General features: G+C 27.0%; 43 protein-coding genes and 1 pseudogene. 14 read left to right on the top strand and 30 right to left on the bottom strand.

Annotated features, from left to right (window positions below):
* Positions 1 to 209: 209 nt before the first annotated feature.
* The 8 genes from QZ146_RS04905 to QZ146_RS04940 all read right to left on the bottom strand — a co-directional run bounded on the left by QZ146_RS04905 (position 210) and on the right by QZ146_RS04940 (position 7,438).
* Positions 210 to 551, bottom strand: coding sequence for a NifB/NifX family molybdenum-iron cluster-binding protein (locus QZ146_RS04905; RefSeq protein ID WP_295722540.1), 342 nt, complete (start codon positions 549 to 551; stop codon positions 210 to 212).
* 104 nt (positions 552 to 655) lie between these two features.
* Complete coding sequence (locus tag QZ146_RS04910) at positions 656 to 1,222, bottom strand: flavodoxin family protein (protein ID WP_295722581.1); 567 nt, start codon at positions 1,220 to 1,222, stop codon at positions 656 to 658.
* Positions 1,223 to 1,232: 10 nt separating this feature from the next.
* Entirely contained in the window at positions 1,233 to 1,427 is a 195-nt protein-coding gene (locus QZ146_RS04915) for a ferredoxin (protein WP_295722541.1), read from the bottom strand.
* A gap of 156 nt (positions 1,428 to 1,583) precedes the next feature.
* Entirely contained in the window at positions 1,584 to 2,342 is a 759-nt protein-coding gene (gene mtnP, locus QZ146_RS04920; RefSeq protein ID WP_295722542.1) for an S-methyl-5'-thioadenosine phosphorylase, read from the bottom strand.
* A 100-nt stretch (positions 2,343 to 2,442) separates the two neighbouring features.
* Entirely contained in the window at positions 2,443 to 3,891 is a 1,449-nt protein-coding gene (locus tag QZ146_RS04925; protein WP_295722543.1) for an RtcB family protein, read from the bottom strand.
* 163 nt (positions 3,892 to 4,054) lie between these two features.
* A complete protein-coding gene (locus QZ146_RS04930) occupies positions 4,055 to 4,525 on the bottom strand; it encodes an archease (protein WP_295722544.1) in 471 nt (156 codons plus the stop codon).
* An 835-nt stretch (positions 4,526 to 5,360) separates the two neighbouring features.
* Complete coding sequence (locus tag QZ146_RS04935; RefSeq protein WP_295722545.1) at positions 5,361 to 6,479, bottom strand: ORC1-type DNA replication protein; 1,119 nt, start codon at positions 6,477 to 6,479, stop codon at positions 5,361 to 5,363.
* A gap of 230 nt (positions 6,480 to 6,709) precedes the next feature.
* Positions 6,710 to 7,438: a 6-hydroxymethylpterin diphosphokinase MptE-like protein gene (locus QZ146_RS04940; RefSeq protein WP_295722546.1), complete on the bottom strand. Its 729-nt coding sequence runs from the start codon at positions 7,436 to 7,438 to the stop codon at positions 6,710 to 6,712.
* Positions 7,439 to 7,788: 350 nt separating this feature from the next.
* Here QZ146_RS04940 and QZ146_RS04945 point away from each other — a divergent pair, with 350 nt between their 5' ends.
* The 4 genes from QZ146_RS04945 (at position 7,789) to QZ146_RS04960 (ending at position 10,745) form a co-directional block, all read left to right on the top strand.
* Entirely contained in the window at positions 7,789 to 8,937 is a 1,149-nt protein-coding gene (locus tag QZ146_RS04945; RefSeq protein ID WP_295722547.1) for an alanine--glyoxylate aminotransferase family protein, read from the top strand.
* Between the two features lie 425 nt (positions 8,938 to 9,362).
* The gene (locus tag QZ146_RS04950) at positions 9,363 to 9,794 is read left to right on the top strand and encodes a GerW family sporulation protein (protein ID WP_295722548.1); all 432 of its coding nucleotides are present in this window, start codon (positions 9,363 to 9,365) and stop codon (positions 9,792 to 9,794) included.
* Positions 9,795 to 10,015: 221 nt separating this feature from the next.
* Entirely contained in the window at positions 10,016 to 10,468 is a 453-nt protein-coding gene (locus QZ146_RS04955; RefSeq protein ID WP_295722549.1) for a DUF2953 domain-containing protein, read from the top strand.
* Complete coding sequence (locus QZ146_RS04960; protein ID WP_295722550.1) at positions 10,446 to 10,745, top strand: hypothetical protein; 300 nt, start codon at positions 10,446 to 10,448, stop codon at positions 10,743 to 10,745. The genes QZ146_RS04955 and QZ146_RS04960 overlap by 23 nt, the downstream gene beginning before the upstream one ends.
* 311 nt (positions 10,746 to 11,056) lie before the next feature.
* Here the strand turns inward: QZ146_RS04960 and QZ146_RS04965 are convergent, their stop codons facing one another.
* From QZ146_RS04965 to QZ146_RS04975, 3 genes are all read right to left on the bottom strand, one after another.
* A complete protein-coding gene (locus QZ146_RS04965) occupies positions 11,057 to 12,805 on the bottom strand; it encodes an Ig-like domain-containing protein (RefSeq protein WP_295722551.1) in 1,749 nt (582 codons plus the stop codon).
* Positions 12,806 to 13,183: 378 nt separating this feature from the next.
* Entirely contained in the window at positions 13,184 to 14,800 is a 1,617-nt protein-coding gene (locus tag QZ146_RS04970; protein ID WP_295722552.1) for a thiamine pyrophosphate-binding protein, read from the bottom strand.
* 137 nt (positions 14,801 to 14,937) lie between these two features.
* The gene (locus tag QZ146_RS04975) at positions 14,938 to 15,393 is read right to left on the bottom strand and encodes a deoxyuridine 5'-triphosphate nucleotidohydrolase (RefSeq protein ID WP_295722553.1); all 456 of its coding nucleotides are present in this window, start codon (positions 15,391 to 15,393) and stop codon (positions 14,938 to 14,940) included.
* Positions 15,394 to 15,558: 165 nt separating this feature from the next.
* Here QZ146_RS04975 and QZ146_RS04980 point away from each other — a divergent pair, with 165 nt between their 5' ends.
* Positions 15,559 to 15,759: a tautomerase family protein gene (locus QZ146_RS04980; protein ID WP_295722554.1), complete on the top strand. Its 201-nt coding sequence runs from the start codon at positions 15,559 to 15,561 to the stop codon at positions 15,757 to 15,759.
* 80 nt (positions 15,760 to 15,839) lie between these two features.
* Here the strand turns inward: QZ146_RS04980 and ftsY are convergent, their stop codons facing one another.
* A complete protein-coding gene (gene ftsY, locus QZ146_RS04985; protein WP_295722555.1) occupies positions 15,840 to 17,327 on the bottom strand; it encodes a signal recognition particle-docking protein FtsY in 1,488 nt (495 codons plus the stop codon).
* A gap of 824 nt (positions 17,328 to 18,151) precedes the next feature.
* Here ftsY and QZ146_RS04990 point away from each other — a divergent pair.
* Complete coding sequence (locus QZ146_RS04990; protein WP_295722556.1) at positions 18,152 to 18,286, top strand: hypothetical protein; 135 nt, start codon at positions 18,152 to 18,154, stop codon at positions 18,284 to 18,286.
* Positions 18,287 to 18,504: 218 nt separating this feature from the next.
* Positions 18,505 to 18,717, top strand: a complete 213-nt coding sequence (locus QZ146_RS04995) for a hypothetical protein (RefSeq protein WP_295722557.1) — start codon at positions 18,505 to 18,507, stop codon at positions 18,715 to 18,717.
* Between the two features lie 255 nt (positions 18,718 to 18,972).
* On the opposite strand, the gene pfdA is transcribed toward QZ146_RS04995, so the two are convergent.
* From pfdA to QZ146_RS05075, 16 genes and pseudogenes are all read right to left on the bottom strand, one after another.
* The gene (pfdA, locus tag QZ146_RS05000) at positions 18,973 to 19,410 is read right to left on the bottom strand and encodes a prefoldin subunit alpha (protein WP_295722558.1); all 438 of its coding nucleotides are present in this window, start codon (positions 19,408 to 19,410) and stop codon (positions 18,973 to 18,975) included.
* A 12-nt stretch (positions 19,411 to 19,422) separates the two neighbouring features.
* Complete coding sequence (gene rpl18a, locus QZ146_RS05005; protein ID WP_295722559.1) at positions 19,423 to 19,647, bottom strand: 50S ribosomal protein L18Ae; 225 nt, start codon at positions 19,645 to 19,647, stop codon at positions 19,423 to 19,425.
* A 28-nt stretch (positions 19,648 to 19,675) separates the two neighbouring features.
* The gene (locus QZ146_RS05010; RefSeq protein ID WP_295722560.1) at positions 19,676 to 20,350 is read right to left on the bottom strand and encodes a translation initiation factor IF-6; all 675 of its coding nucleotides are present in this window, start codon (positions 20,348 to 20,350) and stop codon (positions 19,676 to 19,678) included.
* A gap of 56 nt (positions 20,351 to 20,406) precedes the next feature.
* A complete protein-coding gene (locus QZ146_RS05015; RefSeq protein WP_295722561.1) occupies positions 20,407 to 20,673 on the bottom strand; it encodes a 50S ribosomal protein L31e in 267 nt (88 codons plus the stop codon).
* 11 nt (positions 20,674 to 20,684) lie between these two features.
* A complete protein-coding gene (locus QZ146_RS05020) occupies positions 20,685 to 20,840 on the bottom strand; it encodes a 50S ribosomal protein L39e (RefSeq protein ID WP_295722562.1) in 156 nt (51 codons plus the stop codon).
* A 56-nt stretch (positions 20,841 to 20,896) separates the two neighbouring features.
* Positions 20,897 to 21,481, bottom strand: coding sequence for a hypothetical protein (locus QZ146_RS05025; protein ID WP_295722563.1), 585 nt, complete (start codon positions 21,479 to 21,481; stop codon positions 20,897 to 20,899).
* Positions 21,482 to 21,486: 5 nt separating this feature from the next.
* Positions 21,487 to 21,831, bottom strand: coding sequence for a DNA-binding protein (locus QZ146_RS05030; RefSeq protein ID WP_295722564.1), 345 nt, complete (start codon positions 21,829 to 21,831; stop codon positions 21,487 to 21,489).
* Between the two features lie 35 nt (positions 21,832 to 21,866).
* On the bottom strand, positions 21,867 to 22,307 hold the full coding sequence (locus QZ146_RS05035; protein WP_295722565.1) for a 30S ribosomal protein S19e: 441 nt from the start codon (positions 22,305 to 22,307) through the stop codon (positions 21,867 to 21,869).
* A 161-nt stretch (positions 22,308 to 22,468) separates the two neighbouring features.
* Positions 22,469 to 22,702, bottom strand: a complete 234-nt coding sequence (locus tag QZ146_RS05040) for a YhbY family RNA-binding protein (protein WP_295722582.1) — start codon at positions 22,700 to 22,702, stop codon at positions 22,469 to 22,471.
* Complete coding sequence (locus QZ146_RS05045) at positions 22,695 to 23,066, bottom strand: ribonuclease P protein component 4 (protein WP_295722566.1); 372 nt, start codon at positions 23,064 to 23,066, stop codon at positions 22,695 to 22,697. Before QZ146_RS05045 ends, QZ146_RS05040 begins: the two co-directional genes overlap by 8 nt.
* A gap of 446 nt (positions 23,067 to 23,512) precedes the next feature.
* Positions 23,513 to 24,097 carry an adenylate kinase family protein gene (locus QZ146_RS05050; protein ID WP_295722567.1) on the bottom strand — a complete coding sequence of 195 codons (585 nt, stop codon included), beginning with the start codon at positions 24,095 to 24,097 and terminating at the stop codon, positions 23,513 to 23,515.
* A gap of 22 nt (positions 24,098 to 24,119) precedes the next feature.
* Positions 24,120 to 25,217 carry a GTP-binding protein gene (locus QZ146_RS05055; RefSeq protein WP_295722568.1) on the bottom strand — a complete coding sequence of 366 codons (1,098 nt, stop codon included), beginning with the start codon at positions 25,215 to 25,217 and terminating at the stop codon, positions 24,120 to 24,122.
* A gap of 257 nt (positions 25,218 to 25,474) precedes the next feature.
* Complete coding sequence (locus tag QZ146_RS05060; RefSeq protein ID WP_295722569.1) at positions 25,475 to 28,210, bottom strand: STT3 domain-containing protein; 2,736 nt, start codon at positions 28,208 to 28,210, stop codon at positions 25,475 to 25,477.
* Between the two features lie 384 nt (positions 28,211 to 28,594).
* Entirely contained in the window at positions 28,595 to 30,760 is a 2,166-nt protein-coding gene (gene topA / locus QZ146_RS05065) for a DNA topoisomerase I (protein ID WP_295722570.1), read from the bottom strand.
* A 747-nt stretch (positions 30,761 to 31,507) separates the two neighbouring features.
* Positions 31,508 to 33,183, bottom strand: a pseudogene (gene serB, locus QZ146_RS05070) (phosphoserine phosphatase SerB).
* A gap of 12 nt (positions 33,184 to 33,195) precedes the next feature.
* A complete protein-coding gene (locus QZ146_RS05075) occupies positions 33,196 to 33,741 on the bottom strand; it encodes a TATA-box-binding protein (RefSeq protein WP_295722571.1) in 546 nt (181 codons plus the stop codon).
* Positions 33,742 to 33,972: 231 nt separating this feature from the next.
* Between QZ146_RS05075 and cyaB the strand changes: the two genes are divergently transcribed.
* From cyaB to fen, 5 genes are all read left to right on the top strand, one after another.
* On the top strand, positions 33,973 to 34,527 hold the full coding sequence (gene cyaB, locus QZ146_RS05080) for a class IV adenylate cyclase (RefSeq protein ID WP_295722572.1): 555 nt from the start codon (positions 33,973 to 33,975) through the stop codon (positions 34,525 to 34,527).
* 380 nt (positions 34,528 to 34,907) lie between these two features.
* Positions 34,908 to 36,080 (top strand): homocitrate synthase family protein, encoded by a 1,173-nt coding sequence (locus QZ146_RS05085; protein WP_295722573.1) that lies wholly within the window; start codon positions 34,908 to 34,910, stop codon positions 36,078 to 36,080.
* Between the two features lie 466 nt (positions 36,081 to 36,546).
* Complete coding sequence (gene hacA, locus QZ146_RS05090; RefSeq protein WP_295722574.1) at positions 36,547 to 37,797, top strand: homoaconitase large subunit; 1,251 nt, start codon at positions 36,547 to 36,549, stop codon at positions 37,795 to 37,797.
* 129 nt (positions 37,798 to 37,926) lie between these two features.
* Complete coding sequence (locus tag QZ146_RS05095) at positions 37,927 to 38,496, top strand: chorismate pyruvate-lyase family protein (protein WP_295722575.1); 570 nt, start codon at positions 37,927 to 37,929, stop codon at positions 38,494 to 38,496.
* A 101-nt stretch (positions 38,497 to 38,597) separates the two neighbouring features.
* On the top strand, positions 38,598 to 39,581 hold the full coding sequence (gene fen, locus QZ146_RS05100; protein ID WP_295722576.1) for a flap endonuclease-1: 984 nt from the start codon (positions 38,598 to 38,600) through the stop codon (positions 39,579 to 39,581).
* Between the two features lie 6 nt (positions 39,582 to 39,587).
* On the opposite strand, the gene QZ146_RS05105 is transcribed toward fen, so the two are convergent.
* A complete protein-coding gene (locus QZ146_RS05105; protein ID WP_295722577.1) occupies positions 39,588 to 40,241 on the bottom strand; it encodes a DUF2119 domain-containing protein in 654 nt (217 codons plus the stop codon).
* Positions 40,242 to 40,345: 104 nt separating this feature from the next.
* Complete coding sequence (locus QZ146_RS05110; RefSeq protein ID WP_295722578.1) at positions 40,346 to 41,602, bottom strand: adenosylhomocysteinase; 1,257 nt, start codon at positions 41,600 to 41,602, stop codon at positions 40,346 to 40,348.
* Positions 41,603 to 42,007: 405 nt separating this feature from the next.
* Between QZ146_RS05110 and QZ146_RS05115 the strand changes: the two genes are divergently transcribed.
* A complete protein-coding gene (locus QZ146_RS05115) occupies positions 42,008 to 42,379 on the top strand; it encodes a hypothetical protein (protein WP_295722579.1) in 372 nt (123 codons plus the stop codon).
* 254 nt (positions 42,380 to 42,633) lie between these two features.
* Complete coding sequence (locus QZ146_RS05120; protein ID WP_295722580.1) at positions 42,634 to 42,969, top strand: hypothetical protein; 336 nt, start codon at positions 42,634 to 42,636, stop codon at positions 42,967 to 42,969.
* Positions 42,970 to 43,164 lie beyond the last annotated feature (195 nt).

Genomic DNA, 43,164 nt, shown 5'->3' on the forward strand with positions numbered 1-43,164 from the left:
AGATTTAGAACAAAACAAGGTATATTTAACCAAATATTCAACAGAAAAAATGGATGGATGAAAAAAATAAAATCCCAACTAACAAAATGACAAAGCCTGAAAAATTTTAATAAAAATTTTTAAAAATAAGTAAGATTAAAAATAGAAATTTTTCTATAATTATAGTTTAAGGTATAAAAATTAAAATAATGATTATTGAAATGGAAAAATCAAAATTCTATAGGTTTTTCCATAAATTTAAGATGATTTACATATTTTGAAACTGCTTCTTTAATAGATCCTTCATCTACAACAACTTTAATACCAGCATCATCTACCTTAATTTTTGATTTGAATCCTATTTGAAGAACAAATATTGTTTTTATATTATGATTGTTTAAAAAATCAACAATAATTGAACCTTGATGATGTTTATCCTCATCAATATCAAGTTCATATTTATCTAAAAGTTCCATATCTCCATTATCATAATCAAATATGCAAATAGAACTGGCTTTACCAAAATGTAAATCTATATTTTCTCCATCACTTGATGCAACAGCAAATTTCATAAAAACACACAAATAAATATAATAATAAATAAGAAATAATAAAAAAACTTGATTAAAATGAAAATAAGAAAATAAATTTAAAAAAATAAAATAAAATAAAATTATCATTTAATTTTATTTATTAATTTTGCAACATTAGCAGAAAAACGTTTAACAGTTTGTATTCCTTCTTCATCATCAACAAAACTACCTTCTTCACCTGCAAAAACCATATTCCAATATGTACTTCCAGGAATAATCATTTCGTTAATTATAAAAAACATTGACATTTCTTGTAAGGTTAATGTTTGACCACCGCGTCTTGCAACAGCAATTGGTCCCCCAACCATCCAAGAAAGGAATTGATCTCCACTTCTAGATATTTTACCAATTCTTTGAAGTGCAGCCATAATATCTCCACGAGCTGTTCCAAAGTATACTGGAACTGCAGGAATAAAACCATCTGCCTCTTTAAGTTTTTCAACTATTTCATTTACCTCATCATTGAAAACACATTTTCCAGAAGCACCACATTTATTACATGCAATACATGAGCGAATATCCTGACCCACTAATGTTAAAATTTCTGCTTCCACTCCTTGTTTTTCAATTTCTTCTGCACATAATTTTAATATGCCCATAGTGTTTCCTTTCTTACGAGGACTACCACATAAAAGTATAACTTTTGAGATTGTATCACCCTTAATCATCGATTAATTTAATACATTCATTAGGACATAAATCCACACAAGTTTCACATAAACTGCATTCATCAATGTCTACAGGTTCAACTTTACCATCTACCCAAGAGAGAACTTCCATAGTACATAAATCTACACAGTCTCCACACTCATCTTCTCCATCACATTTAGCATGATCTATTATTATTTGTACCATAATTACACCTCTAAAAAAATGCCTATTAAATTTATTTTAAATTAAATAACGATATTAATTAATAATAAATATTAAGTTCTTAGTTAATAAAAATATCCAAAATTATAAAATTATAAAATTATAAAAAATTTTTTAATTGAGAATTAAAAAATTTTATTATTCTAATGCATTTAAACAGAAACAATCAAAATCATCATCTAAATTTAAAATAATTGAATGAAGTAAATTTAATAATGCTTTATTTTTCTTACTCGTAATCTCTTTAACTTCTTCAAATGTTAAAAGATCTTCAGATATGGAAGTTGCAAAATTAGTAACAATACATATTGCCTGGTAACACATTTCCTTTTCTCTTGCAAGTACTACTTCAGGAAGACCTGTCATACCTACCACATCACATTCCAAAAGTTTAAACATTTTTATCTCAGAGGCGGTTTCAAATCTAGGCCCATCTGTGCATACATAAGTACCATGATCAATAATACTTTCATTATCATCTGCACATGATAAAATAACATTCCTTAAACGAGAACAATAGGGTTGTGACAGATCCATATGATGTACTTCATCATCAAAGAAAGTTTTCTCTCTTAAAACTGTAAAGTCCAAAAAGTCATCTACAAGAACAAAAGTACCCGGAGGCATGTCTAAATTCATAGAACCTACTGCATTTGTAGCTATAATCTGATTAACTCCACAATTTTTTAAAGCCTGTATATTAGCTTTATAATTTATCATATGTGGAGGAGTTTTATGTCCTTTTTGATGACGAGGAATAAAAGCAACTTTTTTTGAGTTAATATCTAGTATACTAACTTCAACAGAACCATATTCCGTATCAACAGTTTTCTCTTCAATAGAATCTGCAATATTGCTTATTTCATAAACTCCACTTCCACCAATAATACCTATCAAAATATCACCTATAAAAAAAATTTTATTTAAAAATTAAACTATTAAAATTATATTATTAAAAATCAATAAATAAAAAAATTAAAAGAAATAAGAATAAAAATTATCCTTTTGTAACTGCAATAGGACTAACTTTAGCTACTAATTTTGCTATTCCTACTTTATCTGAAGTTTTAACAACGGAATCTACATTTTTATATGCTCCCGGTGCTTCTTCTGCAATAACCGGTTTAGTATTAGCTTTAAGTTCTATGCCTTTACTTGCCATTTCTTTTTGAATGGATTCTGGAGTGAATTGTTTTTTAGCCTTAGCTCTAGATAAAACTCTTCCAGCACCATGTGCAGTAGAACCAAATGTTTCTTCCATAGCTAAATCAGTCCCATGAAGAATATAAGAAGAAGTACCCATTGTTCCAGGAATTAATACAGGCTGACCAATACTTCGATAATCTTTAGGTACTTCTATTCTACCTGGACCAAATGCTCGGGTTGCACCTTTTCTGTGAACAATAACTTCCTGAGTAGATTTTCTAACCTTATGAGTTTCAACTTTAGCAATATTATGTGCCACATCATAAATAGTTGTCATACCCATTTCATCTGCAGATTTTTTAAATATAGTTTCAAAGGACTCTCTTACCCAATGAGTCATCATTTGTCTATTAGCCCATGCATAATTAGCTGCAGCATACATTGCTTTGAGGTAATTTTGAGCTTCTTTAGAGTCAACTGGCGCACATGCAAGTTGTCTATCCGGAATATTAACTTCATATTTTTTATATGCTTTATCCATTAATCTTAAATAATCAGAACATACCTGATGTCCACATCCACGTGAACCACTATGAATCATAACAGTAATGTTTCCATCATTAAGTCCAAATACTTTTGCAGCTTCATCATTATAAATTTCATCTATTTTTTGAACTTCTAAAAAGTGATTTCCAGAACCAAGAGAACCTAATTGTGGAATTCCTCGTCTTTTAGCCTTATCAGAAACTAAACTTGGATCTGCATCCAATATTCTACCATTTTCCTCTAAAAATTTTAAATCATCATCCCATCCAAATTCATGATCAACAGCCCATTCAGCACCATATTTTAATACATCATCAACCTGGTTTTCTTTAAGATGAAATTTACCTTTACTTCCAACTCCAGATGGAATATTCTTAAATAAAGTTTCTGTTAATTGTTTGATTTTAGGTTTAATTTCTTCTTCTGTAAGATTAGTTCTAATCATTTTTACTCCACAGTTAATGTCAAAACCTACACCTCCAGGGCTGATTACACCATTTCTAGTACTTGTAGCACCAACCCCTCCAATACTAAACCCATAACCAAAATGAATATCTGGAAGTCCTATAGAATACTTTTGAAGGCCTGGAAGACATGCAACATTTGCAACCTGTTCAATTGCACCTTCCTCAAGATTTTCAAATCCATCATCATCTAAATATAAACGTCCAGGAACCCTCATTTCTCTTTTATAACTACTTGGAATTTCCCAAACATTATCACGAACTTTTACAATTTCATCTTTTACACTCATATAACCACTTAATATTTTTTTTATAAGATTAATGAAATAAATTTGATTTAAAACTAAATTATTAAAGGAATATAATTTAATATAAAAATTTAAAAATTAATTAATTAATTTATTATTTTATTTTACAATACTTAATATTTATTATACTATAAAATTTCTAATTTTATAAATCTAAAATAGCACGGACCTTACAAAACTTATCACATTTAACTTCCATCATGTGAAATGTTATGGCTTTAACTTCTGAGCCTCTCATATGTTTTTTATCCCAATTTATTTCTTCACCCCTAACAGTCCCAGTTAATTTGTATTGGTTTTGTGATGTTGTTTGGATTTTTTCAATATTAATATTAAAATCAGAAAATAAAAGTAATTCAACATTATGTAAAAACAATAATTCTTCCAAATAATCATAAAGTAGTGAAACTAAATCCTCAGATAAAACCTCTATATTTTCTTCTCTTATAGCCTCCACATTATCTGTATTAGATATAATGTTAAACATTGCAAGACCTGCATTTTCAAAAGCCTCATTTAAACCATTACCATATGCTAAAAATCCAATATCTGCTGTGACATCAAAAAATTTATATGGTTTTCTAAAATCCGTTGTTTTTTTATTAATTCTATTCATAATAACACTGTATTTAAGTTAATACATAATTTAATTAAATTATTTTTTAGAAATTTTTAAAAAAATATTAGTTTTCATAAGCTCTCTCAGATTTTCTTTAAATATGCTCCTTAACACACTAAAAGTAGTGAGTGATTAATATGTTCAAATATAATGATACAAAATTAAATGCAGATTTAAGGAAAAAAACATCCTTATATGACATAATAGTCGATAATAATATAAATATTCAATCTTGCATGGTAATACTAATGGCTTTTTTAGTATTGCTTTTTACAGTACTATCTATTGTTAGAGTATAATCCTACATATTATTGTTTTACATTTTCTTTGTAATACCAAACCCAATACTCTAAGCATTACTAATTAAACTATTAGTTCCATGCAATTTATAATTTATATTTGGTTAATTTAATTTAAATAATTAGTTAATTGTTAAATTCTAAGAAATTATTGAAATACTTTAATAATTAAATTAGAAATTAATAGAACAAGTTATATGTCACTAATTCATTTTAAAAATTTATTAATCAATGTTTAAAATTTAAAAATTCTAAAGCTTAACTTAAAATGTATTGCCACCTTAATGAATATATAACTAACTGATTATAGATTAAAAAACTAATAAATTATTAAAAAAATAAGTAAATAGTAAATTAAGTAATTATTAAATGAGTATTATGTAGATTATACATAGATAGTTTTTAATTCTAGAATATTAGTTTTATACTAATATTTCTAATTTTTTTTATGATAATTTATTTAATGAAAATAAGTTATAGAATAAGATTGATAGACGCAAATCAATATAAACATTTCCCAACAAAAATGTTAATTAAATATCCAAGGATTTAATATCCTCCGGATTAAATCTAATTAAAACTTGTCTTGAATTTCCCCGGACACCCTTACCCGTAAGTTTTGTGTCTATTAATCTTAAAAATTCTAGTTTATCCAGGGTTCTGTTAAATGTGGCATAACTTAAACCAGTACTATTTTTAAATTTTTCAGATAATTCTCCTGCAGTTAAGACTTTATTATTTTCTGCAATTATTTTTAATAATTGTCTTTCAACATCACTTAATGATTTATAAGTTTCTACAAGATTAACTGAAACTTGTTGATTTTTTGCCTGTTTGAGATAGTCTAATGTAATTTTAGGTGATGCATTTGACTCTGCAATATTACCACATACCTTTAATAAATCTATACCTACTCTTAAATCTCCACTATCTAATGCATAGTCAGTTATCTCTTCAAGAATTTCATCTGATATTACACCTTCAAAGAAACCAGCTTTTGCTCTTTTAGTTAAAATTTCTAAAAGTTCTAATCTAGAATATGGTTGGAAAACAATATCCTGAGGTATAAAAACAGTGTTAACATTTTTATCCAATGCATATTTAAATTCTAAATCTGATAATATAACAAATAAACCTGTCCTAACACCAGGAAATTCCTCGTAAGCTCTAAGTATATCATAAAATAATTTATTAGCATTATTACCTTGGAAAAGATAGTTAACATCGTCAAATGCTACGATTAATGATTTATCTTCTTTTACTAAATGATCCATGACTTGCTGATAAATTTTAGAATAAGGAACCCCAGTTTCTGGAGGATTATGTTTAAAAATCTTATTAAATATTTGGGACATAATACTAAATGGAGTTGTGTGAAGCTGACAATTAATAAAACAACAAACAATCTTATTTGAAGTTTGCTCAACTAGTTCAAATACTTTTTTAACTGCTGTAGTTTTACCAGTTGCACATGGCCCCATGATTATAGAATTTACAGGCCTTCCTTCATGTAATGCAGGTCTAATAGACATAGCCATTGCTTCCATTTGACTGTCCCTAAATTCAAAATCTTGAGGAGTATAATCTGGATTAAAAACCATACTATTTCTGAAAATTGTTTCATCATGCATTAAAATATCTTCAATTCCCATAACAATCCCCCACTTTTAATATTATAAACCATATATTTAAAATACTTAAATTAAAATTATCTAAATAAATAAAATTAAAAAATAAAATTAATTTAATAATTAAAATTAATTTAATAACTAATAATATGATAAATAATTTAAGTTTTTATTATTACATTTAAAAATTATAATTAATTAAGCTTAAATAATTTTTTAAAATTTAAATAAATTGAAAAAATAATTAATTTAATTTAATCACATAAATTAATTAATTCTACACTAACATTATCTTTTATCCAATTAACTAATTCTTCAGCATATTTTAATTTTTTCTTTTTAATCTCATCAGCATCCATTAAATCTAATTTATTATTAGGTCTTGAATATTTAGTTACAATATCTCCAAAATCCATTCCAGCAAGAATAATAGATTTGGCACCTAATTCTAATGCTAAAAATATTGCACGATCACCATCAGTAAATCCTCCAAAATTATAAAGACATCCCTCAGGTTTTGATTGGGTAGTTCCCATTACATTATCTAAAAATGAGGTGTATTTTCTAATTAAATCTTTATTATTACCATGACCATGAACAACCAAATATGCATTTCTAAAATTAGCAGCTAAAATATCATCCATATTTCCATCTAAATCAGTAGCAATTATATCTGGAACAATATGCAATTCTAAAAGTGCAGTAGTAGCACCATCAGCAGATATTAAAACATAATCCTCCAAGTTATAATTTTCCCTAATATATTTAATATGTTGTTTAATTGAAGGTCCTGCCCCAAATACAATAAATTTATCTGTATTTTTAAAATCTACAATATCCTTCTTTAAATCATCAATAGTAATATATCCTTCTTCCATAAGGATTTGATTTAAAAGTTTTGCAGAATCCTCATCATCAACTTTAGAAAAATTAAAATCATCTAAAATTCTTTCATACCATTTTTCCCATTCATCATAATTCATAATATTATTTTTCTAATTTTATATAAATAAAATTTATTAAATTAATTGAAAAATATTGGCAAAATTATAGTTATTTAGTTTAATTTTAAGATTATGTATAAATTTAATTTGGATTTATTTTAAAAAATAATCGTAAAAGTTGGAAATATTATTAAAATGAAAATTTTAATTAATAAATATTAAACAATATTCTAAAAATACTGAAAAATTAGAAAGAAAATTGAATAAAAAATAAACAAAAAACTTTAATATTATATAAATAAAAAATTTAATTAGGTTGAAATTTAAAAAAAATTCTAAAATTAAAACCTATTAATCAAGCTTTTTGAATCTAATGGAGGAAATTTTATATGGATAATACATTATTAATGCTCCCAGGACCTGTAAATGTAGCTCCAAATGTGCTTGCTGCAATGTCTAAAGATATTGTAAATCACAGAGGAGATGAGTTCGGAGTAATATATAATGAAACTTGTGAAAGAATGTCTAAAGTGTTTAAAACCAATAATCAATCTTACATTCTTACATCATCTGGAACTGGTGCAATGGAAGCAGCTATATCAAACATAGCTGGTCCTGGAGAAAAAATTTTAAGTGTTGTTGGTGGAAAATTTGGAGAAAGATTTGCAGATATTGCAAAAATCCATGGAATTGACGTTGAAGAATTAGCTGTTGAATGGGGAACAGCTGTAACTCCTAAAGCAATTGAAACAGCACTTGAAGCTGATGAAAATATTAAAGTTGTTAGTGTAGTGCACAACGAAACATCTACAGGTGTAGCTGCACCTATTGAAGAAATTGGTAAAGTTATGAAAAATTATGATACATTATATGTTGTAGATACTGTATCCTCCCTTGGTGGAGATTATGTAGATGTTGATAAATTTGGAATCGATGTTTGTGTAACTGGCTCTCAAAAATGTTTAGCAGCACCACCAGGGCTTGCAGCAATTACATTAAGTGATGATGCATGGAAAGCAGTTGATGAAACTGATGCTAAAACATATTATTTCAACATGAAGAAATACAGAGATAATGGAAATAAAGATCCTGCACAAACTCCATATACTCCATCAGTATCATTAATTTATGGATTAAAAGAAGCTCTTAATGATATTGAAAAAGAAGGATTAGATAATAGGGTGGCACGCCACCATTTAAATGCTAAAGCATCCAGAAGTGCTGTAAAAGCATTAGGTCTTGAATTATTTGCTGAAGAATCATGTGCTTCCAGTACTGTTACCGCAGTAAAAATGCCTGAAGGATTAAGCGATAGTGATGTTAGAGGCACTATGTTAAACAAATACAAAATCCAATTAGCAGGCGGTCAAGATCATCTAAAAGGTAATATTTTCAGAATAGGTCATATGGGAGTAGTTAATTATAAAGAATTAGCTATGACTTTTACAGCATTAGGTATGACCTTAAAAGAATGCGGTAAAGATATTGAACCTGGTGCAGGTGTAACTGCATTAGCTGATGTATTTTTAGAAGGATAATTATATCCTTCACTTCTATTTTTTTAAATAAATTTTTTAATATGCTTAAACTCCTGTAGGATAACTAATTTTTATCTAAGTATATAAATAATAAAATAAACTAAAACAGAAAATTACACAATAATATTAAAGACTAACAAATAAATAAACAAAAGTTGAGTAATACTAACATAAGACTAAAAATCCAAATCAGAGTTACAATGGAAAATAAATAAAAAAAAGTTAATATTCACTGTATTGTTGTAGAGTTACCTATTTTAAAACAAATAATTTTATCTTTAAAATAAAAATTTTTTATATATGATTAATAAGATTTTATATACAATTAATTAGATATTTTTTTATAATAAATAATTTTTATATATAATTAAACAATAAGTATTTTAATGAGAAAATTTTCTAAAATAATAATTTGGGGAAATAAAATGTCAAATGAAGAAACAATAAAAACTACCTTAAATGAATTAAATAAACTAATTAGCAGTAATAGTATTATTGGTGATCCTATAGAAACTGAAGATAAAATATTAATCCCTGTTGTGAAAATGGGCTTCGGATTTGGTACTGGAGGAGCAAAAGATCTAGAAGCAACCGGAGCTGGAGGAGGAGTTGAACCTATAAGTATGGTTGTTGTCTCCAAAGGCCTGGAAGGTACTGAGGGCATAAGAGTACTTGATATTAAAAAAGAAGATAGTTTAAACAAATCATTAAGTAATTTAAGTTTAATTATAACTGATTTAATTTCTAATTTTATAGGACCTAATGGAGAATATACTGAAGGCGAATGGCAATACAGTCAAAGTGAAGAAAACAACTCTGAAGATGAATCAACATCAAATATATATGATGCTGAATAAGAAGAGTATTTAAAATTAAAAGTAGGGATTAAATGAGTATTTTAACAATATTATTATATATAATTTGTATAATACTCATATTAATTCTAATATTCCTAATTATTGGACTAAAAATTCGTATTTTTCTAAATTTTCATGAAAAATTTTATGGGAAATTTGAGATATATATTTTTAAAAAAATAAAAATCATTAAAAAAGAAATTTCCGCTAAAGAAGATTTGATGGGCAAAGAAAAAGATGAAAGTGATGAAAAGAACGAAAAAACACTTAAGGAAAAATATGAAGATAATAAAGATTTAATAAATGATATAATTGCAAATAAAGAACCATTTATAGAAATTGTTAAAATTATTAAAAATTCCATAAAACATTCAAAAACAGAAGGGACAATTATTTATGGATTAGAAAGCCCTGTAGATACTGCTGAGATTGGTGGATTTTTATGGACAATAACAGGAATACTTAATTCAGGTAAAAATACAAAAATTACAGTAGATCCTGTGTGGAATAAGTTTTATCTGGAATTTACAATTGATACTAATTTTAAACTAAGTTTACTGATTCCTATAATAAAAATTTTAAAAATAATTATGAAAAATCCTACAAGAGATATTGTAATAAAACTCATAAAAATGAATCCGAGGAAAAAAGATGGACATAAAAGAGAAAATTAAAGAAAATGATGATTTTTCATTTTATGATGAAATTATCCTTGGTGATGAGATAATTATAGAAAACAAAATAATTCATCCTGTTTATATTGCAAGCATAATATTTTATAATGAATATGTTCCAAGTGCAACAATCGATCCATTAGCATTTTTATTTAAAGAAAAACTTAAAAAAAAGAATGACACCGAATATGAATATTATCTAATATTTTTTGATGATGACTATGAAAAATACACCAAAGAAATCATAAAAAAGTATAATGAGAAATTAGAATATTGATTTTAATTGTAATAGTAAAAGATTAATCCATAATATAAATATAATGAAAAATTAGAAAATCTATCTACTATCCTTAGGATATTTAAAAAACTAGAAAAGATACTGAAATTATACAATATTAAGTGAATATAATAAAGATTAATATATAATTTCTATAAAAAAGGTAAAAATTAAAATATATGTATCCACTCAAAAAATAAATCATATAAACTAAGACACTAAAATTAAGAAAATACTCTAATAAAATAGAAGTTAATATTAAATAATAAAAACTCCATTTTATTAAAGACTAAAATTAAAAATTTTATTGATTATGCTCTTTTTTTAACAACTATCTTAGCGTTTTTAGATAATTTTACTCCAGCTATGTTTACAGAAACTTTAGCTTTATAAACGCCAGGATAATAATGAATTCCTAAACTTGCAATACCTTTACTATTAGTTTTAATCTTATAAGTATATTTAGAAACTTTAACAGTAATAAATTGGCCTGCAATCGGAGCACGTTTATATTTTAAAGAAACATAAAACCTTTTAGATGATTTATAAACTTTAACTAAATTTTTAACTGTTAATTTAGTTAAAGATTTTTTCCATTTTTTAACAGTTACAGTAGACTGTTTTTTAACACTAGTCTTAGGAATAGTAGTTACAACTTTATAGGTATTAGGTTTTAAATTAATTGCTAAATATGCTAAACCTTTTTTATTAGTAATAAGCTTATGAGTTTTACCATTAATTTTAACATTAACAGTCACACTAGCTTGAGGTACATCAGCAGAATTCACTACTTTAACTACAAGTTTTGTACCATCAGCATAATACATATTAACATTTTTAACTATTAATTCTAAATCCGTACCCTTTTTAACTTCAAAATTCTGACTTGCAGAAGAAGCATTATATTCACTATTACCTAAATAATTAGCAGTAATCAAATAAAGACCTGCAACAGAAGGATTCCAATTATAACTAAATAAACCTTTATTTAAAGTTAAATTAGTATTAACAACAACAGCTCCAGAAGCTAAGTTTTTAATTAATAACTGAACACTACCATCAACATCAGCAAAATTAACATTAGTTATAGGTACAGGCCCAGAAGGAGAAACACCACCATTAATATTGATAGCTTTACCAACACTAGTACTATTACCACTCTTAATAGTAGTATCAGTAGGAAGTGGCTCCCCACCAGTAACTTCAAAATACTGACTTGCAGAAGAAGGTTCATATTCACTAGTACCTAAATAATTAGCAGTAATCAAATAAAGACCAGCAACAGAAGGATCCCAAGAATAACTAAATGAACCATCTTCGTCTAAAGTTAAATTAGTATTAACAACAACATTACCAGAAGCTAAGTTTTTAATTAACAACAAAAGATTACCATCAACATAATCAGGTGAAGTAACACGACCATCAATATGTATAGGTGTACCAACACTAGTAGTATTACCACTATTAATAGTAGTATCAGTAGGAAGTGGCTCCCCACCAGTAACTTCAAAATCCTGAATTGCAATAGAAGATCCATATTCACTAGTACCTCGATACTCAGCAGTAATCACATAACTACCAGCAACAGAAGGATCCCAAGAATAACTAAATGAACCCTCTTCGTCTAAAGTTAATTCAGTCCTAACAACAACCTCTCCATCCTTTCGAACTTCTAATCCAAGATCACCTTGACAAACAGGCATTAAATCGCTACCTATAACAACACCCTTAATATCGATAGGTTTACCAACATAAGTACTACTTTCACTTGTAATTTTAGTCGTAGTCCTCTCATTATTAGCATCAGTATCCAGACTTGCAGATGAAGAATCATCATCAGAATCAGTCACATCAACACCATCATCAGTATCTTCTCCAACTACCTCAGAATCTGGCATATTATTTCCATCCTCAGTATCCTCATCAACTACCTCAGAATCTGGCATATTATTTCCATCATCAATATCCCCATCATCTATTGTAGCATCTGGTAAATCAGATTTAGCAATATCCATATCACTATCAACAGCTGATATTGAAGATATTGAAACAAATATCATTAACACTAAAAATATAAAAAACATTTTTTTTATAAAATTTCATTACTAAATTATCCTCCAAAAAAAAATTTTTAAACATAATATTTTAAGAAAAAATACATTGTATAAAAATTTCTTAAAATATTATACAATAAATAATTAAATAATATTAACATTTTATGTCCATATAAAAAAAGAAATAAAAAATTAATATTATTACTATACTAACATATTTTGAACCAATTATATATATTTACCTATTTTTAGAGTTATTATTCAAAAATTTACATATACAAAATAAAATTATATAATTTTAAAGGGGAAAATACAGCAATCATTCACATTCTAAAAAATAGTAGAGTGCCTAATTTATGCTTTGTATTTCAAGAGGCTGAAAACTTAAAAATCAGGTATGAATAAATTAGGAAGTGGAATATTTTCTTCCCTGCTATTTATTTCAATGAAGTAAGGTCCATTCATACCCATAGCTTTTTTAATAGCTGTTTCTATTTCTTCATTAGTATTTACTCTTTCACCCTCAATTCCATATCCTTTTACAATTGTCAAAAAGTCAGGATTTTTTAAATCAACCTCATATCTGAAATTTTCATCAATATTCTCTTCCCATTGGCGAATAATGCCTAATTGATTATTGTTAATTAAAGTTATAATTATTGGAAGATTATATTCTCTGATTGTTGCAAGTTCTTCAATACACATTTGAAAACCACCATCCCCATTAATTACAACAACCTTCTCCCCCGGATGAGCTAAAGATATTCCTATTGCTCCTGGAAGACCCATACCCATAGGACATAATGCTCCAGAATATGAAAATTTACCATATTTATCAGGATGAGCCAGTAACATTGCCCATGTAGCATGAGAACCTGCATCACCCATTACATAACTATCACCAATATTATCATATATTGTTTGAATAGCAGATTGTGGCCTTAGTGGCAGAGATTTATCATAAACTCCATCAACAATCAAAGGCGTATCATTAGATTTAATCTCACCTAACCATTTTTTATTATTTAAATTAAAGTCAATAGAATTTAATTCTTTTAAAACATAAGATACATCACCATTAATTTTAACTTTACCTTTAAGTACAGATTTATCAATATTAACATGAACAACTTTTTGTTCAAAGTTATTTAATTTAGAAGACAATATTGTAGTGCGTTCTGATAGTCTTGATCCTAAAACAATTATTAAATCAGAATGTAAGTATGCAAAATTACTCATTGAACTTCCCCTTATACCAACTAAACCTAAATTAATTGGATTATTCTCATCAATTATACCTCTTGCTGGATAAGTAGTTGAAATAGGAATATTATTTTTCTCTGCAAATTCTTTTAACTCATGGCATGCATTAGCCCATATAACTCCAGAACCTCCAATAATTAATGGTTTTTTAGATGAGTTAATCATATTAATTAAAAGATTCATTTGATTATAGTTATAATCTGTTTTATAATTAATTGGAGAATCAATAAATCTTTCAACATCATCTTCCATTAAAACATCTTTTGGAAGATTAATATGAATAGGGCCACGAGGCTCTTTTTTAAATATTTCAATAGCTTCTTTTAAAGCTAAAATAGCTTCTCTCCCATTTGATGGAGCATAATTTTTAAAAGTAATATTTTCAAAAACCTCTGGTAAATCAAAGGATTGAAAATTATCTTCTAACCTTTCCTTATATGGATTATCTCCGGTTAAAACTAAAACAGAGTTATTATCCTTATAGGCAGTTGCAACAGCCATAACAAAATTTAATGCACCTGGTGATGCAGTAGACATACATACAGAAAAATTACCCGTAGAGTGAGCATACATATCTGCAGCATGTGCTGCTGCTTGTTCATGTCTTGTAAGTATATGCTTTATAGATGATTTTTCAAGCGCCTTATACATTGGAAGTATTTGCTCACCGGGATGACCAAATATATGAGCTACATTTGTATCTTCTAAAATTTTAACTAAAACTTCAGCAGTATTCATAATATCCCACTATAACATTAAGTCATTGAATTAAATTAAATTAAATTAAAATTAAAATTAAAATTAATTAAATTAAATAAGTTAAATTAATAATAAATTAATTATATTAAATTTAAAAGTGAATGTTAAATAATAAATTATTCTTCTTCTTGATAAGAACCATTATATTCTCCAGAACCTACAACATCAAATACAACAGCCTGTGCTATTCTATCTCCTTTTTTAATTTTAAATGGAAAACTTCCATGATTAATTAATAAAAATTTTAAAGATCCATAAAAACCAGGATCTCCTACTGCTGTTTGAACAGAAACAAAAGATCTTAAAAGAGTAGACCTTGGATAATACAACATTGTATATCCTTTAGGAATTTTAATTTTCCTATCAATTTTTCCAATATATGCACAGTTAGGTTCAAGAGTATAAATAGGACCTTCTAATTTTTCCACTTCAGGTAAATTTTTATCATTATCTATTAATGAACCTGACCCTTTTTGTATATACATCTCATCTAAAGCCAAATCAATACCTGAAGGCTGTATTAATTCAGCAAAATCTGGAAATAATTTTTTAAGTTCACTTTCTCCCAACATTAAATCACCATAATTTTAAAACATAAACTAAAAATGAATTTTACAATAAGTAAATTTTTAATATTAATAAATTAGAATTAATATTAAATACATTATATATTATATTTTATAGAAAATAATTTATAATAGTATAGTTTTTTAAAATTAAATAAAAAAGGTGATTAAATGCCAGTAATAACAATTGCAGGAAATCCAGGAATTAGTAAAGAAAAAAAAGAAAAAATGATTAAAGAAGTTAGTCAAATTGTAGCAGATGCATATGATTTGCCAATAAGCACTACAACTGTTTTAATCCAAGCATACCCTCGATACCCTCGTGATGACATTGGTGTTGGAGGAGAAATCTTAAGTAATATTGATGAGTAAGTTTAATAGCTTACTCTATTTTTTATTTAAAAAATTAAATAATATTAAAATGATTAATTACAATTTAAAAACTAAAGAATTTAGGAGAATAATTGGTCTAACATCCATTCTGCACTATATTCTTTAATATCATCATAACCTTGACCTACACCCAAAAAAAGTATAGGTTTTTGAATTACATAACCAATTGATAGGGAAGCTCCACCTTTAGCATCAGCATCAGCTTTAGTTAAAATTACACCATCAATATCAATAGCTTCATTGAATTTTCTAGCCTGCTCTGTAGCATCATTACCAGTTAATGCATCACCTACAAAAATAACAAGATCTGGTTTTGCAATTCTTTTAATTTTTTTCATCTCATCCATAAGATTAGTATTAGTTTGCATTCTTCCTGCAGTATCAATTAATACTAACTCTTTATTTTGAGCTGTGGCATGTTCTACAGCATCATATGCAACAGCAGCAGGATCTGATCCTTTTTGGTGTTTAATAATTTTTACACCAACATTATCTGCATGATGAGTTACTTGTTCAATAGCTCCTGCTCTAAAAGTGTCTGAAGCAGCGATAACTGGATTATAACCTTTTTTAAGGTAATAATTAGCCAATTTACCAATAGTAGTAGTTTTACCCGTACCATTAATACCTACTAACATTACAACTAAAGGTTTACCTTCCTTAACTTTATCTTCAAGCATTTCAGTCATTGATTTACCTTCAACATTAATAATTTTAGCAATAGCTTTTTGAAGAGCTTTATAAGTATATTCTTCAACATCACTACTTCTTTTAATTTTTTGACCAACTAAGTCTTCTTTTACAGATTCAACTACTTCATTTGCAACATCTATTGCAACATCCCCTTCAAGTAAACCAATTTCAAGTTCAAATAAAATATCTTCAACATCATCTTCAGAGATTGTTTTTTCTTTTAAAAATGAAAAAACACCCCTTCCTTTATCTTTATCATCACTATTTTCCTCTTCGACAATCTCATCAAAGATATCCTTTGCAGAAATTTCATCCTTAAATTTATCACTGATAGGATCATCTTTCTCTTTTTTCCTACTATACCAGTGTTTTTTAGAATCCTCTTCATCTACATAATCAGATTTATAGTAATTTTCATCAAAGTCATCATCTTCCACTTTATCATCTGAAGATTTACTTCTACTATACCAATGTTTTTTCTTAGGAGCTTCGATACCTAATTCTTCAGCTTCTTTTTTAGCTTCTTGTTCAGCTAAAGCTTCAGCAAATCTATCTTTTTTAACTTCCCCTTTTGAAGAATTTTTATCTTTTTTATTTTTATTAGGTGAAAATCTTGAAAAAAATCCTGATTTTTCTTCTAAAACCTCTTCCTCTTTCTCATCATCTTCATCTTCATCATCGAAAATAGCTTCCCATTCAGCATCTTCATCATCAATGTCTTTTTTTGAAATATCCTCTTCGATTTCTTCTGTTTCTATAAGTTCTATGTTATTTTCTTCTTTAGCTTCTTCAGTAACCTTATCAGTTAATTTATCACTAGTTCTAGAAAATCTCTTTTTTAATGATTCAAACAAGTTATTACCTTCCTTAAAAAAATATTTATCCAATGAATAATCTATAAGAATTATAAATGAAATTTAAATAATAAATTTAATATAAAAATTTGAAATTAAGAATTTAATTAAGTTAAATTTAAATTTAATAATAATTTTAATTATGTTTAATTTTAATTTTAATAATATTATAATTTTATGATTTTAAAATTTAAACTGAAAAAAATAAAAAAACTAATAAAATTCTAAAAATATTAATTTAGGATGATATATATGTGCATCTCAATATATTAACAATAATGAGTATACATAAAATTTCATTAAATTGAAATTGTATTAAATAAAAATATGCAATTACATGATAAATATAAAAATAAACTATTGGTAAATTCAAATAATGATAAGAAAAAATTTTGAAAAAAAATTAGTTTAAAATTATTTAAAAATATGTGTTTTATAATTTTTCCGTGCTTATTAAGATAAGACTTTGAAAAATCATAAGATAAGTGAATATATTTAAAAAATTATTAAAAATATTATGAAATTGTATGAAGGTTAATAAATTGTTTATTTAAGCGAATATATAATATAAATTAAATTAAACCATAAAATATTGTAAATAACTATTTATATTAATAAGAGGGTTGTTAATATTAAGTTAAAACTATTTTTAGCAGGAACTTTAATTTTAATTATGATTATATCTTTAGGTTGAGTTTCTGCAAATGATGTTGAAAACTATGAAAGCATTAGTTTAACATAACATGGAGAAAATATTCAAACAACATCAAACAATAATGATATTAATGTTAAGAGTGAAGAAAATGAAATTCTAAACAAATGATATGGATATTCCTAAGGGCAGGTATTCAGCGACTGTTAATACCAATCTTTCAAATGTTAATGTTACATTTACAGTAGATGATTTAATAATTGGAACTGCTCTAAGTGACCCATTAGGACTTGCAAAATTACAATAAGCAGTTCACAATTAAAAAAAAATTGGTTTAGGTACACACAGTATTTTAGTAATCTTTAATGGAGATGAAAATCATAGAGGTCCAATCAAACAGCGAAAATAAAGATAAACAAAGAAGCAAGTAAATTAGTAAATGTTAAAACCTCACAAAAATCCTATAAAAGTACTGCTAAAAAAATGCAATTAACTGCTACATAAAAAGATAGTAAAAATAAAGTAATGAAAAATCAAGTAATCTACTTTAAAATAAAAAATAAAACATTTAAAGTAAAAACCAACTCAAAAAGAATAGCTACACTAACACTTAATGCAGCAAAAATTAAATCACTAAAACTAAACAAAAAAGGTAACTATAAATTCACTGTAACTTATAATACCCCAGCAACATATAATCAATCTACTGGAAAAGGTACATTGAAAGTTGTAAAATAAATTGGAATATTTAAAAATTTTTCCATTTTTTTTTCCATTTTTTTATTTAATCTTATTTTAATAAATTTTTTTAATATAAATAGATTTAAATATTTTCTATTTTAAAAATATGGATTATATTTTAAAATATTAGTTTAAAAAGTAATAGTTTCTAAAAAAAATAATTGATAAATAGATTAATTATAAAAAAAGTTTGTTTAAAGATTTAAAAAAAATTAAAAAAGAAAATTAAAAAATAAAAGAAAAGGTGTAGGATTATTGTCCAGATAACTGAGCATCAAGTTGTAAATTCTTTGACAACTTTTCAGCAGCGGGTTGAAGTTGAGCAATAACATCAGTAACTTGTTGTAAAGATTTTAAAGTATTGTCCAAGTTTTCTTTTAATTCCTCAGATTGGGAATCAATTGTAACTTTAGCTTCATCAACAGTCTGTTTTACAGCAATACCAGCACCAATACTCATTACAACATAATCAGTGTTTGTAATTTCACCTTCCATAAAAGCTCCACCACCAATAGGAACTAAAGATTCGGCAGAACCTTTACCTGCCATATCATCAATAGTAGTTTTTAAAACTTCAAGCTCAGCAAGTGATGCTTGAATAGCTTCTACTTGTTGTTGTAATAATTCTGCTTGATTACGATAAGCAGAAAGTTCACTTACCATTTGTTGTAACTTTTGCTGATCATCCATAAAAAACACCTTTTATAAGATACCTTTAAGAACAAGATCTTCAACTTCATCAGGAGTGATTTCTTTTATTTCTTGAATATCTATTTGATTCCTATTTATTCCATGTTGACTACCGAATAAAGAGTAAATTTTTTCATAGATGTCTTTTTCATTAAATGATTTAAGTTCTTTAGTAAATTTTTGAGTCTGTGAGCCCATAACAAATTTACCTTTTACTCTATAAATTTTAGTTTGCATATAAATCCCTCATTTTGATAAAATATATTTAAAATGAATCTAAAAATCCTAAAGATTCTTCAACCCTAGCCATTTCAGGGCCAGTAGTGTCTTCACCCACTATTACTCCTTTAGAATTAGATATAGAACAAGCACCAACTAGAGGAAGACCTCTATTAACAGTACCAATATTACCTTCTACACCAAATACCTTCTCAACAAAAGTAATTTCATCAGGCTTAGAATCTTTGTGAATAAGAAATCCTTTATTAGTAACAGCCATTAAAGAACCAATTATATCATAACCTGCAATGGTAGATTTTTCAACATCAACATTTAATGTTTCTTCAATAACATTTATAGCATTATCTGAAACTTTAGGACTAACTATTGCCCCATTATCATTAGCTGCAAGAATATTACCAACTGCAGTGTATTTATCTGGTAATAATGCAATATTTTCAATACCTGCTTCTTTTAAAGCATTTAATTCCTTTTCAAATATTTGGGGAGAAACTATAAAACCATTTGAATTTCCCACCATTAATGCACCAGCTAAGTTAGATCCAGCAATTGAACTTATAACAATATTTACATCTAAAGCTTGTTTTAAATCTTCTAATCTAGAATCTAAAATATTGTGAGGAACAATAGCTACATCATCATTAACAGCTATATATACACCAAGATTTGGATTTCCTGTAAGATTAATTCTTTTCAACATTATTATTTACCTTATTAAATTAAATAATGAACATACTTAAAAAACAAGTTGAAAGTCTAATCAGCAAGAACTGCTTTAACATATTTTTCATCATCTTCTTCAATAACAGTAGCTTTTACTTTGATTTTAGATGGAATTTTTTGTATTCCTCTTTCCCAAATTTTTTCGTTAATTGAAGCATCAATGACAATATCTTCAACTTTCATATGTTTCATTAAAAAGTTTCTAACTTCTCTAATAGCCCTAGGAGCTCTTATAGTCCTTTTAACGTTTTTAACGTTACGAAGAGGTATTGTGTAAACTCTTTCTAAATTTTCTGCCATATTAAACACCCCTATAATTTAAGATTATTTCTTCTCCAATTTCTAGGCTTAGGTCTGTATCTTAATTTACGATTAGTTTTAGCGTAAGCCCAAATAGGAATTCTTCTATTTTGTTTTGTTGCTTTAGCCATTCTTAATTTTCTAGCTAATGGTTTATTTCTACTCATATTCTCACCATAATATATAATCATTATTTTTATTTTGATACGGAACAATCTATAATTCAATCTTTTAATCCGACAACATTAGTCTGATAATGTTCTGGGAAAATTTCACTAGAATTTCCTCCCACCTCATCAATTAATATTCTAATTTCAACCTCATAATCAGAACTATTGTCTTTATTGCTCTTTTCTTTTTTTACCTTGAATAATGATGAAACCAAGGTATTAATAGTTTTAAAACCAAAACTATCTAAATTTATGTATTGAATATTTTTCCTTGCCTCTAAACTTTGAATTTGATCTTTATTAAGTTTAGGAGTTTTATCATCCCTACGAGTCCCATCAGCAACAACAGGATACTCTAATGCTGCAGCCTCAATTACTTCTTTGTGAATATATTTAATTCCCTCATTTGGAAATCCATCATTCATAATCATATTAACAGCATCTTGTAAAATCTTTTTATCTAAGCTTAAAACACGATGAGGCATATCTAATGATTTTGCAGATAATTTTGCAGGAATATAGGAATCATATACATTGAAATTTGCAGTAACAAGCTCTACTTCAAAGCCTAACCTTTTAAGAATTAGTCCCATAAGAGAACTGTCTTTACCGCCACTATACAATACACAAGCTTTCATAAAAATTATTTCCTAGTAATACGCATTTCCCTTTTTTGACCAGCTAATTGTGATAATAAAACTTTTAGTTGATCATCAGTTACTTTTCCTTTTAAACTACCAGCTTGAGCAGATTGAATTAATTGAATTTCAATTTGTTGGACTAATTCAGGTCTAGTCAACTTAAGATTGGCTAATCTGCTTCGAGCTTCAGGAGTCATGATTTGTTTAACAGCTTGATTAAGCTGAGCTTCTAATTGTTCTTGCTGAGCTTGCTGTTCAACTTGCTGTTGCATTTGTTCATTTGCAAGAGCTTGTTGTTTTTGTAATTCCTCCATTTTCTTACGACGAATATCTTCAAGTTCACTCATATACAAATCTCCATATCTTTTCAATCAAAATAAATTTAATATTTTTCAAGTCCTGGAATATCTTTTATTAATTCAGCAGAAGTTTTGTCTAAGAAAGATTGTCCTTGTGGAGTTACAACTCTTCCACCTTCAACTTTTTCAACATACCCTGCATCTTCTAATTGATGTAAAGCTACTCTAACTATAGAACCGCTACTTAATCTGAATTTTTCAGGGCGGACACCACGGTCTTTTTTACCACCGAAAGACCTTCTTAAACTTCTAACACCTACAGGACCAGCTATATATACTTTTCTTAAGATAGCTGCACATCTTACATACCACCAATCGACATTAACTGGTTTTCTTTCTTTATGAACACCAGTTTTAACGAGACGAGACCATTCAGGTGATTGAATTTTATCATTATTGTTTTTAAATTCATCTGCGAGGTGATTGATTAATACCTCTGCAGGTACATCATATACAGTACTCATATTAATTCTCCATATATTTATTTATAGAAAATAACTAAGTTAAATTCTAATATATTTAAAAAGATTTGTTAAATAGATAGAAATTCTTAATATGATCCTCAAATTAAACTTAAATTTAGTCTTATGCTAAAGAAAAATAAGTTTGTAACTCAAAATGAGTATTAAGATTTTTTCTTATAAATAATAGCAACATGTCCTCTAACATCAACTAATTCTGAATTAGTTGCACTTACAATGTCGCTTATAAAATCATCTTTATTTTTTGCTATAGATCTAGCAAATTTTAATTTAACAACTTCATTGGATTTTAATTGACGTTTAACCTCATCAATTACATTTTCATTTACACCAGATTTTCCAATGTTAATTGTTATAGCGGAAAGAGCTTCATTCATAATTTCTTTTTTTGTTAATGTATGAGTCAATTTTAGCTCTCCTCTTTGATTTTATTTCCTTAATATAAGGAATTTTCATGATATGGCCGCATTCTGAACATTTAATGTTAACAGTACTGTCAACTAGCCGGATTGAACAGTTTTGGCCCGGAAAAAGGAACTTGTGACAATTTTTACAGTATCGCTTGTTCCATTGAGCAGGAATTTTAATATTATATTTAGTGGATATTTTAAGTGCAAGTTCAGCATATCTGTGAGATCTTTCAGGATGAGTGAAAAACTCATTTTCTGCCATATCAAAAAGAATATTAATCCTTTCATTTGCAATCTTTAAAATCCATTTTGGTCTTTTTCCTCTACTCAAACATACCCCTCTTATAAATGGAATATAAACTTCTATAAATAGAATTGTAAATCTTTTAATAGTTTTAAAAGGTTTTAAAGAAATAAAAACTAATTCTAAACGATATTATAAAACCATAATATACAAGAAGAATATTAAGAATGAATATGTTTTTTCTATATAAAAAGCTTTACTATAAAAAGCATATTACAATAAAAAGTTCCATTATTTTATATATTTTTGCTTATTAAAAAGCTTTTGTAAATAGACAAATACTTATAATAAATTCATAAAAAAAGCAAAAAATAAATTTAATAATTAAATAAGCTTTAATTATTCAAATAATGTATAAAAAGTTAAATTCAATATAAAAATAATAAAATAAAAATATATTGACCATATTAAAAGCTAATTTTAAATAAAAATTAAAGAAAATTAAATATAATTCTTGCTAAAAATTAACAGTATCATTTTTTTAATACCCATTCAATAAAATCTACTTCGCCAACAGGATAGGATAAATCATGACAGATAATTTTACATATTATATCTAAAACGTCTTCAGGACTTTTATCTGTAACATCGATCTCACAGGTATTATCCCCATATTTTTCATATGCTTCAACAGAACATACTGCTAAAGCCTCAGATAAAAGATTTTCATTAATTTTAGAGGAGGTGTAGTTTCTATCACTAAGTCGGATTTTTAATTTATCTGGGTGGGCTCTTAAAATAATTACTTTATCTGCACCACTGCAAAAATGACTTAAGTGACCTTCAAAAATCAATAATTTATTTTTATTTTTGTTTTGTTTAAAGAATTCATTTTTTTGATTATTAAATGCTTTATCTAAGTTTTCAATATCTACAATCTTATAATCTTTTTCAGGGTCTCTACCTAATATTAAATCATTCCCAAATGCAAGTTCATTTGTTTTGATTAACTTAACATACCAGTTTTCTTTTAGATTTAATTTATCAAATAAAATTTGTGAAATAGTAGTTTTTCCAGTACATGGAGTACCACTAATAAATATTGTTTTGTTAATCATATAATCACAAGAGTTGAAAAAATTATTTTTTAAGAATAACTCTTAAAACATCTTCATCCTCAAGAACATGATCTGGACCTACTTTTTGACCTGGAAATTTTACAGATGTTCCCCAAATCTTAGCATGTCTAAAGTTTTTAACAAATTCCCTATGTAATTTACCACATGCTTCAATAACAGTAGTGCCTCTTTTAATAATAAGAGGATCTTCCATATCTGCTTGTTTTCCCTGAGGTTTGAGATAAACTCTAATAAGACCTAAATTATTAAAAATAGTTTCTCTAAGATAATCCATATTATGTTTTTTATCAGCAGAAATAGGGATAAAATCAGGAATAGTTTCTCTAATATGATTCAGGTAAGTCTCATCAACTAAATCTGTTTTGTTCATAAGAATAATCATTGGAACATAAGATTTATTTCCATCTAAAACATCAATGAATTGATCTATACTAATATCTTCCCTAAATAATACACTAGCATTGTGTATACCATATTCATTTAATACAGACCTAATTGTAACCTCATCAAGTTTTGATAATGGAATAGTTGAAGATACTTTTACTCCACCCCTACCAGTTTTTTTAACCCTTACATCAGGCTTGGTTTGGTTAGGTCTAACACCAATATCATGAATTTCCTTTAAAATAACATTAATATGCTGAGGATTTAAAACATCAAGAACTATGATAATTAAATCAGCATCCCTTGCAACTGCTAAAATCTCTTTGCCTCTACCCTTACCACCAGATGCACCAGTAATAATACCTGGAACATCAAATATTTGAATTTGGGCATTGTTATACTCCATAATACCTGGAATGATATCTAATGTTGTAAATTGATAAGCGCCAACTTTACTTTCTGCATTTGTTAATTCATTAAGTAATGTTGATTTTCCAACAGATGGAAAACCTACAAGTACTGCAGTTGCATCTCCAGATTTCTTAACATAAAAACCCTGACCTTTAGTACCAGAACTGTTTCTTTTAATCTGTTCTTCTTTAAGTCTTGCAATCTTAGCTTTAAGTTTACCTATATGGTGAGAAGTAGCTTTGTTATACTGAGTTTTTTGAATCTCATCCTCAATATCTTTTATCTTCTGATCTATATCACTCATAACTACACCAAATAAATAATAATTAAAAAATGAATAGGTTTTTAAAAACCATATAAAAATAATATATTAATATAATTTCTTCTTTTAAAATATATAAAACTTAAGATTAGAATAAAAATTTTAAAAATAATCTATTGAATTTAAAATAATCTAATAATCAATTGAAAAAAAGGTCAAATTATATAAATATTAGTATAATTTAGATTTAAAAAAAATAAAAAAAGAAAAGTTAAGATAAAAATCTTAACTATTAATAGCTAGGACGTAGTCCCATTTGTAGAATTCGAAACATCAACAGTTGAAGAGGAGCTTCTTCCTCCTGCAGCCGTATTTTCAAAATTAACTTGCCACAATGAAACACCATTTGCCATATGTACCTGAGTAAATATGTCTTGACCATAACCACCTAAAAGATACAATCGAGTAAACATCGAATCAACAAGTTCATTACTCATTAATACAGCATTGTATGTACCATTATATCCAAATACGTATAAGGTGTAATTACCATCACTAGCACCTTTAATACTTTCATTTTTAACAAGATAACCATCTTCAATAACAAGTAGATTACTTGCTTTTAATGGATTATAGGTAGAACCATTTAGTTTAACTTCACTACCATTATTAGCAAATTTAGATACTATTTGAGCGCTAGTATTATTAGAGCTACCTCTTGTAATTTTAGCAGTGAAATTAATACCAAACTCTTCATGCATTGGTATTTCACCTGTTTGGCCCGAAGCATTAAGAACTGTTTGGTTTTTACCAGTGTAGTATTGGTAGGCTTCTGTTTCATCACCATCAAATTTCCAATTACCAAAGTAAGTCCACCAACCTGCTTTTGCAAGCATATCTGAACTTGCAACAAATATAACTGGTTTTGGATTATCAGGGTGCGTAAGCTTTATAATAGCCGCAGAATCCCCACTTGAAACATGGTATTTACTTTGTAAAGTACTTTGAGCTTCAGATTTAGACTGAGGTAAAATTTCATTTAGTATTTTTACAGTAGTACCATTACTTCCATTAGTATAAGGAATCAATTGATTATATATTGGATCATAACCGCTAGTACCAAGCATTCTGAAAATACCTGCAGATAATTCTAAATTATCCGTTGTCATTGCATGACCTAGCCAATAGGCCCTACCTTCTGAACCTTGCATACCTCCATCAAATATGGTTTGTCTATCTGCTGCAATCTCAAATAAATAACCGAAATCCCACCATGAGCTTATTACTGTATCATTAGCTTGATTTTGTTTGATCCATTCCATAGAATTCCACATATCATCATTAGTACCTGGAACAATATTTTGGCTAGTTAAGTGAGCAAAACATACTGTTGGAGAAACAATAGCTAAGAATATACAGAATATTGCTAGATATTTTGTATATGGTATATCATTATAAACCAAGGGTTTTTTAAGTTGATATAAAATTGCAGCAATAATAATAAGTGCTACCATTAAAACAATACCGAAAATATGATTTACTTGGACAATAATAGGATAAGATCCGATAATTGCAGCTATAATAATCGTAGCTATAATTTTTTTATCATCTATTCTTCTAGCCTTAATATAATCTGCAGCATAACCTACAAAAATACCTGTAAGTATCCCAAATGGTAAGATTAATAATGTAATAAACCTTGCACCTTGAGTTACTGCAACTGCAGCTGAAAATGTCCATACAATAAATAATGTTAAGTACAATATCGTTTCTTTTCTTGATTTAACAACCTCATCTTGAGAGGCGAATTCAACAATATCACTAAGAGAGAAAGAAAACCTTTTATCAGCTTTTTTAGAAGTTGATTCTCTTAGATTTTTAGGTAATTTACCTGTAGAAGTTTTATTTGTAGAGGTTTTACTTAATTTAAATAATCTGCTCACATATATGTAAAGAACTATTAAAGCAGCGAATAAACAAGTTATACCTCCAATACCGTTTATAGCAGCACCAGTATTAGCTAAGAAAGATCCTGATAATCCACCAGATATTAATGCTGGAACTTGAAGCTCTGCAACAGATACTCCTACATTAGGAAAACCAGTAAGAGTGGTTGTAGCTTGTAATGAGAAACCTCCTAAAACATTATTGACAATACCAAATACTCCAGAACTATCAACAATAGTCAGTGCAATTACAAGTAAAACAACAAGACCGATTATTGATAATACTTCACGTTGTAAAAGATATTCCTTAATCTTGCTTGAAAGAGAAACATTCTCATGAGAATGCTTAATATTCATATAAAAATTAAGTATTAAGTACACTACAATAAATAAAGCTAACATAGCTATGTAAAATACATAACCATCCCAAGACTCTGCAAATCCCATAATAGATAAAACTGAAAGTATTACAAATAATATTTTATATATCTTCCTATCCGACCGAATACTTTCAATGAAAAATAGAATCGTGAACAGTGGGAATATAAAAATAAACATATCTGTATCAAAGAAACCCGGGAATGTGTGTGCAAAGTAGTTAGGAGACAATGCAATAAGTAAAGATGCGGCTATTGCACCATAATCATTAGTAACTCTCCTTACAATAGCATAGGCAGGAATAACTGCTAAACAAGATATAATAGCTCCCGTCCAAAAAGCTACGGTTTTAACATCAAAATCACCGAATAACTGAGCTAAATTATACATCCATGACGTAGTCACACCAATACCCATTTTATATGTAGTATTCATACCATAAGGAGAAAATCTGTGATTATCCACCTGAGTGTTATTAACCAAAGTATCTCCATAGTAACCATGATCAATATAATTCTGAGTCATCCTTAAGTTATAATATGAATCCATCTCTGAAAAGTAAGGAAGACCAGATGAATCAACATATTCTGCTTTCATATCAGAAGGGAGTCCATTTAATTCTATTGCTGGAGCCCTTAATGCAAATACAAAAGCTAAAAGTATGAGGACGATTACTACAGATTTAATTATATTCTTTGTATTAGTATTCATAAAATCCTCTGTTACATTTCTAATTAAAAAATTTTTTAAAAAGTTTTAAATTAAGTATACCTAATTTAAAAAAATTAATGATATTAAATTTAAATTAAATAAAATATTTATTTATTATATTAAAATTAATAAAAAATTATTGAATTTAAAATTAATTCAAGATTTAAAATTAATTATTCAAATAATATTTAAATATTATTCATTAATAATATTCTTTTTTAATGTTTTTAAATATATGTATTTATTTTTAAATAAATATTATAAAACTAAAAAAATTAAAAAAAATAAAAATAAATTTTAATCATTAATTGTTATTTATAAAAAAATTAATGTTCTAATTAGTTTAATAAAAAATAAGAAAAATAAAAAGATTATTATAAAAAGCTACTCCTGTTTAGATTCTTCAAGTGCTTTATCCAACTCATCAACATTACATGTGAATCTACAACTAGGAAAACCTCTACAACCTATAAATTCACCATAACGCCCATGCCTTTTAATTAATTCTTTACCACACTTAGGGCAAGTTCCCACTACTTCAAGAACTTTATTCGTTTTTACATTTTCCTTACCACAATTAGGATCAAGACAAGCATGTTGACGTGGTTTACCATAGGAAATAATAGGAAGGCCACAAGTAGGACATTTCTTTTTAAGGAAGTTAGCGCCTTTTGGAAGATTATAAATTACTCTACAATCAGGATAATTAGAACAACCTACAAAACTATTTTTAGTTTTTGGAGAGTATCTTTTAATTAAATCTCCGCCACATGCACATTTACCAACAATCTGGCTTTTCATATATGCATCATAAAGTTTTGGGCCAATATCCTCCTCATTTTTTTGAATATCAGAAAGGATGCTACGAACCTCATAATATGCATCATCTACAAGTTTTCCCCTTGTAAGTTTGCTGTCTCTAATTTTATCTAAATCCTTTTCAAAATTACGAGTTAACTCTTCTGAGGTAATATCCTTACAATATTCTTCTAAAGTATCAATAATATTTTCACCTAACTGATTAACCTCAATTTTTTTACCAGATATATATTTTCTATCATAAAGTTTATCAATAATATCTGCACGTGTAGCTTTAGTTCCCAATTCTCTTTTTTCAAGTTCTTTAATAAGAGAGGCTTCATTATACCTTGCAGGAGGTTTAGTTTCCTTCTCTTCAGATACTATATCTTTTACTTTAACCTTATCTCCTTTTTTAAGATCTGGAAAACTATCATTTTCTACCTTTTTAAATGGATAATGAGCTAACCATCCCATTTTAGAGACTCTTTTACGTTTAAATTCAAAACCTTCCTCTGCAACATTAAGATTAACTTTCATAGTTTCAAGTTCAGATTCAGTTGAAAAAACACTTATAAATCTATAAACTATTAAATCATAAATCTTTTGCTCATCCTTATCTAATTTTTCAGGAAGTACTCCTGTAGGGTGAATTGCAGGGTGAGCAGCATCAGTTTTTTTACCTTCATTTGGTTTTAATTTTTTAGGTAAATCTGTAATGTGTTTTTTATACTCCTCATTTTGAGAAAGATTAATTAAAATATTTTTATAATTTAAAGATTCTGGTAATTTTTGAGAAGAAGTACGAGGGTATGAAGTGTATCCTCCAGTATATAAATTCTGAGCAATAAGCTGAGTTTTTTTAGGAGAAAATCCAAAAACAGAATGGGATTCAGATTGAAGGCCTCCTAAATCAAAAGGTATTGGAGGTTTTCTAATAGTTCTTGAGATTTTAACACTACTTACATCAGCATTTGAACCTTTACAATTTTTATAAATATTTTCTGCACGCTGTTTATCAAAGATTTTACCATCTACATGATCTGCTATAATTTCATTTTCAAGTAATGCTTTAATTAACCAGTAAGGTTCTGGAACAAACTTTTTGATTTCTTTTTCTCTTTTTGTAAGTATGGAAAGAGTAGGAGTTTGAACACGACCTGCTGATAATTTTAAGTATTTTGATTTTGATTTTCTAACAGATAACATTAAAGCTTTTGAAATATTAACACCAAAATAATAATCCAATATATGTCTTGCAATACCACTTTCAACCTGTGGCATATCTAAATCTATTTTATTGTCGTATGCTTCAAGTAAATCTTTTTTTGTTAAAGTGGAAAATTTCATTCTAGAAACTTGAGAGAAATCTTTAATACCGCATGCATATTTTAATGCATTAAAACCAATTAAGGTTCCTTCAACATCATAATCACAAGCATGAGTAAAAGAATCTGCATCCTTTGCAAATTTCTTTATTGCATTTAAATAATCTTTAGTAAATCTACTGGATTTATTTATTTCAAATGCAGGTACCCATTCCAAATCAAAATAATATGTGTCTCTGGAATTTTTAGGACTTAATGAATATAAATGACCAACTGCAGAAACAATTACAATATTGTTACCATCCTTTTCCAATTCCCAATAATTAACTTTTTTATTATATCTACCTTTTTTAGGATGGCTTGATAAAGCTTGAGCAATTTTCTCAGCTGCTTTTGGTTTCTCACAAATAATTAATTCATTCATTTTTTATCACATTAAAATTTGATTTTAAAAAAATCATAATATTAAAATTTGAAAAATTTAATTAAATTTTCAAAAAATATAAATAAATTTATTTGACTTTAAACTTAGATTATTATTGAGATTTCATATTAATTTATTAAAATATGTAGTAAAATCCCGACAATTATAAATTTAAGTAAATTTATTAAAATTTTTAAAGAAATAATAAGTTAAGTTTATTAAAAATTTTAGAATAAAAGACTTTAAATCTTCTTACTTTTATCTAATATACAATTAATATATATAAAATTTTTCATTAAAATTAAATTGCACTAATACTAAGATGTTATATTTTCTAAAAGAGTGAAAAGAAAAAATGCCCTATTTATAAATATATATTATAATGAGTGAAAAGAAGATTCCTTATATTATATATTATATTATTATAGACGAAAAGAAAATACCTTATTTTATTATGTATATTATAAAATATGATTAAAAAGAATAATTCTTTATATTATTATTAATGATTGAATATTAATTTAAAAAATAAATTATGTTTTAATTCGTATAATGTTAATTTTTAAAGAAAATTAATGATAAAATAAGTTTAGATATTTAAAAATCATTAATAATAGTCATTATTATTTGATAATAAATAAAAATCATGACTTTTTTAAGAACATGGCTTAAAATAAGAAAAATAGTGGCTTTAATTAAAAAACAATCCTAAAAATAAAATAAAATAAAAGAAAAAAGATATAAACATTAGTTTATATCATACTTTTGTAAAAGTAAAAGCTCTTCTGTAGATAATTTTTTACCGTGTTTAAATTTATCAAAGATATTTTTTCAGCTTTCTCTTTTTCTTCAGTGTTTTTCTTTGGAGCAGATTGTTTTGAATTTGATTTACGTTTTCTTGGTCTAGAAGTACCAAGTTTTTTATTAATTACATGAATTTCACTTAAAACTAATTTAAATTCTTCATGTTTACTAGATGCAGCTTTTCTAGCTTCAACAAAAGATTTATGAGCTTCATCTGCAGCAGCCCTAATTTCATCAGTTTTTCTGAAATAGTGTAACATTTGTTCATGAGCTTCTTGAGCTTGTTCTGAAAGTTCAACAACTCTAGCATGATGATCTTCAGATTCTTTTCTAAATTCTTGAGCTTGTTCTTTATTTTTATCATCTTCATGAACATCCATTAATTGTTTACGAAGGTCATTTGCATTTTTAACAAGCTGATTTTCTTTTTTAATATCTAAAACTCTAGTTTCAATGATCTTATCAATCTTTTTGATTTCATTTTCGAGTTTGACTTTATCTTTTTTACCTGAGGACCATTCTAAGTTTTTAAGGTCTTTATTCGCTTTATTACGCAACTTTTTTTCTGCTTCAACTTCCTTGTTAATTGTATTACGTTGGTCTCTAAACTCAATAGCTTTGTTTAAATTTTCTTTTAAGGAATCATTCAATTCATCACGGATTTTACGTTGTTCTTTAGCAACCCTGTTGTAATGTTCCCTTTCTTCTACAATTTTAGCGATTTGTTCTTCTTTTTCAACTTTTTGTTGTTTTACACCTTCAATAGTGTCTGCAAGAACAAAATCATCGTTAAATTCTATAATTTCCTCATCAGCTTCTTCAGATTCAGCTTCAACATCAGCTGCTTCTTCATCTTCAGAAACTTCTTCATCTACTACATCTTCAGCTTCAGCTCTAACAGATTCATCTTCAACATCATCTGCAGTTTCATCGTTTGCTTCAACAGTTTCATCTTCAACAACTTCTTCTTCAGCTTCAGCATCTTCAGTAGCTTTTGCTTCAATAACAGGTAAAATTGTAGTTAAATCTTCTTCATCAACAATGATATCAGCAATTTCTTTAACTGCTGGTTTTGCATTAAATGCAATACCTAATCCTGCAGCTTCAATAATGGAAATATCATTAGCTCCATCACCAATAGCCACACATTCTTCTAAAGAAATATCTTTATTTGCAATATAATTATTTAAAACATCAAGTTTAGAACCGGAAACTAAATCCCCATTTACTTCACCAGTTAATACACCATCTTCTTCTACTAATGAATTTACAAAAATACCATCAACTCCTAATTTTTCTTTTAATGGGTCAGCAATAATATCAAAACTACCACTAATAATAATTACCTCATAATCATTATCTTTTAAGGATTTGACAGTCTCTTCAGCACCATTTGTGAGAGGGATTTTTTCTCTTAATTCAACAATATCTTCAACAGAAACACCTTCAAGAAGTTTTACTCTTTCTTGAATTGAAGTTTCAAAGTCGAGTTCACCATGCATTGCCTTATCAGTAATTTCAGCAATTTGATCTTCTACATTTGCAATTTTCCCTATTTCATCTATTGCTTCTCCATTCATTATAACATTATCTAAGTCAAATACTATAAGTTTAATCAAAACGATCACCAATTATATTAAATCCAACTCTTTAAGCCTGTCGTAAGCTCTTTCTACTCCAAGCTTAGCATCGCTACGAGTTTTTGCACCGGTACAGACAACTTTTCCTGAACCGAATAATAATAAAACTACTTTAGGATCAGTTAGACGATATACTAAACCAGGGAACTGTTCTGGTTCATATTCGGTGTTTTCTAATTCTAAAGCAACAGCTTCTAAATTTAATGCAGATTCCAAATCTGCTGAAGCTACAATATTTTGAATTTTAATTTCAAACTCATGAGGAATTTCTTTATCAATGACCCTCATAAGATCAACAGTTTTTTTAATAGCTAACTTTGAGTCATCTATAGATTTAGCACCAGTACATACTAATTTACCTGAACTAAAAATCAAAGCAGCAGTTTTTGGATCTTTAAGTTTGAAAACTAAACCAGGGAATTGCTCGCGGTTAAAATCTACATCAGGTAAATTCTTAGCAACTTCAGTAAGTACTATATCTTTACCAATACTAGCAGAAGACACAATGTTTTCTATTTTGATATCAACATCGGTCATTATAAACCTCCAAATTATATTTTTAAAAAAAAGTAAGTAAATATTTTATATATAATTTGAAAAATAAGTAAATCAAATATTAAATTAAAATTTTTACTATACATAACTTTGTATTTAAATAGTATATAAACTTAATTAAAAATAAATTTTTTTATCATTAAATATACAATATAAAAAATAATATAAGTTTATTAAAAAATCTTTAGAAAAATTGAAAGGAAAGTTATTAGAATGATTGAAGTTGAAGCCAAAGCAAAAATTGATAATTTTGAGAATATGCGTAATAGGATATTTAAATTAAATGCTTTAAAAATTAAAGAAGAACATCAAAAAGATATATATTTTAATAGTCCTATAAAAGACTTTGCAAAAACTGATGAAGCTTTAAGGATTAGAAAAACCTCATCTGAAAAAGGAAACCATATATTCATTACTTATAAAGGACCTAAAATTGATGAAAAAAGCAAAACTCGTAAAGAAGTTGAAATGGAAATAGAAAGTGAAATGAAAGCAGAAAAAATCTTTGAATCATTAGGTTTTAAAGCTGTTCGAAAAGTTATAAAAGATAGAGAATATTTCCAATATGAAAATTACGAAATAAGTCTTGATAATGTTTATGGTTTAAGTCCCTATATGGAAATAGAAACAGTAGTTGAGGAAGGTGCCGATTACACCAAAGCCCAAGAAGAAATTTTTAAATTATTTGAAAAATTAGGTATAACAGATGGTTTTGAGAGAACTTCATATTTAGAACTACTTGAAAACCTTGATAATAAGAAAAATTAACTAAATTAGATTTATCGATTATTCTTTTTTTATTCCATCTAAATTAAAGATTCGATAATAAACTTAATAAATATAAATATCTATTTCATTAAAAAATGAAACATTAGGCCTTAACTAAGCTTATTGTCTAATCCTTTAAATACTCAAAGAACAAATATGATAAATATTTAAATATTTTTATAAATTTAAAAATTTTTTATAATCTTAAATTAGTTATCCATAAGAATTACATAATCTGAATAAACAAAATTAGTTTAAAACTTTTATCCATAAGAATTAAATAAATTAAATAAATTAAATAAATAGATTTATTGAATATATTTCGAGTATATGGTTTTAAAAGATAATATTAAAATTGAAAAAGCAATGGAGTGAGAGATTTGCAATACTTTGTAAGTCCTTATAATAAAGAAGTTAAATACAAATTTAAAAAAGACATAACCGTTTATGATACAACACTTCGTGATGGAGAACAAACCCCCGGTGTTGCATTTAGTAGCGATGAAAAAGTGTCTATTGCAAGAAAATTAGATGAACTTAAAGTTCCCCAAATTGAAGCAGGTTTTCCAATAGTATCTAATGCTGAAAGAAACATTGTTAAAAAAATTGCAAACGAAGGTTTAGATGCACAAATTATCTGTCTTGCAAGAACAAAAATAGATGATATTGATGCTGCATTAGATTCTGATGTTGATGGAATAATTACATTTATGGGTGCATCCGATTTACATCTTGAGCATAAATTACATTTTACAAGAGAACAAGCTTTAAACTTATGTATGCGTTCTGTTGAATATGCAAAAGACCATGGACTGTTTGTAGCATTTTCAGCAGAGGATGCAACAAGATCAGACTTAGATTTCTTAAAAAGAATGTATAAAAAAGCTGAAAGTTATAATGTAAATAGAATTCATATTGCAGATACTGTTGGAGCAGCAACTCCACAAGGAATTGATTATTTAGTTAAAGAGCTTAAAAAAGATATAAAAACTGATATTGCAATGCATTGTCATAATGATTTTGGACTTGCTGTAAGTAATTCAATTGCAGGTCTTTTAGCAGGTGCAAGTGCTGTTTCAGTTACTGTAAATGGTATTGGTGAGCGTGCAGGTAACGCTTCACTTGAAGAATTAGTAATGACACTTAAAATTTTATATGGAAAAGATTTAGGTTTTAAAACAAAACATATAAAAGAGGTTTCATCTCTTGTTTCTCAAGCAACGGGACTTGATATACCATATAATAAACCAGTTGTTGGTAAAAATATATTTAGACATGAATCAGGTATTCATGTAGATGCAGTTATTGAAGAACCATTAACCTATGAACCATATATTCCAGAGCTTGTAGGTCAACAAAGACAGTTAGTTTTAGGTAAACATTCTGGTTGTAGAGCAGTAAAAGCAAAGCTTGATGCATGTGGTTATAAAGTTAGTGATGATCAGTTATGCGAAATTGTAAGAGAAGTTAAGAAAACAAGAGAAAAAGGAACTTATATTAACGATGATGTTTTTAAAGAAATTGTTAGAAATATTAACCTTGCAGACCCATAAAACTTCTTCTTTTATTTTTTTAAATCATTTTTTTAAAATATTTCTTAAAATCAACAACTTATTTTAATTTATTTATTTATTTAATCTAAATAATCTAAGTTTATAATTAATTTTAATTAATTAATCAGAATTATTTTAATTAATAAATTGATTAATATTAGTTAAAAATGATAACTTAGTTAAAATTTGAGTTAATTATAATATTGTTAACATTTTATATTAGTTAAAGCTAATTAATTTTAATATATAATCTAAAATTATAATTTAAGCTTATTTATTAATCATAAAATTATTGGTAAAAAATTCTAAAAATAATATAATAATTATGTTTAATGGAAATTATTATTTAATAAAATATTAAACATCAAAATATTTATAAAAATATTAACTAAAAATATGTATAATAAAAGTTAATTATAATTTTAAAATTTACAAAATAATTATAATAGAAAATTAAAGTGTAAAAATGAATATTACAGAAAAAATTTTATCTGAGAAAGTGGGTCATCAAGTTAGTCCTGGAGAAATTATAGAAGCTGATGTGGATTTAGCTATGAGTCATGATGGTACTTCTCCTCCTGCTATTAAAACATTTGAAAAAGTAGCAGATAAAGTATGGGACAGTGAAAAAATAGCTATAATATTTGACCATAATGTACCTGCAAATACTATTGGTTCTGCTGAGTTTCAAAGGGTTACAAGGGACTTTATTAAAAAACATGGAATTACCCACCATTACATTAATGGAGAAGGTATCTGCCACCAGGTACTTCCAGAAAAAGGTCTTGTAGAACCTGGAAAATTAATAGTAGGTGCAGATTCACATACATGTACTTATGGAGCATTTGGAGCATTCTCAACTGGAATGGGTGCAACAGATATTGCAATGGTTTATGCTACTGGTAAAACTTGGTTTATGGTTCCTGAATCTATAAAAATTAATGTGGAAGGTAAATTGAATAATCTTACTTCAAAAGACATAGTCTTAAATATTATTGGCGAAATTGGTATTGCAGGAGCTACCTATAAAGCTGCTGAGTTTTTTGGAGAGACTATTGATAAGTTAGATGTTGCAAGTAGAATGACTATTACCAATATGGCTATAGAAATGGGTGCTAAAAACGGAATAATGGAACCTAATAAAGAAACATTAAAATATGTTGCAAAAAGAACTGGTAAAAAAGAAAATGAACTTAATATAAAACGTTCAGATAAAGATGCAGAATATTATAAAGAGTATTATTTTAATATTGATGATATTGAAGAACAGATAGCATGTCCTCATGATGTAGACAATGTAAAAAATATTAGTGCAGTTGAAGGAACCTCTATTGACCAAGGCGTTATTGGTTCATGTACAAATGGTAGATTAATAGATTTAAAACAAGCTGCAGATATACTTAAAGGAGAGAAAGTCCATGAAGATGTTCGTTTAATAATCCTTCCTGCATCACGTGAAATATACCTTCAGGCAATAGAGAAAGGTTATATTGAAACCTTTGTTGAATCTGGTGCAATAGTATGTAATCCTGGATGTGGACCATGTCTTGGTGCACATATGGGTGTTTTAAGCGAAGGTGAAACTTCAATATCAACAACAAATAGGAATTTTAAAGGGAGAATGGGAGATTCTAACTCTTCAGTGTATCTTGCAAACTCTAAAGTAGTTGCAGCTTCAGCAATTAAAGGATATATTGAAAAACCAGAAAATATTTAATTTTTATATTAAATTAATTAGAACCTGAAAAAATTATTAAATTAATGGAACTTTAAAAAACAATTAAAAAAAAATGATAAATGTAAAAAGAAGTATTTAAGTTTAGGTCTATTGATAGAATGTGAAAATATGGATGATAATAATATAAATATTAGATTAATTGAAAAAGTAGAAAAACTTGAAAGTAGTTATGGGCGAAAATTTTCAAATACGCAAAAAATCCTACTTTCAACTGATGGGTCCATTACTGCAATATTAGATGTTTTATATGGTAAAATTGATTTTACAACCATTGAACAACATATTGAAAAAGCATCCAAAGAAGTTGCAGAACATTTAAACATTGAAGAAGGAAATGAAGTTGCAAGTAGAATAATTTTAATGCATAAAGAGGATAAACCTTTAATTCATGCATTAAGTTATATTCCTCTTGAAAGATTAAGCGAGGGGATGGAATTAGATTTAAGATCTGGTAAAATTCCAATCGGCAGAATATTAAAAAAATACCGCGTCGAATCTAGAAGAGAAATCAAAAATATACATATTGAAAAACCTAATAAATATATTAAGGAAATCTTTAATACTGATGAAGATGTATTAACCAGAGATTATGATATTATTAAAGATGGTGAAATATTTATGTGGATTGAAGAAATTTTCCCTGTAAGTTATTTTAATGAAAATATTAGTGAATATTAAGTTTAATTAAATTTGTAAAATAAGTTAAATTTAAATTCAATGCTTAAGATTAAAATAAAATCCACGACTTAAATTTAAAATAAATTGACTATGGTGATTAAATGGGAGTGAAATTTAAAGATATTGCAAGTCCTGAAAAAATTAGTTTAAAAGATTTGGAAGGTAGAACAATAGCTATAGATGCATATAACACTATTTATCAATTTTTATCAGGTATTCGACAAAGAGATGGTACTCCTCTTAAAGATGCAAATGGAAATATTACTTCCCATTTAAGTGGTATATTATATAGAACTTCATCTATTGTTGAAAAAGGCATAAAACCTATCTATGTATTTGATGGTAAACCATCAGAGCATAAAGCAAGTACCATAAACAAACGTCAAGAAATTAAAGAAAAATCAGAAGAACAATGGAGAAAAGCAGTAGAAGCAGGCGATGAAGAACTTGCACGTAAATATGCAATACGTACCTCTAGAATGACCCCATATATTATAGAAAGTTCAAAAGAATTACTTGATTATATGGGAATACCTTATGTTCAAGCATCAGGAGAAGGTGAAGCACAAGCATCCTATATGGTTTTAAATAATGATGCGTGGGCAGTTGCATCACAGGATTATGATTGTTTGTTATTTGGTTCTCCAAGAAGTATTAGAAACCTTACCTTAAGTGGTGGATTATCTAATCTCGAGTATATGGAGCTTGAAAAAGTACTAAACCATGTTAATCTTACAAGAGAAGAATTAATTGACTTGGCACTTCTTGTAGGTACTGATTTCAATGATGGAGTACATGGCATTGGTGTTAGAAAAGGCTTGAAATTATTAAAAGATAAAAGTTTGGAAGAAGTTTTAAATGATTTGGATGTAGAACCTAAAACTAATCTATTTACTTTAAGAGAAATTTTCATGAATCCCGATGTTAATACAAAATATAAAATTAAATTTAAAAGTGTAGATAACGATAAAATTACCGAGTTCTTATGTGAAAATCATGGATTTTCAAAAGAACGTGTGTTAAATACTACAGATAAAATGAAAAAATTAAATACTACTCAAAGGAGTTTAGAAGACTGGTTTTAATATAAATTAAAATGGAGGAAATGATTCTCCAAAAACATATTTAACATATTCTCGTGCAAGGTCTACTTGATGAGGATAAGATTTTGAAATTTTTTTAGTAAAATCCAAACGACTAGTAGATTTTGTAATTAATTTTAAAATGTCCATATAACGGTTGATTGATGCTTCTTTAGAAAATTGGAAATTATCCTCTGCAAATTTAACTTTATTATCATCTAAACAAGGAATTTCCAAAGTTTGACATATTGTCTCTGGAGTAAAACATTTTCTACGTATTAATGGTGAAACTGAACTTACTAATACATAATCTCCACAGTCAATTAAAGGTGGAACACCTTGAGTTTTTAAACGGGACATATCTGTTAGTCTGTGAAAATTATTAATATTATAACAATGGAGTTCTGTGTAGAAGTCAGGTTTATATAAATTAATTAAATCGATTATTTTTAAACCTTGTTTTGATGTGTAAAACTCTTTATCAACAGTTGAAATATATGGAGATTTATCAAAGTTATAAATATAAATCTGACCCTTTGAAAAATCCGGTTTTTTTAAAAGTTTAATTAATTTAATAGAGGTTTTGCCTTCATTAGCATGAACTCCCCCAATAAATAATTTAACAGGACCCTTACCATTATCAATGTGTTGAAAATATACCATATTATCAAAAGTTATAAAAATAAAATCTAAAAATTAAAATAACTAGGGCAAGTAAAATATGTAAAATAAATAAAAAAGAAAAAAATTAAGGAAAATAATTAAAATTATGTTCCTTCCTGCCAATTTGCCATATATTCTTTTTGACGATCTGAAATTGAATCAATTTCAATATTCATAGATTTTAATTTTAAACTAGAAACCTCATAATCAATTTCATCAGGAGCTTTCATAACTCCAACATCCATTTTTCCATTATTATTAAGAATATATTTAGCAGATAAAGCCTGTACAGCAAAACTCATATCCATAATCTCAGCAGGATGTCCTTGACCACTTGCTGCTGCAAGATTTACAAGACGACCATCAGCTAAAAGATATAATTTTCTGCCATCTTTCATAGTAAATTCTTCTATACTTTCACGAACAGTTTTAACACTAGTAGATTGAGCTTCCAAATCTTGTCTGTTAATTTCTACATTAAAGTGTCCAGAATTACAAAGCATACAACCATCTTTCATGTATTTGAAATCATCCCCAGAAATAATATTAATATTACCAGTAACTGTAATTATAATGTCTGAAATTTTAACTGCTTCTCTAATTGGCATTACTCTAAAACCATCCATTCTAGCTTCAAGTGCTCTTATAGGATCAACTTCAGTTACAATTACATTTGCACCTAAACCTTGAGCACGAGTTGCAACTCCACGGCCACACCATCCGTAACCACAAACAGTGAAATTTTTACCTGCAATTAACATATTAGTTGTACCCATTATTGCATCAAGAGATGATTGACCAGTACCATATCTGTTATCAAATAAATATTTAGTGTAAGCATCATTTACTGCAATAACCGGGAATTTTAATGCTTTATCATCAGCCATTGCTTTTAATCTGTGAACACCAGTAGTAGTTTCTTCACATGCTCCCATTATATTACTTAATAAATCAGTTCTTTTACTGTGTAAATACATAATCATATCTGCACCGTCATCAATAATGATATCCGGTTTATGACTTAATACATCATCAATAGCTTCATAATATTCTTCTTCTGTTTGTTCTCTCCAACCATAAATGTTTAAGCCTAAAGCAGCTGCACCTGCTGCTGCATCATCATGAGTAGATAAAGGATTACAACCAGTCATAGCTACTTCCGCACCACCTGCTTGTAATGTTAAACCAAGATTGATGGTTTTAGGTTCTAAATGCAAACAAGAACCAATAGTGATTCCTTCAAATGGTTTTTCTTCTTTAAATACTTCTTTAATATGTTCTAAAACAGGCATATGCTTTTGTACCCATTCGATTTTCATTATTCCATCATCTGCAAGAGACATATCTTTTACATTACTCATAAACATCACAATATTATTTTTATTTAGAATCAAAATTAATAAATAGTTTAAAGTTATATTAATTTAAAAAAAAATTAATTTATAAAAAAACATAATTATTATATGTATGGTCTAGTATTTAAACTTACTAAACTAAAATAAGTTTTCACAATATAAATAAAAATTAAATAAAAATTAAAACAATTAATATATATTTTTTGTTTATTTTTAATATAAATATAATGTGATTAGATAGGTTTAAAGTTAATAACTTTAAAAAAATTAAAAAGCTATAATGAATTCATAGATGAAAAAAAGAAATTAAAATAGTAAATTAATTGAATATTGGTCAAATATAAAAGATTATTTATTATGATTTATAAACAATTAATTAGGTGATAAAAATTAAGATAATGAAAATTATGATTGTTATTACTACTTCTTATATCCATAGGTACGGTTTCTACAATAGAATTTAAAAATGACCAAGTAAGTGATAGTATAGAATTAAATCAAAATGATGAAAACATTAATATAAAAATCAATAGTGATTTTTCAAAAACACCACAAAATAACAATATTGAAAATGAAGAAAAATCATTCACTGATTTAAGTAATGAAATAAAATCTGCAGAAGATTCACTGAATTTAACTGAAAACTACAAATTCAATAATAATACAGATAAAGATACAGGTATTGTTATAAGTAAAAATAATTTGTCCTTGACGGTAAAGGATTTACAATTGATGGAAATAATAAATCAAGAATATTTAAAATTACAGGAGATAATATTGTAATAAAGAATCTTATTATAAAAGGAGGATATTGTGAAACTGCTGCAGGAATATACTGTTGAGGGAATCTAACATTAAATAATATTAGTTTTATCAATAATTACGCAAATACAAGAGCTGGAGCTATATGTCTTATCAATAATAACACCCTTAACTGTAATAATTGCCAATTTATTGATAATTATGCAAAAACAGCATCATCAATATATGTAAGAGATAGCTATCTCAATATCATCCATTCCAATATAAGCTCTAAAATGTTTAACAAATGGTCACAAATCTATTGTGAAGATAATTCAACTATTTATGCAGATTATATTATTTTTACAAATTGTTCCTCTGCTTATGCCCCTGCATTCTATTTTAAAACATCTAACTCTAAAATAATTAATTCTAGATTTATTAATTTAAAAGGAAATATTACCTGCGGTGCAATAGGAAACATTGGAGCAGGTAGTTTATACATTAAAAATTGTGAATTTATAAACACAAGGTCCTCTAAAAATGGAGGTGCAATATATGTAGATAGTAGTAATGTAATAATACTTGATAGTATATTTAACAATGCTACATCTAGAATTAGGGGACATTAGTTCAATTAACTGGTATTTAAAACTGTGATAAATAAAAGAAGAAAAAATACAATATAATTAAAAGGTGAATTATTTTGAGTGGTTAATTTTAAAAGGGTATTTGTCAATTTGTTAGTTGGTAATTTTGTTTTTGTGATTTTTTAGGTTAAAATTTTTGATTTTTTGTTTTTTGCGAAAAATTTTCATAAAATATAT

The organism is uncultured Methanobrevibacter sp., assembly GCF_905235195.1.
GTDB lineage: Archaea > Methanobacteriota > Methanobacteria > Methanobacteriales > Methanobacteriaceae > Methanarmilla.

Bases quoted from the DNA above. Each gene is read 5' to 3' on its own strand.
- QZ146_RS05025 (WP_295722563.1), bottom strand. From the start codon at position 21,481: ATGAAAGCTTGTGTATTGTATAGTGGCGGTAAAGACAGTTCTCTTATG.
- rpl18a (WP_295722559.1), bottom strand. From the start codon at position 19,647: ATGCAAACTAAAATTTATAGAGTAAAAGGTAAATTTGTTATGGGCTCA.
- QZ146_RS04935 (WP_295722545.1), bottom strand. From the start codon at position 6,479: ATGGGAATTGAAGATATTTTAATGCATGATGAAACAATTTTCAGAAAT.
- QZ146_RS05120 (WP_295722580.1), top strand. From the start codon at position 42,634: ATGTTTAACAAATGGTCACAAATCTATTGTGAAGATAATTCAACTATT.
- QZ146_RS05015 (WP_295722561.1), bottom strand. From the start codon at position 20,673: ATGGCAGAAAATTTAGAAAGAGTTTACACAATACCTCTTCGTAACGTT.
- QZ146_RS04995 (WP_295722557.1), top strand. From the start codon at position 18,505: ATGAAAAATCAAGTAATCTACTTTAAAATAAAAAATAAAACATTTAAA.
- QZ146_RS04960 (WP_295722550.1), top strand. From the start codon at position 10,446: ATGGACATAAAAGAGAAAATTAAAGAAAATGATGATTTTTCATTTTAT.
- QZ146_RS05020 (WP_295722562.1), bottom strand. From the start codon at position 20,840: ATGAGTAGAAATAAACCATTAGCTAGAAAATTAAGAATGGCTAAAGCA.
- cyaB (WP_295722572.1), top strand. From the start codon at position 33,973: ATGATTGAAGTTGAAGCCAAAGCAAAAATTGATAATTTTGAGAATATG.
- QZ146_RS04990 (WP_295722556.1), top strand. From the start codon at position 18,152: ATGGATATTCCTAAGGGCAGGTATTCAGCGACTGTTAATACCAATCTT.
- QZ146_RS04965 (WP_295722551.1), bottom strand. From the start codon at position 12,805: ATGATATTTGTTTCAATATCTTCAATATCAGCTGTTGATAGTGATATG.
- QZ146_RS04915 (WP_295722541.1), bottom strand. From the start codon at position 1,427: ATGGTACAAATAATAATAGATCATGCTAAATGTGATGGAGAAGATGAG.
- QZ146_RS05040 (WP_295722582.1), bottom strand. From the start codon at position 22,702: ATGAATGAAGCTCTTTCCGCTATAACAATTAACATTGGAAAATCTGGT.
- QZ146_RS05030 (WP_295722564.1), bottom strand. From the start codon at position 21,831: ATGAGTGAACTTGAAGATATTCGTCGTAAGAAAATGGAGGAATTACAA.
- QZ146_RS04970 (WP_295722552.1), bottom strand. From the start codon at position 14,800: ATGAATACTGCTGAAGTTTTAGTTAAAATTTTAGAAGATACAAATGTA.
- QZ146_RS04940 (WP_295722546.1), bottom strand. From the start codon at position 7,438: ATGAATTATGATGAATGGGAAAAATGGTATGAAAGAATTTTAGATGAT.
- QZ146_RS04955 (WP_295722549.1), top strand. From the start codon at position 10,016: ATGGGCAAAGAAAAAGATGAAAGTGATGAAAAGAACGAAAAAACACTT.
- topA (WP_295722570.1), bottom strand. From the start codon at position 30,760: ATGAATGAATTAATTATTTGTGAGAAACCAAAAGCAGCTGAGAAAATT.
- fen (WP_295722576.1), top strand. From the start codon at position 38,598: ATGGGAGTGAAATTTAAAGATATTGCAAGTCCTGAAAAAATTAGTTTA.
- QZ146_RS04980 (WP_295722554.1), top strand. From the start codon at position 15,559: ATGCCAGTAATAACAATTGCAGGAAATCCAGGAATTAGTAAAGAAAAA.
- QZ146_RS04950 (WP_295722548.1), top strand. From the start codon at position 9,363: ATGTCAAATGAAGAAACAATAAAAACTACCTTAAATGAATTAAATAAA.
- QZ146_RS04905 (WP_295722540.1), bottom strand. From the start codon at position 551: ATGAAATTTGCTGTTGCATCAAGTGATGGAGAAAATATAGATTTACAT.
- QZ146_RS05010 (WP_295722560.1), bottom strand. From the start codon at position 20,350: ATGTTGAAAAGAATTAATCTTACAGGAAATCCAAATCTTGGTGTATAT.
- QZ146_RS04975 (WP_295722553.1), bottom strand. From the start codon at position 15,393: ATGTTGGGAGAAAGTGAACTTAAAAAATTATTTCCAGATTTTGCTGAA.
- QZ146_RS05110 (WP_295722578.1), bottom strand. From the start codon at position 41,602: ATGAGTAATGTAAAAGATATGTCTCTTGCAGATGATGGAATAATGAAA.
- QZ146_RS05055 (WP_295722568.1), bottom strand. From the start codon at position 25,217: ATGAGTGATATAGATCAGAAGATAAAAGATATTGAGGATGAGATTCAA.
- QZ146_RS05075 (WP_295722571.1), bottom strand. From the start codon at position 33,741: ATGACCGATGTTGATATCAAAATAGAAAACATTGTGTCTTCTGCTAGT.
- QZ146_RS05050 (WP_295722567.1), bottom strand. From the start codon at position 24,097: ATGATTAACAAAACAATATTTATTAGTGGTACTCCATGTACTGGAAAA.
- hacA (WP_295722574.1), top strand. From the start codon at position 36,547: ATGAATATTACAGAAAAAATTTTATCTGAGAAAGTGGGTCATCAAGTT.
- QZ146_RS05095 (WP_295722575.1), top strand. From the start codon at position 37,927: ATGGATGATAATAATATAAATATTAGATTAATTGAAAAAGTAGAAAAA.
- QZ146_RS05035 (WP_295722565.1), bottom strand. From the start codon at position 22,307: ATGAGTACTGTATATGATGTACCTGCAGAGGTATTAATCAATCACCTC.
- QZ146_RS04945 (WP_295722547.1), top strand. From the start codon at position 7,789: ATGGATAATACATTATTAATGCTCCCAGGACCTGTAAATGTAGCTCCA.
- QZ146_RS04925 (WP_295722543.1), bottom strand. From the start codon at position 3,891: ATGAGTGTAAAAGATGAAATTGTAAAAGTTCGTGATAATGTTTGGGAA.
- QZ146_RS05105 (WP_295722577.1), bottom strand. From the start codon at position 40,241: ATGGTATATTTTCAACACATTGATAATGGTAAGGGTCCTGTTAAATTA.
- pfdA (WP_295722558.1), bottom strand. From the start codon at position 19,410: ATGGATGATCAGCAAAAGTTACAACAAATGGTAAGTGAACTTTCTGCT.
- QZ146_RS05060 (WP_295722569.1), bottom strand. From the start codon at position 28,210: ATGAATACTAATACAAAGAATATAATTAAATCTGTAGTAATCGTCCTC.
- QZ146_RS04930 (WP_295722544.1), bottom strand. From the start codon at position 4,525: ATGAATAGAATTAATAAAAAAACAACGGATTTTAGAAAACCATATAAA.